The following is a 55,223-nucleotide window of genomic DNA, read 5'->3' on the forward strand; positions in this document are numbered from 1 at the left end:
CACCGTCATCTCGTCCTCCCATGCCGACTGGCGCACGGGGGACAAGGTCATATTGAACGGCTGGGGCGTCGGCGAGACGCATTTTGGCGCCTATGCCGAGCGCGCCCGTGTCAAGGGCGACTGGCTGGTGCCGCTGCCCCAGGGCATGAGCCCGCATGACGCGATGGCGGTCGGCACGGCAGGTTACACCGCCATGCTTTGCGTCATCGCGCTGGAACGGCACGGCATCGTGCCGGATCGCGGTCCCGTCGTGGTGACGGGCGCGGCCGGCGGCGTCGGCTCGGTCGCGATTTCGATTCTGTCCAGCCTCGGCTATCACGTCATCGCCTCGACCGGCCGCAGCGCTGAAAGTCCATACCTGACCGACCTGGGTGCTTCGGAAGTGATTTCGCGCGACGAGCTTGCCCGGCCGGCAAAGCCGCTCGCCAAGGAACGCTGGGCCGGCGGCGTCGACGCGGTCGGCAGTCACACGCTGGCCAACGTCCTTTCGATGACCTCCTATGGCGGCGCCGTCGCCGCCTGCGGCCTGGCCGGCGGCATGGATCTGCCGGCGAGCGTCGCCCCGTTCATCCTGCGCGGCGTTTGTCTGCTCGGCATCGATTCGGTGATGGCGCCGAAAACGGTGCGCATCGAGGCGTGGCGCCGCATCGGCACGGACCTCGACCTCCAGAAGCTCGCCAGCCTGTCCACGACCATTGGCTTCGATGGCATCATCGACGCCGCGCACGACATCGTCGAGGGCAAGATCCGCGGTCGCGTGGTGGTGGACATGTGAGCTCTTCCTTCTCCGGTTTTTAATCGCGCAAAAGCATGCCCTCGTGCCCGACCCAAGGGTGTGCAGCGGTTTTGCGATAGCGACATGCGGAAAAGAACAAACGACCCGCTTCAGGAGCGGAGAGGCAAAAACCACGCGACCGCTAAAATTCGAACGATCCGCCGCAATTTTCCATAATCTCTGTCTGGCAAGGGTTTCCGCATGGTCACGGAATCCGGCATCAGAGAAACAGAGAGCGCCGAAAGCGTCGACGGGATCGCGCCGGAGGCGCCAAGCCGGCAGCATATCACGGCGCCGCCACTGGCGCCTGAATTGCCCGCCGCCAATCGCGAAGGCCTGCCGTTCCTGATGCTCGTCGCCATCGTCGTGCTGGCAGGCCTGTCGCATCTGACCGGCGCGCCGATCTTCATCACCGTCGGCCTTTTGGCGACTGGCATGGCCGGCCTTGCCGCGCATCTGCGTGCCAGGCGCAAGCAGCGTCGCACGGTTGCCCTGCTTGGCGAGACCGCAGCGCGCAGCCGCGCCGAGGTTGAGAGCCTGGCCGACCGCGTGTGGGAGATGCAGGAGAGCGAGGAACGTTTTCGCGGGCTGATCGACGCGCTTGGCGATCTCGTCATCCATCGCGACCGTGACGGCCACATCGTCTATGCCAACAAGGTTTTCGCCGAGCTTGTCGGAGCCGATCAACGCGACCTTGCCGGCAGGGCCCTGGCCGACCTCGGCATCGACGTCGGCATCGTTCCCGATGCCGCTTTTTCCGACCATGAATGCCTGAGCTCCACCGACGTCGCTATTAGCACACCGAGCGGCCCGCGCTGGTTCTCATGGATCGAACTGTCGGTGCGCGACAAGGAGAGCGGTGCTGTCTCGCATCGCGCCATCGCCCGCGACATTACCGCACGCAAGCACGCCGAAACGTCGCTGATCACCGCCCGCGAGCGATCCGAATATGCAAGCCAGGCCAAATCGCGCTTCCTCGCCACCGTCAGCCACGAGATCCGCACGCCGATGAACGGCATCATGGGCATGGCTAAGCTGCTGGCGGACACCGGGCTCTCGCCGCAACAACGGACCTATGTCGGCGCCATCTCGACCTCGGCCAGCGCGCTGCTGGCGCTGATCGAGGACCTGCTCGACTATTCCAAGATCGAGGCCGGCCGCTTCGATCCCGAACCGCAGCCAATGTCGGTGCGCGAGATCGCCGACAACATCGTAGAACTCCTGGCGGCGCGCGCCTTCGCCAAGAATATCGGCCTTGGCTGCCATGTCGAACCCGACGTGCCGCAGATGATATCAGCCGATCCTGGAAGAGTCAGGCAGGTGCTGCTCAACCTCATCGGCAACGCCATCAAGTTCACCGACAGCGGCGGCGTGTTGGTGAGCATCGCTCGTGCCCGCACCGAAACCACCGACCGCATATGCTTCACCGTCACCGACACCGGTCCTGGCCTGCACGAGGACGACTTGGAGCGCATCTTCGAGGAATTCGAACAGGCTGACGGCACCTCGACCCGCGCGCATGGCGGCGCCGGACTCGGTCTTGCCATCTCCAGGCGACTGGTGATCGCCATGGGCGGCACGATCTCGGTTTCGAGTCAGCTCGGCCATGGTTCGGAATTCGTCTTCGAAATCCCTGCAATATCCGCCACCGAACCGCCGCAGAGCCGTCAGGATGCGCTGTCAGGGCGGCGCGCCGTGATCCTGTCGAAGAACGCCATCGAGGCCGACGCCATCGCCCGCACCATCCGCGCCAATGGCGGCAAGGTCGATCTGGCCGCGACCGCCGCCCAGGCAGCGTCCTTCGCCGAAGGCTGCCACGTGCTTTTGGTCGATGCGGCCATGGAGGAAGGCGACGGCAGGTTGCTCAAGCGCCTTCGCCAGAGCGGCTTTGCCGACTGCGAGGCGATCACACTGATCGCGCCGACCGACCGCGGCATGCTGGGCGAGTTCCGCGCCAGCGGCTATGCCACCTTTCTGGCAAGGCCGGTGCGTGGCGAAACGTTGCTTCGCGTGCTTTTGGCCAGCAGCGTGCCTGCCCTCACCCCGCCGCAGCCGGAAAAGCGCGGCGCACCATCCGCCCGCGCCATTGGCAGCCGGCGGCGGGGTCTGTCCGTGCTGATCGCTGAGGATAACGACATCAACGCCATGCTTGCCCGTGCCACGCTGCTGAAGGCCGGGCATCGCGTGAAACTGGTCGGCAACGGCAAGGCCGCCGTCGAGGCCATCACCGGCGCCGACCACAAGTACCGCTTCGACGTGGTGCTGATGGACCTGCATATGCCTGTCATGGATGGGCTGGACGCCATCGCCGCCATCCGCCGGCACGAGGAGGAAACCGCCGTGCCGCCGGTTCCGATCATGGTGCTATCGGCGGACAGTCAGGAAACGACCCGCCACGCAGTGCTCGCCCATGGCGCCAGCGGCTTCGTCACCAAGCCGCTCGACCCCGACGCGCTGGTCCATGCGGTCGAGGGCCACGTGGCCGCGTGATCTGCCGGCTGTCCTTCCCTGGCTTACCTTCAGAACATAGCCGGTTGAAGGGTTGCCCAGCCGACGAAGTATTGCCGGCAGGGCCGCATCACGGTACTGTCACAATCCTGTTGCACCTACACCGTATCCCCGTGCCAAGAGGGATGGCTCGAAGGAGAATCACTCGTGCATACAGTTATGCCGGAATGTGACGCTCGGCCGAACGCCAGCGGTGCTTTGCTCACCGGGCGTAACGTCGATGCCGTCATAAAAGGCGAAGCGCTTGGCCGTATCGGCAACCTCGAAGTGCGGCTCGCACGCAACGAGGCCGAGATCGCCGCCGCGCAGGAAGTGCGCTACCGGGTATTCTATGACGAGCTCGGCGCCAGGAAAACCCTGTTTCAGGTGCAGGACCGCCGCGACGCCGACCATTTTGATCCGCTCTGTGATCACCTGCTCGTCTTCGACACCTCGCTATCCGGTCCCGAGCATCGCCGCATTGTCGGCACCTACCGCCTGTTGCGGCAGGAAATCGCGGCAGCGGCCGGCGGCTTCTATTCCGAGGGCGAGTTTGAGCTGACCAATCTTATCGCCCGCCACCCCGGCCAGCGTTTCCTCGAGCTCGGCCGCTCCTGCGTCTTGCCGGAATACCGTTCGAAGCGCACCATCGAGGCGCTCTGGCAAGGTATTTGGGCCTATATCAACCATTATGGGATCGGCGTGATGACCGGTTGCGCCTCGTTCCCCGGCACCGTGCCGGCGGCGCACGCCGAAGCGCTGACCTATCTCGCCCATCACTGCCGGACGAAATCGGCCTGGGACGTGCGCGCGGTCGCCGGGCGCTACTGCCCCATGGATTTGATGCCGATCGAGGCGGTCAACGCCAAGGCCGCGATCGCGGCGATGCCGCCGCTGGTCAAGGGCTATCTGCGCGTCGGCGCGCGGATCGGCGACGGCTGCGTCATCGACCGCGAATTCTCGACGGTCGACGTGTTCGTGGTGATGCCGGTCAAGGAGATCGGCGCCCGCTACGTCAATTATTATGGCGGGGAAGCCCAGCGCTTCGCGGCGTGAGTAGGGTAGTAAGGGAATAAGGCAGTAGGGGAGTAGGGGAGTAGGGGAAAGAGAAGGCACTGGCCGGAGTAGGCAATTGCTCTGCTTTACCGCAGGTAGCGTTATCCCCTACTCCCGTACTGCCCTACTCCCCTACTCCCCTAACTTACGCATCCTTCTCAGCTTGCTCATTCACCGGCCCTGGCTCGACCGGCGCTTCACCAGCCACATGCTTGGGACCGCCCTTGGCAACGCCGACCATGGCCGGCCGCAGCACCCGCTCGCCGATCGAATAGCCTGGCTGCACGACCTGGACCACCGTGTTGGCCGGCACCTCCGGATTGGGCACCTCGAACATCGCCTGGTGAAAATTCGGGTCGAATTTCTCGCCTTCCGGCTCGAGCTTCTTCACTCCGTGCCGCTCGAGCGCCGATAGCATGGCGCGCTCGGTGAGCTCGACGCCCTCGATCAGTGACTTCAAACCGGCATCACCCGACGCCTTGGACTCAGCCGGGATCGCATCCAGCGCGCGACGCAGATTGTCCGATACCGACAGCATGTCACGGGCGAAATTGGCAACCGCATAGGCACGTGCATCGTGCACGTCACGGGCGGTACGGCGGCGCAGATTCTCCATCTCGGCTGCGACGCGGAGCGCGCGGTCCTTCAACTCGTCGTTTTCCTTTAGCAGCCGCACAAGCGCTTCATAGTCGCCGTCGGCGCTGCCTTCCGGGCGTTCGGTGGCAGCCCCGGTCGTCTCGGCTTCATCGGGCGCGCGTTCGTCTTTTGCCTGGTCGCTCATCGCCGTTTCCCGTCATTTCGAATGGTGTGGATTTGTGCCCGATATCGAGGTTTGGCGGCCAAAAATCAAGGGGGCAAGCGATACTGGAGCGGCCGCCCGCGCTTCGACGACGCATCATGAAGACCTTTCGATATTAATTCAAATTTTACTGTAATCGCCGGCTTTGCTTGCCAAGATGCTGCGATGGGGGAACCATTCGTCTGCTGGAAGAGTTTCGAAACCGACACAGGATTTTGAGATGGCGACCCGCAACGACGGCGACCGTAAGAATGGCGCCCGCAACGATGACGAAAGACGTGAACGGCTCGCGGCCGGCCTCAGGCGCCAGTTCGGCACCGAGGCTACGGTCCGCTTTCTGCGTGCGTTGCCGGCGTTCCGAACGGAGAACGACATTCCCGACCGTTTCAAGGAATTGCTCGACCGCCTGGACGGCATCGAGGGCAGCGTAGCCAGTCGCCGGCCGCGGTAGTCGAATACATTCGCCTGACATTGCAGGCTGCCGGGTCCAAGCATGCCCTTCCGAATGGAGCACCTTGCGCGTCGCGCGACAATTACCCGCAGTAACTTGGCGTGATGCCTGCCTTGCGGCGACGGAATGGTCCGTCTATGCTTCCTGATGAACATGATTTCCCCCGAAGCTGTAGCGAACAGCAAGCGTGCCTGGTTGAAAATCCTGGCGCGCTACAAGAAACCTGACAGGCGGCGCAGCGCCGTCGAACTTGCCATCACCCTCATCCCTTTTGCCACCCTGTGGGCCCTGTCCTCGGCTGCCTATGCCTATGGCCATTGGTGGGGTCTGATCCTCATCCTTCCGGCCGCCGGCTTTTTGGTGCGGATCTTCATGATTCAGCACGATTGCGGCCATGGTTCCTTCTTCGCCAACCGCACCGCCGACGACTGGATCGGCCGCGGCCTGGGCATCCTGACTTTGACGCCTTACGATTGTTGGCGACGTGCCCACGCAACCCATCATGCCAGCGCCGGCAATCTCGATGAGCGCGGCACGGGCGACATCAAGACGCTGACTGTCGCGGAATATCGGCAAATGTCATGGCGGGGCCGCCTTGCCTATCGTCTCTATCGCCATCCGCTCGTCATGTTCGGCCTCGGCCCCATTTGGCTTTTCATTTTTGAGCAGAGACTGCCGGTCGGCATGATGCGAGGCGGCCTCACGCCTTGGGTGTCGTCGATGGCCACCAACGCGGCCATCGCGGTCGCCGCTGCCGCCCTCGTCTGGTTCGTCGGCCTCGAAGCGTTCCTGGTCGTCCATTTACCCATCGTCGTTCTCGCCGGGTCCGCCGGCATCTGGCTGTTCTATGTCCAGCACCAGTTCGAAGAGACCGAGTGGGCAAAGGACTCCGAATGGGAGTTCCAGCATGCGGCCCTGCACGGCTCGTCCTATTACGACCTGCCGCCGGTACTGAACTGGTTCACCGGCAATATCGGCGTCCATCACGTGCACCATCTCTCCGCCAAGGTGCCGTGCTATCGTCTGCAGGAGGTCCTGAGGGACTATCCGGAACTGCGCGAAATTGGCCGCGTCACGCTTCTCGACAGCCTGCGCTGCGTCAAGCTGGCGCTGTGGGATGAGAGCCGCAGCAAGCTGGTGTCGTTTCGCGAAGCGCGGATGACTGCGTAAAGCGCGTCCTAAAAAGAACGCGTGGCGCTGTAAAGCCGCCGCACCACGGGCGCGGCGGCTTTCCAAGATCCAGCTCAAGCCGCCTGGCGTTCGTCGCGCATCACGATCTCGCCGTGGCGAATCTCGGTGCCGAGCACTTTCAGGCATTCGCGCATGAAGGCGGCCAGCCCTGGCCAGCCCTTGGCCGACACCAGATTGCCGTCGACATGGGCGCCGGTCGGCGCGACATCGATGTAGGTGCCGCCGGCGAGCGTGACTTCCGGCTCGCAATACTGCAGCGCCGCGACCTCCCTGCCACGCAGCACGCCGTCGACCGCCATCAGGATCTGGGCGCCGTGGCAGATGGTGAAGATCGGCTTGCCGGTCTCGTGGAAATGCCGCACCAGCGCCTGCACGCGCTTGTCGATGCGGATATATTCCGGCCCGCGACCGCCTGCCGCATAGACGGCATCGTATTCAGCCGGATTGGCCTCGGAAAACGTCTTGTTGAGTATGTAGTCGTGACCGAGCTTTTCAGTATAGGTCTGGTGACCCTCGAAGTCGTGCAGCGACGTCTTCAGGATGTCGCCCGCCTTCTTGTCTGGACACACGACATGGACCGTGTGGCCGACCGCATGCATGGCCTGTTCAAAGACGAAAATCTCGTATTCCTCGCTGAACTCGCCAACGAGCATCAATATCTTCTTACCAGCCATTTCCCGGTTCCTCCCTTGGTGGCGATATTTATTTCGGATCGCGAAATAATAGGCCCTATCTTAAGGTGCGGATGCCGAAAATAAAAGATTGAATCGGCAAAGTGGTCCGACCAGATGCGACCTGCTCCGTCGGGAAGATCAGCCGGCGCGCACCCGCCGCCAGGAATATTTGGGGCCTTTGGCCTCCGGCTTCACGGTCGGCTGGTAGGACAGCGGCAGACCGCCGGTGCGGCCTTCCTCCAGCCGTTTCAGCAACACTGGATTTGATACTTCGAACTCGTCGAAGCCGAGGCGCAGCATATGCGGAAGCTGGTCGACCAGAACCTGTCCGGTGGCGCGGACCGCGCCCTCGAAACGGTAGCGGCTGCGCAGCAGTTCGCCCTTGGAGAAGGAGCGGCCGTCACTGAAAGCCGGGAAGGCCAGCGCCACCAGCGATATCTGGTCGAGCAGGTCCGCGATCTTTTCGAGCTGATCGCCGGGCTGAAGCAGCACGCCGATGCGCTCCTTCGCCGACCGGCGCACCGCCGGATCGAGGTCGAGAAACACCTGCAACGGCAGGATGAAGCGGCCATTGCCCGACAGCGCGTCGGCGCTCTCGGCATGGCTCCACTCGTCCTCGCTAAAACCTGTCGGGGTCCAGAGGCGGGTGGCGTTTTCCACTATCGATTCACTCATCGAGAAATTCCCAAGTCCACAAAATTCTAAAGTTCAAAACGCTCGAGGGTGTGCTGAGATTCAGGTCAGGCCGAGCCGAGAATGGTGGCTTCCGAGAACCGGAGCGGAGCGTACTTTGGGTACGTGAGCACCGGAAGCGCAGGAAGCCGCCATTCGCAGGCCGGCCTCACCTGAATATCGACATACCCTAAAGCGATGCGTCGGTCAGCGACTTCTCCAGCCCCGACAAATGGATGCCGCACTCGGTCTTGGCGTGCCCCGCCCAGCGGCCGCTGCGCGCGTCCTCGCCCGGCTGCACCGGCTGCGTGCACGGGAAGCAGCCAATCGAGAGATAGCCATAGGCGACCAGCGGGTTCTCACGCAGCGCATGCGCGCGCATATAGTTGGCCTGGTCCGATGTCGTCCAATGCGCCAGCGGATTGATGCGGATGCGCGAGCCGACCGCCTCGAACACCGGCAGGGATGCCCGCGTCGTCGCCTGAAAACGCTTGCGGCCGGTGAACCAAGCTCGGAACGGTTCGACGCCGCGCGCCAACGGCTCGACCTTGCGGACCTCGCAGCAGGCGTCGGTGTCGGTTTCGTTCAGGTTGCCGCTCGGATCGATCCGTTCGAGCGCCGCTTCTTCGGGCGTGATCACCCTGATATCGGTCAGCCCGAAATCGGCAACCAGCGCGTCGCGATAGCCGAGCGTCTCCTCGAAGTGCTTGCCGGTGTCGAGGAAGATGACCGGCAGCGTCCGGTCGATCTTGGCGATCATGTGCAGCAGCACCGCCGAATCCGCGCCGAACGACGAAACAACGGCGATTTCACCGTGAAACAATTCCCGGGCCGACCGCTCGATGATCTCCAGCGGCTTCAGATGACCATAGAGCGCATCGAGCCCCGCCGCTTCGGCGGCGATGCCGGCCTCTGCGTCGACGATACGATCAAGCGGCCTTGGCTTCGCCAGCATAGAGCGCCTCCTTGAACGGCGCGGGACCGACACGGCGGTAGGCGTCGATGAATTTTTCGTTTCTGTCGAGCCGGAGGCCGAGATAGGTCTCGACGATCTGCTCGATGGCGTCGGTGATCTCTGCCGAGCTGAAGCCGCGGCCGATGATCTCGCCGACCGAGGTGTTCTCGTCGGCCGAGCCGCCGAGCGTCACCTGGTAGAGTTCGGCGCCCTTCTTCTCGACGCCGAGGATGCCGATATGGCCGACATGGTGATGGCCGCAGGCATTGATGCAGCCGGAAATCTTCAGCTTCAATTCGCCGATCTCGCGCTGCCGCTCGAGCGAAGCGAAACGAAGCGAGATTTCCTGCGCCACCGGAATCGAGCGCGCCGTGGCCAGCGCGCAATAATCGAGGCCCGGGCACGAGATGATGTCTGATATCAGGTTGGAATTGGCGGTCGCCAGTCCGATGTCGACCAGCGCGTCATAGACCGCCTTGAGGTCGGCGCGCGCGACATGCGGCAGGATCAGGTTCTGCTCGTGGCTGACGCGTAGCTCGTCGAAAGCATACTTTTCGGCAAGGTCGGCGACCGCTTCCATCTGGCTGTCGGAGGCGTCGCCCGGCGCTTCGCCAATGCCCTTGAGCGAGATGGTCACGGCGGCATAATCGGGGTGGCGGTGGGTCACCACGTTCTGGTCGAGCCACTCCGAAAAGCTCTTCGAATCGAGGCGGGCGAGCTTGACGGCCTCGTCGCCTTCCGGCCGTTCGACCAGCGCCGGTGGTGCGAAATAGGCATCGATGGCGCGGATGTCGGCTTCCGGCAGCTTTAGATCAGCATCCTTCAGCTCCTGCCATTCGGCCTCGACCTGGCGGGTGATCTCCTCGACGCCGGTCTCGTGGACGAGGATCTTGATGCGCGCCTTGTATTTGTTGTCGCGGCGGCCGTAGAGGTTGTAAACGCGCAGGATCGCCGTGCAATAGGACAGAAGGTCGGCCTCGGGCAGGAAGTCGCGGATCTTCTTGGCGATCATCGGCGTACGGCCCTGGCCGCCGCCGACATAGACGGCGAAACCGAGTTCGCCGGCAGCGTTCTTCTTCAAATGCAGGCCGATGTCATGCGTCTGGATGGCGGCGCGGTCGCGCTCGGCGCCGGTCACCGCGATCTTGAATTTTCTCGGCAGGAACGAGAATTCGGGATGTACCGACGACCATTGGCGCAGGATTTCCGCATAAGGACGCGGATCGGCCACCTCGTCGGCGGCGGCACCGGCAAAGTGGTCGGCGGTGACGTTGCGGATGCAGTTGCCGCTGGTCTGGATGGCGTGCATCTCGACACCAGCCAGATCGGCCAGGATCGCCGGAATGTCCGACAGCGCCGGCCAGTTGAACTGGATGTTCTGGCGCGTCGTGAAATGGCCGTAGCCCTTGTCGTATTTGCGGGCGATGTGGCCGAGCATGCGCAGCTGCTTGCTGTTCAGCGTGCCGTAAGGCACCGCGATGCGCAGCATGTAGGCATGCAACTGCAGGTAGACGCCGTTCATCAGCCGCAGCGGCCGGAATTGATCCTCGGTGATCTCGCCGGCAAGCCGCCGCGCGACCTGATCGCTGAACTCGGCGACGCGGGCCTGGACGAAATCGTGATCGAACTCATCGTAACGGTACATGTCTGGTCTTTCCGGGCGCGTCCGCCCGTTTTCTTCAATGTGGTCGTTTACGCCGCCCGGGCGGCTACCGGGCGGGCCTGCTTGCCCAGGTCGTTGCGGTTGGTCGGTCCGGCGGCGCGGATCTTTTCGCGCAGCCGGACCGGCTCGACCACACCATTGGCGACGGTCACGTCGATCAGATTGACGTCGACCACTTCATTGTTGGCAGAAGCCGTGGCGCCGATCACCTCCAGCCGGTCTTCAGCCGCCTTGTCATAGGCGACATCGGCATTGTCGATGGTCTCGGCCCAGCCGCCATTGGCGTACCAGACGGCTTCGCCGTCGGCGAGGCGGTTTGCAGTCAGAACTTTCATCGTTCAGCTCCTTCGGCGGCTGTTTGGGCCGCGCCTTCATGCCTGTGTGCCGCCAGCGGCTCGGAACGTTCAAAATTGGCGCCGGCGACCGCATCGCCGATGATCGTCATGACCGGACCGGTAAGGTCCGCGCGGACCTCCAGCGACGGCAAGTCGGCGAGCGTGCCGTGGAAACGGCGGCGGTTGGCAAGGCTGGCATTCTCGACCACGGCGACCGCCGTATCCGGCGACAGGCCGGCCTCGATCAGCCGGCCGGCAACCTCGGCCGCGACCGAGCGGCCCATATAGACGGCGACCGTAGCGCCGGAAATGGCGAGCTTGGCCCAGTCGGGCAGCGAATTTCCCTTGAGGTCGTGGCCGGTTGTGAACACCATCGATGACGACACGCCGCGCAGCGTCAGCGGCAGCTCGAAATCGGCAGCGGCGGCGAAGGCCGCGGTGACGCCCGGAACCACCTCATAGGCGATGCCGGCATCGCGCAGCGCTGCCATTTCCTCGCCCGCCCGGCCGAACACCAGCGGATCGCCGGATTTCAGCCGCACGACGCGCTTGCCGTCGCGGCCGAGCTCGATCAGCAGCGCGTTGATCTCGGCCTGGCTCTTGGTGTGGCAGCCCTTGCGTTTGCCCACCGGCAGACGCTCGGCGTCGCGACGGCCCATGGCGACGATCGCCTCCGGCACCAGCGCATCATGGACGATGACATCGGCTTCCATCAGCAGGCGGTGGGCGCGCAGCGTCAGCAGGTCCTCGGCGCCCGGGCCAGCTCCTACCAAGGCAACATGGCCCGATGCCGGCGCATTCGAAAGCAACAGGTCGACGGCGGCATCATGCGCCTGCGAAAGCTGGCCGGCGTCGATGGCGCGAGCCGGCGCGCCATCGAAAAACTCGCTCCAGAAGCGGCGGCGGGCATTGCCTTTCGGCAGCAATCTCTCAGCGGTGCCGCGCAACGAGGCAGCAAGCGAAGCAAGCGGCCCGAGCGACGGCGACAGCATGCGGTCGATGCGGCTGCGCAGCATCTGGGCAAGCACCGGTCCGGCCCCTTCCGTGCCGATGGCAATGGCGACCGGCGCGCGGTTGACCAGCGCCGGGGTGAAGAAATCGCACAGCTGCGGCCGGTCGACGGCATTGACCGGAATGCCCAGCCGGCGCGCGTCCTCGGCAACGCGGCGGTCAAGCGCCTCGTTGCCGCTGGCAGCAAACACCATCACCGCGCCTTCGAGATGCGCGGCCTCGTAGGCGGCAGCGATGTGGCCGGCGCCATTCGCGGCGATGAAGGCCAGCAATTCGGGCTCGGGGACATCGGCTATGATGCGCAGGACGGCGCTCGACTGGCCGATCAGCCGCGCCTTGGCCAGAGCCTCCTCGCCGCTGCCGACGATGGCCACGGTTTCGCCCTCGACCCGCATGAAGACGGGAAAGGCGTTGAGCTTGGCGGGGGCATTCGGCATAGCGAGCGGAATCCTGAATACGCTGTCGGTTTTACGCGCGGGCGCGAAAAAGCAGAAGGAACGCACTCGCGCATCGCTTCGTGCGAAGCAATCGCTTTTCCGCAAGCACCAAAGGCAGGAGAAAAAAATTCCACACCCGCGAGTGGAGCGCATCCAAGCCGCTGTTGCGCGCCTTGATCTGCGGCCGTTCTAGCGCCAAGCGAAGTATATTACAAAACACTTTTTTCTAAATTCTACCAATCTAGTAGATTAAAGCCCACATGCGCTGAACACCGTCATCCCAGTTGGTTGGCTCGCTCGCCGTGCTTGTCGTCACCGGAACATTCCTGCCTCGGCGCGCGTTTGCCTCTGCGAATCCGAGCCTGGCTGTTCAGCTACGGCAATGGCTCCAGAAACGGGCCTGAAAAACCATGAAAACAGAAAAAGGAGCGCTCCGGTGAATAACCTCAAGCTGAAACGCGGACTGTGGGTCGTGGTGGCCGACGGCGAGAAGGCACTGTTCCTCGAGAACCGTGGTGATACCCAATATCCCGACCTTCAGGTCGTGCAGGAGATGGAACAGGCAAATCCGGCGACGCGAGAGCAAGGTTCGGACCGCCCCGGCCGCTACAGCGACGGCCCGTCCGTCCACCGCAGCGCAGTCGAGGACACTGACTGGCATCGCCTCGGCAAGGAGCGTTTCGCCGATGAAGTTGCCGAGCGGCTGTACAAGCTCGCGCATCGCGGCGCCTTCAAGGAGATGGTGCTGATCGCACCGCCGCAGGTACTGGGCGACATGCGTCGAAAACTGCACAAGGAAGTTGCCGAGAAAATCACAGTGGAAATTCCCAAGACGCTGACCAACCACACCATAGTCGACATCGAAAACCTGCTGGAGCGCGCCTGATCGGGCATCAGCCTGCGCCGCCCCTTACCCTCTCCCCGTGAAGAACGGGGAGAGGGTTCGCCGGCGTTGCGGTCAAGCCCCTTCTCCCCGTCGTTCTCGGGGAGAACGTCCCGGCAGGGGGATGAGGGGCAGAGTCAACGATCGATCAAAAGCTCACACGTGCTGGCCGCCATTGATGTGGATTTCCGAGCCCGTCACATAGGACGCCTGCTGCGAGCACAGGAAGAAGATGATGTCGGCGACTTCCGCCGTGGTGCCCAGCCGCCGCAGCGGAATCGTCTCGACGATCTTTTCCGTGCCCGGTGACAGGATCGCCGTGTCGATCTCGCCGGGTGCGATGGCGTTGACGCGGATGCCGTGCGGGCCGAAATCATGCGCCATTTCGCGCGTCAGCGAGCCGAGCGCCGCCTTCGACGTCGCATAGGCGGTGCCGGCGAAGGGATGCACGCGAGTGCCGGCGATAGAGGTGACGTTGACGATCGAGCCCTTGGCCGACGCCAGTTCCCTGAACAATCCCCGTGCCAGCATGATCGGCGCGAAGAAATTGACCTGGAACACGTCGCGCCAGACATGCATCGGCGTGTCGATCGAATTCATGCGGCTGTTGCCGTCCTTGAGCTTCGGCGAGATACCGGCATTGTTGACCAGCGCATGAAGCTGGCCGCCATGCGCCTCCAGCCGATGGCGGATCTCCGAGATCGCGATGCCGACATCCTCCTGGTCGGCGAGGTCGACCTTGATATGGTCCTCCGGACCGGCCGGCCACGGGCAGTCGTCGGCAAAGGCCTGGCGCGAGCAGGTGATGACGCGCCAGCCTTCGCGCGAAAAACGCTTGACCGTAGCATGGCCGATGCCGCGGCTGGCGCCGGTCAGCACGATGGTCTTTCTGGTGTCGGTCTCCATTCACGATCTCTCTTTAACCCGCAGATGTAGCGGAACACTGCAGCGATGACGAGGGGGTCAGCCGCCGGTGAGGATGTCGAGGATCGAGGTTTGCCGCTTCTTGACCGGGCCGCCGACATCGGCGGGCGGCACCGGGCGCTTGATCGATGCGGTTGTGCCGCCACCGCCCGGCATGCCGAAGCCGCCGGCATCGACCGTTTCGGCGGGGCGCACGGCGCGAGGGGGCGACGCTTTTTGGGCGGACGGCGCGGATTGGCCAACCGAAGCGGACGGCGCCGGCGCCGGTTGCGCCGTGTTGGGCGGTAATTCGTCCTGCACGATCGTATCGGCAGGCGTCGACCTCCATGTTCCAGGTAGCGGCCGCACCGGCACGCCTTCGTGCGCGGCGACCATGAACTCGTGCCAGGCCTGCGCCGGAAGCGCGCCGCCGGTGACCTTCTTCATCGGACCGCCATCGTCATTGCCGAACCAGACTCCGGTGGTGAGATTGGCGGTATAGCCGATGAACCAGGCGTCGCGCGAGTTCTGGCTGGTGCCGGTCTTGCCGGCGGCCGGCCAGGCAAAGGCCGCCTTCCTGGCAGTGCCGATTTCGACAGTGCCCATCATCATCGAGTTCATCATGCCGACGATCTCGGGCTTGACGACGCGCGGGGCGCCACCGCCGTTGTTGTCGTAGAGCACCTTGCCGCCGGCTGTCGTCACGCGGCGGATGAAATGGACTTCCGGCCGGTAGCCACCATTGGCGAAGGGGACATAGGCCGACGTCAGTTCCAGCGGCGTCACTTCAGAGGTGCCGAGCGCGATCGAGGTGTTGGCCGTGAGGTCGGACTCGACACCCATGCGATGCGCCGCCTCGACGACCGCGTCAGGCCCGACTTCCATGGTCAGCTGGGCGGCCACCGAGTTCAGCGATTTCGCCAGCGCCGTCGCCAGCGTGACCTTGCCGAAATACTTGCCGCCGTAATTGGTTGGCGTCCATTTGCCAATTTTGATCGGCGCGTCGTTGCGCACGCTGTCGGGTGTGCGGCCGGCCTCCAGCGCCGCCATGTAAACGAAGGGCTTGAACGCCGAGCCCGGCTGGCGGCGCGCCTCCGAGGCGCGATCGAACTGGCTGGTCGAATAATCATAGCCACCGACCATGGCGCGTACCGCGCCGGAATTGTCGATCGACACCAGCACGCCCTGGCTGGCATTGAGCTTCTTGCCGCTGCCGTCGATCAGCCGGCGGATCGATTGTTCGGCGAGCTTCTGCAGCGTCAGGTCGACGGTGGTGTCGACGATGATGTCGCCGCGCACGTCGCCGATCAGGTCGGGAAGTTCTTCCACGATGGCGTCGGCGACGTAGTTTTCCGAGCCCGTCCAGTAGGATGCCACCCGCGACGCCGGCGCGCTCATCGCCGTGGTCAGTTCCTTGGCGCTGATCTTGCCTTCGTCGCGCATGGCGGCGAGAACAAGCTGCGAGCGCCGCTCGGCGGCCTTCGGGTCACGCGCCGGAGACAGTCGCGACGGCGCTTTCAACAGGCCGGCGAGAAGTGCGGCTTCGGGCAGCGTGACGTCGCGCGCGCTCTTGCCGAAATAGCGGCGCGAGGCCGCCTCGACACCATAGGCGCCGGAGCCGAAATAGACCCGGTTGAGATACATCTCGAGGATCTGGTCCTTGGTGTGCTTGTGCTCGAGCCACAGCGCCAGAAGCACTTCCTGCACCTTGCGTTCCAGCGTGCGATCGGGCGTCAGAAACAGGTTTTTCGCCAATTGCTGGGTCAGCGTCGAGCCGCCCTGCGAAAAACGCCCGCCGACAACGTTGGCCACCATGGCTCTGGACAGACCGATCGGGTCGATTCCCAAATGCGAATAGAAGCGGCGATCTTCGATGGCGATGACGGCCTCGGGAATATAGGTCGACATTTCATGCAGGCCGACGGTTTCGCCGCCGCTCATGCCGCGATTGGCGAGCAGTTTTCCGTCGACCGAGACGATCCTGATGTTGGGCGCGCGGTCGGGGATGGCCCAGGTGGTGGCCGCCGGCATTTTCGCGCCGTAATAGACGACGATGCCGGCGGCGGCGATGCCGCCCCAGATGGCCAGCACGAAGCACCAGTAAGACAACCGGCCGAGCATGCCGAAAAGGCCGCGCCGGCTTTTGCCGCGTCCGCGACGCGACGCTTTTGTCCTGGCCGATTGGCGCTTTGCAGAGGTCTTGCGGTTGCTCGGCACGACGCGATCCTCCTCGCTCACCGAAAAACCGGCCGAGGATTTCGCCCGCGGCGGTCCCTCGAAGCTCGGTTCGATGCGGCTGTCTCTGCGGTTCGCCATGCGCTGTGCTGTCTGTCCCGATGCCTGTCGCATCGGCCCGAAAATCGAGATCGATTTTCGGAAAAGACGATGCGAAGCTTCAAAGTCTTAGAGCGTGCGTCCGAACGGACGAACGTTGCTCCATGGCGTTCGGGGTGCAGAGTAGATGCGGCGATTTAAGGGCGAGTTAAGTCGTACGCGGGCACTGCCGGTCGACCGGCTGTCGATGCCAGCGAAGACGGCCAGCGTGTCGAGAGCGTGCGGCCGCCAACACCCGCTCAATTCTGCTGGATCGATATACCCTTGTCGTCGATCTTGAGTTCCACGCCCTCCGGCCTGGTTTGCTCGCGATAGACATAGGTGCCGAGCGCGATGACCACGACGACGAGCCCGCCGATGATGAGATAGAGCATGTTCTGTTTCATGGCGCCCTTGATGTGCTTCGAGATCAGGCCTGCTTCACCAGCTTGATCAGCACGAGCAGGATCACGGCGCCGATCGTGGCGTGGATAATGGAGGCAAATATGCCGCCGCCTATGGCGAATCCGAGCCTTGGGAAGAGCCAGCCGGCGATCAAGGCGCCGACGATGCCGACGACGATATTGCCGACCAGGCCGAGGCCGAAACCCTTGACGATCAAGCCGGCGAGCCAGCCGGCGATGGCGCCGATGATGATGAAGACAAGCAGGCTTTCAGTACCCATTGCAGATCCCTCCCGAGCGAATGGTCGCGGAGCAAAAATCTCCGAATCGACCTCCGATCGCAACAGGTCCAACCTATTGGAAAGAAGCCGGCGCCGCCAGCGGCGTCATTCGCCGTCGTCATCGCCGGATGCAGGCCGCCAGCTGATCGGCTCGATCTTTCTTTGCGTATGACCGTCCGTATAGGCCCACCAGCCGGTGTCGTTCTCGTCCCAGTCGCCGCCGGCCGCTTTCAGCCGGTCGAGCGACCTGTACTGGGCGATGGATTCGTTCATCACCCCGTCGCTGTCCTTCCAGTAGACGGTGACCTTCGAGCCATCCCTGGGTGCTGTTTCGATCGGTTTTCTGGCAGCCATCTCATCCCCTCCATCGCCCGATAGAACGTCGAGGCGAACACCTGGTTCCACTTAGCTGTGGGCGAAGATGTCTGCCTCATCCCAGCCCATCAGGTCGAGTTTTGCACGCGTCGGCAGGAAGCGGAAGCAGGCCTCAGCCTCCTTGGTCCGGTTGTCGCGCGCCAGCCGCATCGTCAGCACGTCGCGCAGCTGGTGCAGATAGAGCACGTCGGAAGCTGCATATTCGAGTTGTTCGGGCGACAGCGTCTCCGCCGCCCAGTCCGACGATTGCTGCGCCTTCGACAGGCTGACGCCGAGAAGCTCAAAGCAGATGTCCTTCAGCCCGTGCCGGTCGGTGTAGGTTCGGGTCAGCCGCGAGGCGATCTTGGTGCAGAACACCGGCTCCGGCATGACGCCGAAGGCGTGGTAGAGCACGGCGAGATCGAAGCGGCCGAAATGGAACAGCTTGGTTATGCTGCGGTTCCTGAGCAGGCTGACGAGGTTTGGCGCCTTCTTCTGGCCGGGCGCGATCTGGATGACGTCGGCGGAACCGTCGCCCGGCGAGATTTGCACCACGCAAAGCCGGTCGCGATGCGGGTTCAGCCCCAGCGTCTCCGTGTCGATGGCGACCGCCCCGACGTCGTAGTGCAGGAGCCCCGGCAGGTCGTTCTTGTGGAAGCGGATATCGCTCATCGTTTTCTCCGGTCGCGACGGGGAGCGCGTCGTTCTATCCCGTCCTTGCCGCGATCCGATGAAAAATCAACAGAAAGTTGCAGTCTCGCCCTCTCAGCGTGTCAGCGCGTCGAGAATGCGCGCCCACGAGCGCTGGCCCTTGTGGAAGGAACTCATCTCGTATTTCTCGTTCGGCGAATGGATGCGGTCATCGTCGAGCCCGAAACCGACCAGCAAGGATTCGATGCCGAGATAAGTCTGGAAATCGCCGACCACCGGGATCGAGCCGCCGCTTCCCGTGGTCACCGCCGGCTTCGGCCACTCGTTGGACAGCGCGTCCTTGGCCTTGGCGAGAAATGGCGAGTCGTAGGAAAGCTGGATCGCCGGCGAGCCGCCATGTGGGTGAAAATCGACTGAGCAGTCGGCCGGGATGCGCTCCCTGACGAAGGCCTGGAAAGCGGCGCGGATCTTTTTCGGATTCTGCTTGTGGACGAGGCGGAAAGACACTTTTGCCGAGGCTTCCGCCGCGATCACCGTCTTGAACCCTTTGCCGGTATAGCCACCTAAAATGCCGTTGAACTCGGCAGTCGGCCGCGCCCAGGTGAGTTCGAGCACCGAGCGGCCGTGTTCGCCGGAAGGGATCGACAGGCCGACAGGCCCAAGGAACGTCTCAGCGGTCTCGCCGAGCGCCTCCCACGACTTCAGGATCTGCGAAGGCGTCTCCTCGACACCCTCATAGAATCCGGGAATGGTGACGCGGCCGTCCTTGTCGTGGATGTCGGCCAGGATCCTGGCCAGGATGCGAATCGGATTGGCGGCAGCACCGCCATAGAGACCGGAATGCAGGTCGCGGTCGGCGGCTTTCACCGTGATCTCCTCGCCGACCAGACCGCGCAGCGCGACGCAGATGGACGGTGTATCGCGGTCCCACATGCCGGTGTCGCAGACAAGCGCGAAGTCGGCCTTGAGTTCGGCCGCATTTGCCTCGAGGAACGGCTTCAGCGATGGCGAGCCGGACTCCTCCTCGCCCTCGAACAGAATTGTGATGCGGCACGGCAGCCCGCCATGCACCTGCTTCCAGGCGCGGCAAGCCTCGACGACGGTCATCAGCTGCCCCTTGTCGTCGGCCGAACCACGTCCCGTGATCACCTGGCGGCCGGGCTCGATCTCTTTTACCGAAGGCGCGAACGGGTCGCTTTCCCAGAGCTCGATCGGGTCGACCGGCTGCACGTCGTAATGGCCATAGAACAAGACATGCGGCGCGCCGGCCGGCCCGTCATGGTGCGCCACCACCATCGGATGGCCTGGCGTATCTCGCACGCTGGCGTCGAAGCCGATCAGCTTGAGCTCAGCCACCAACCATTCTGCCGCCTTGCGGCAGTCTGCGGCATAGGATGGATCGGTGGAAATCGACTTGATCCTGAGCAGACCGAACAGGCGCTCCAGGCTCTCGTCGAGATTTTTGTCGAGGCGGTCGAGGACGGGAGAAATTCTGGACATTTTTATCAAGCCTTTCGATTCTGAGCGGCAACCCTAAAGCTGCGAGGCGGAAACGAAAAGCCGGCGGTCGTTGGACCACGGCCACCGAAAGGCAAAAAAATGCCGCCGTGGTGGAGGGGGAACCACGGCGGCCTTTACTCGAAACGATGCGGCAGCCCGGAGAGGGGGGATAGGCTGCCGCAAGTGTCCGGGATAGGCGGGGGACGGGCCTTGCTCCGGACCTCGGCGAAAAATGCCGATGGCGTTTATCTGTGTCTCCGAACGTGGCGATTCAAGGGCACGAAGATTACACTTTCGTAACATACCCGTGATCGGTTCGACGTGTCAGGGATGTGGCCGGAACCGGTGGTTGAGGCCGCCTTTGGCATGGACCACGACGCCGCGTCGCGCTATCCCTTCGTCCCATGAAAAAAGGCGATCATCTGTTCCTTGTCGACGGCTCCGGCTACATCTTTCGTGCCTATCACGCGCTACCGCCACTGACCCGCAAATCCGATGGGCTGCCGACCAGTGCCGTCCTCGGCTTCTGCAACATGGTGTGGAAGCTGACGCAGGACGCCCGCAACACCGATGTCGGCATCGTGCCGACGCATTTCGCCGTCATCTTCGACTATTCGTCGAAAACCTTCCGCAACGACCTCTACCCCGAATACAAGGCCAACCGCTCGGCACCGCCGGAAGATCTGATCCCGCAGTTCGGCCTGATCCGCCAGGCGACCAGGGCCTTCAACCTGCCCTGCCTCGAGACGGAAGGCTACGAGGCCGACGACCTGATCGCCACCTTTTGCCGGCTTGCCTGCGAAGCCGGCGCCGACACCACCATCATCTCCTCCGACAAGGATCTGATGCAGCTGGTCGGCCCTACGGTCGCCATGTACGACCCGATGAAGGACCGCCAGATCGGCGTTCCCGAGGTGATCGAGAAATGGGGCGTGCCGCCGGAAAAAATGATCGACCTGCAGGCGCTGACCGGCGATTCGGTCGATAATGTGCCGGGCGTGCCCGGCATCGGACCGAAGACCGCGGCGCAACTGCTGGAACAGTTCGGCGATCTCGATACGCTGCTCGCCCGTGCCACCGAGATCAAGCAGGACAAGCGCCGCGAATCGATCATCGCCAATGCCGACAAGGCGCGCATCTCGCGTGAACTGGTGACGCTGAAGAACGACGTGCCGGTGAACGGCGGGCTCGATGATTTCGTGTTGCACCCGCCCGACGGACCAAGGCTGATCGGCTTCCTCAAGACGATGGAATTCTCCTCGCTGACCCGCCGCGTGGCGGAAGCGACCGGAACGGAAGCGGCTGACGTCAAATCCGTTCCCGTCATTATCGAGCGCGCCGACACCGCGCATGGTCCCGATATGGGGTTTGGCGTGCCGGCCGCCGCCGGAAGCGCGGCAGGCGCAGTGACAGACGAAGCCGGGGAAGCGGTGCCGGCCACCGTCAAGGTGGAACCCAAGCAAGGCGACACCCCTTCGCTTCTGTCGGCGCTTCGCTACGAGGGCGCCACTGCCAGCAAGATCGACACTAGCGCCTACATCTCCATTCGCGACACTGAAGTGCTGAAGGCATGGGTGGCCGTGGCGATGGAGACCGGCATCGTCGCCTTCGACACCGAGACCAATTCAGCCGATCCGATGCAGGCCGAGCTGATCGGCCTGTCCATCGCCACTGCGCCCGGTCGCGCCGCCTATGTGCCGCTCGCCCACAAAAGTGGCAACGGCGACCTGCTCGGCGGCGGATTGGTCGAAAACCAGATTCCGATCCGTGAGGCGCTTGCCATCCTGAAGCCGTTGCTGGAGGACAGGTCGGTTCTCAAGATCGTTCAGGAGCTGAAATACGACCTCGTCGTGATGAGCCGCCACGGCATCGATATCGCCCCCTTCGATGACACCATGCTGATTTCCTACGTGCTCGACGCAGGCACGTCCGGCGGCCACAGCATGGCGGCTCTGTCGGAAAAGTGGCTCGGCCACTCGACCATTGCCCTCAAGGAACTGGCCGGCTCTGGAAGGAGCTTCGTCGGCTTCGATCAGGTCGACATCGACAAGGCAACGGCCTATGCCGCGGAGCACGCCGATGTCACGCTCAGGCTCTGGCGGGTGCTGAAGCCGCGGCTTGCCGCCAAGGGCCTCGTCTCGGTCTACGAGCGGCTGGAGCGGCCGCTGGTGCCGGTTCTGGCAAGGATGGAGCAGCGCGGCATCTCCGTCGACCGGCAGATCCTGTCGCGGCTCTCCGGCGAGCTGGCACAGGGCGCCGCGCGGCTGGAGGACGAGATCTACCAGCTCGTCGGTGAGCGCATCAATATCGGCTCGCCAAAACAGCTCGGCGACATCCTGTTCGGCAGGATGGGCCTGCCCGGCGGCTCCAAGACCAAGACCGGCCAATGGTCGACCTCGGCGCAGCTTCTGGAAGACCTCGCCGCAGAAGGCCACGAGCTGCCGCGCAAGATCGTCGATTGGCGCCAGCTGACCAAATTGAAATCGACCTATACCGATGCGCTGCCCGGTTTCGTCCATCCCGATACGAAGCGCGTCCACACCTCATACGCGCTTGCCGCAACGACGACGGGCCGGCTGTCGTCCTCCGATCCCAATCTGCAGAACATTCCGGTGCGCACCGTCGAGGGGCGAAAGATCCGGACGGCCTTCATCGCCGACAAGGGCAACAAGCTGGTTTCCGCCGACTACAGCCAGATCGAGCTGCGTGTGCTCGCCCATGTCGCCGAGATCCCGCAGCTCAAGCAGGCGTTTGCCGACGGCGCCGACATCCACGCCATCACCGCCTCGGAGATGTTCAACGTGCCTGTCGAGGGCATGCCCTCGGAGATACGCCGCCGCGCCAAGGCGATCAATTTTGGCATCATCTACGGCATTTCCGCGTTTGGCCTGGCCAACCAGCTGTCGATCCCGCGCGAAGAGGCCGGCGCCTACATCAAGAAATATTTCGAACGTTTCCCGGGCATCCGCGACTACATCGACGCGACCAAGGCCTATGCCCGCGAATACGGCTATGTCGAAACGATCTTCGGCCGCCGCATCCACTATCCGGAGATACGGTCGTCAAATCCGTCAGTCCGTGCCTTCAACGAGCGCGCCTCGATCAACGCCCGGCTGCAGGGCACCGCGGCCGACATCATCCGCCGCGCCATGATACGCATGGACGAAGCGCTGGAAAAGGCGAAGCTTTCCGCCCGCATGCTGCTGCAAGTGCATGACGAACTGGTCTTCGAGACGGCCGAAGCGGAGGTCGAGGCGACGATCCCCGTCGTGCGCCATGTCATGGAGAACGCCGCGATGCCGGCGGTGTCGATGTCAGTGCCGCTGCACGTCGACGCCCGCGCCGCCGACAATTGGGAAGAGGCTCATTAGTGCGCCCCAGCCAGGTGTGTTGTGATTCAGGTCAGGCCGAGTCGAAAATGGTGGCTTCCGAGAACCGGAGCGGAGCGTACGTTTGGGTACGTGAGCACCGGAAGCGCAGGAAGCCACCATTTGCAGGCCGGCTGAATATCAATACACCTTAAGCCGCCTCGGCCAGGCATTTGGCACACGTCCCGCGGAACTCGATCACCGCCTTCTTGGCGGCAAAACCGGTCGAGCGCACCCATTCGTCGAGCCGGTGTCCGACATCATGGTCGGAAAATTCGGTCACCTGCCCGCATGTGTCGCAGATGGCAAAGGCGGTCATCGAATGGCTGTGGTCGTGAGGCTCGGCGCAGGCGACAAAGGAATTGAGGCTTTCGAGCCGGTGCACGAAGCCGGACTTCACCAGCGTGTCGAGCGCGCGATAGACTTGCAGCGGTGCGCGAAAACCCCGCTCGCGCAGCTGGTCGAGCAATGTATAGGCGCTGAGCGGACCACTGGCGGCCTCGAGCTTCTCGAGCACGCACAGCTGGTTTTTTGTCAGCCCATCCCTTGCCGCCATGATCCTGTTTCCAACCCGTTTTGCGCCGGCTGCACGTCCACTTCCGCATGCGAGCGCTTCAATTCCATCCAGATAGCGACGAACCGGCCTTTTTGCTACTGTTTCTGTGTCGGCATGGCCGAGAAGCCGGCCAACTCCGAGCAGACGCAAACTCGATGAAACCGGCGGGAGCAGTCCCCGCGCATCTGTTAGGCTGTGCGTTGCCATCATTTCCGGGTTGGGATCACTTCCGTGGCGGACCCTTGCGCTCGGCGGAGGCGGCCCACAGATTGATGTCGGCTTCGCGTGCGTAGGTGTCGATTTCGGCGAGCTCGGCATCGCTGAAATCGAGCACCTTCAGCGCGCCGACGCAATCCTCGACCTGTTCCGGCCGGCTGGCGCCGATCAGCGCCGAGGTCACCCGGCCCTTGCGCAGCACCCAGGCCAGCGCCATTTGCGCCAGGGTCTGCCCGCGTCGGCCAGCGATGGCGTTCAGCGCCTTGATGTTGGCGATGGTCTTGTCGTTGATAAAAGCCGGCCGCAGCGACTTGCCCTGGCTGGCGCGGCTGCCCTCAGGGATGCCGCCGAGATATTTGTCGGTCAGCATGCCTTGCGCCAGCGGCGTGAACACGATCGAGCCGACGCCGAGCCCCTCCAGCGTGTCGAGCAGACCATCGTCCTCGACCCAGCGGTTGAGCATCGAATAGCTCGGCTGATGGATGACGCAAGGCGTGCCGAGCTGCTTCAATATGTCGGCGGCCTCGCGCGTGCGCTGCGAATTGTAGGAGGAGATGCCGGCATAAAGCGCCTTGCCCGAGCGCACCGCCTGATCGAGCGCACCCATGGTTTCTTCCAGCGGCGTTTCCGGATCGAAGCGGTGCGAATAAAAGATGTCGACATAGTCGAGCCGCATCCGCCTCAAGCTCTGATCGAGACTGGCCAGCACATATTTGCGACCGCCCCACTCGCCATAGGGTCCGGCCCACATCTCATAGCCAGCCTTGGTCGAGATGATCAGCTCGTCGCGAAAAGAGGAGAAATCCGTCCGCAGGATTTCACCGAAAGCCGTCTCCGCCGAACCGGGCGGCGGGCCGTAATTGTTGGCGAGGTCGAAATGTGTGATGCCAAGGTCGAAGGCCTTGCGCGCGATCGCCTGCTTGGTCCGGTGCGGCGTGTCGTCACCGAAATTGTGCCAGAGCCCGAGCGAGATCGCCGGCAATTTCAGGCCGGATCGCCCGCAGCGATTGTAGACCATGTTCTCGTAGCGGTTTTCGGCGGGCACATAGGGCATGGGAGATCCTCAAATCACAAGCGAGCCAGGCAGCTGCCTCCGCGAAAAAAGGGTGGGGCGGCTCTGCCCTCTCCCTTAGCCTCTTGCCGTTCCTATGGGGAGAGGGATCGACGGTAAACAGAACGTGTCGCAATCGCTGAAGCGCTTGCGCTACTTCTTCTTCGCCGAAGGTCCTTTCTTTTTCGCCAACAGCCCTTCCGCGTCCTTGACGCCCAGTGCCGCAGGCCGTTCGCAGGTGGTCTGCATGGCAACGAACTTTCCGCTCGCGCCCGACCGCAACATGCCGGTCATCACATCGACGGCATGCAGCGCCAGTTCCATCGAACAGCGATGCGGCCGTCCTTCCGCGATCGCCAGCGCCATGTCGGCGAGACCGGCGGTGCGGTAATTTGCCATCATGCCGTGCGAGTGCATCTGGTTGGCCACGCCGAACGGATGCTTCCACTTTGGCAACTTCTTGACCGGCTTGGCGGCATCGGTGAAGCGAACGTCGCCGCCGAAGAAATTCGGATCCGGCAAGAACACAGTGCCCAACTCGCCGTAGAGTTCCATCGGCGCGTGGCCATGGCTCCACACATCCCAGCTGGTATTGAGCGTCACCACGGCGCCATTCTCGAACTCCATCACGCCGTGGATCGTCGTCGGCGTGGCGACCAGGACTTTTTCGCCGGCGCGAGGCTTGGACGAGATCGTGCGTTCTGTCGACGGGATCGAAGCGAAGGCCGCCACCTGCTTCAACGGCCCGATCAGCTGGATCAGGTTGGTGATATAGTAGGGTCCGATGTCGAGCACCGGACCAGCGCCAGGCTGGAAGAAGAAGTCCGGATTGGGGTGCCAATGCTCCATCCCATGGTTCATCACATGGCATGTGCCGCTGGTGATCTTGCCGAGCTTGCCACTATCGATCAGGTTGCGGACAAGCTGGTGCGCGCCACCGAGGAAAGTATCAGGCGCCGAGCCGATGCGCAGTCCGTCTCTCTCAGCCAGTTTCTTCAGGTCGAGCCCTTCCTTGACCGACAGCACGAACGGCTTTTCCGAATAGACGTGCTTGCCGGCATCGAGGATCTGTTTCGACACCTCATAGTGGACCGCCGGAACGGTGAGGTTGACGATGATGTCGATGTCGCCGGCCTTGAGCAGCCCTTCGACTGTCTCGGCGCGCAGCTTGAACTCCTTCGCCCGCGCCTTGGCTGCATCCATGTTGATATCCGCGCAGGCGCGCATCTCGATGCCGCGAAACAGCGGCGCAAACGAGAAATACGCCTTCGAGATGTTGCCGCAGCCGATGACGCCGACCCCGAGTTTTTTTGCCATGCTGGTTTACTCCTAATAGGTCTTGGCGGCTGCGATTGAGCGGCGGGCGAAGCGCTCGATGTCGTTGGGGTTGTCCTGTTCCATGACGTAGTATTTGGCGGCGCTCTTGGCGTGCAGCGCCTGGATCAGACCGGCCCAGTCGATCGTCCCGTGGCCGACATCCGACCAGCCGTCCTCGTCGAGGCCCTCGCCTGGCTTGGCGATGTCCTTGACATGGACGGCGGCGATCCGTTTGCCATACTTCTCGATCCAGGGCAGCGGATCGCCGCCGCCGCGCACCACCCAGGCGACGTCCATCTCCCAGTCGATGTCGGGCGCTGCCGCCAGGATATGGTCCTGCGGCACCGAACCGTCGGCAAGCTTTTTGAATTCGAAATCATGGTTGTGCCAGGCAAAGCCGTAGCCGGCCTTTTGAGCCGTCTCGCCGACCTTGGCCAGGCGTTCGCCGAAGCCGCGCCAGCCGGCGGCGTCGGTCGGCCTGCTCTCGGCGACCAGATAGGGGCAGATGAGCAGCGTGATGCCGAGCGCGTCGGCGATTTTGCGCACGCCGTCGAAATCGTTCTCGAGCGCATCGATCGAGAAATGGCCGGTCGACATGGCGAGGCCGTTGTTGTCGAGTTCGGCACGAAACGCCTTGGGATCGTCATAGACGCCGCCGAAGCCCTCGACTTGCGCGTAGCCGAGCTCGCCGAGCATCTTGAGCACCCCTTCCCAAGGTTGGAAATTGCGGGCGCTGTAAAGTTGGAATGACCAATTCATCGTCTCTGTCCGTTCTCTGGGGATGGATGGGCTGGAGGGTGAAATTCTCGGGGGAGTTACAGGCGGGTGCCGGTGGCAGCGTCGAACAGCGAAGCGCGCATCGGGTCAAAACCGATGCTCACGGTGTCGGCGTTGTTTGGCGTGCGTTCAGATGTCACCCGCACGGTGAAATTCTGATTTCCGAGCTTCAGCCAGACCAGCGTGTCGGACCCCATGGGCTCGACGACCACGACGTTTGCCGTGGCTGTGAACGGCCATACAGCGCCGCTGTTGAACGCGACATGCTCGGGCCGGATACCGAACACCGCCGCCCCTGGCACGGGCTCCTTTTCGAAAGCGTAGGTGGCAAGCGGAATCCGCACATCCTCGACGGCGAAGTGCCAAGTGCCATCATTTTTCTCCAGCCGGCCGTCGAGGAAATTCATCGCCGGAGAGCCGAGGAAGCCGGCGACGAAACGGTTGACGGGGCGGTTGTAGATGGTCTGCGGGGCGTCGAGCTGCTGGATGACGCCGCCCTTCATCACCGCGATGCGGTCGGCCAGCGTCATCGCCTCGATCTGGTCGTGGGTGACATAGATCATGGTGTTCTGCAGCTTGCTGTGCAGCAGTTTTATCTCGACCCGCAATTCGGCGCGCAGCTTGGCGTCGAGATTGGAAAGCGGCTCGTCGAACAGGAAGACGTCGACATCGCGCACCAGCGCCCGCCCGATCGCCACACGCTGGCGCTGGCCGCCCGAAAGCGCCGACGGCTTGCGCTGCAGCAATGGCTCGATCTGCAGGATTTCGGCAGCCCTTGCGATGCGCTTGGCGATCTCGTCCCTGGGAATGCCGGCAACGCGCAGCCCGAAGGACAGGTTCTTCTCCACCGTCATCTGCGGGTAGAGCGCATAGGACTGGAACACCATGCCGATGCCACGGTCCTTCGGCTCTTCCCAGGTGACGTTCTTGCCCTTGATGAAGATGCGGCCGTCCGAAACGTCGAGCAGGCCGGCGATGCAGTTGAGCAAGGTCGACTTGCCGCAGCCGGACGGCCCGAGCAGCACGATGAACTCGCCCTCGGCGACATCGATGTTGAGCGTTTCCAGCACCGAAATTGCACCGAAATTTAGCGACAGGTCCTGGATCGAGACGCTGGGATTCTCGAGTCTTGTCATCATCATCCTTTCACCGCGCCGGCGGCGATGCCACGCACGAAAAGTTTGCCGGAAACGAAGTAGACGACGAGCGGTACCAGGCCGGTCAGGATGGTAGCGGCCATGTTGACGTTGTATTCCTTCACGCCTTGCACCGAGTTGACGATGTTGTTGAGCTGCACCGTCATCGGATAGGTGTCGGGGCGGGTGTAGACGACGCCGAACAGGAAGTCGTTCCAGATGCCGGTCACCTGCAGGATGATGGCGACGACGAAGATCGGCAGTGACATCGGCAGCATGATACGGAAATAGATGCCCCAGAAGCCGGCGCCGTCGACGCGCGCCGCCCGGAACAGTTCCTCCGGCATGGAAGTGAAATAGTTGCGGAACAACAATGTCAGGATCGGCATGCCGAAAATGGAATGGACGATCACCAGGCTGCTCAGGCTGCCATAGAGGCCGATCTCGCGCAGGATGATGACGATCGGATAGATCATCACCTGATAGGGGATGAAGGCGCCGACGATCAGGATCACGAAGAAAGTGTCGGCGCCCTTGAAGCGCCAGTTGGCAAGCGCGTAGCCGTTCACCGATGCGATGGCGATCGACAGCACGACCGACGGAACGGTGATGCGCACCGAATTCCAGAAGCCGCGCGAGAGCCCGTCGCAGTTGAGGCCGGTGCAGGCGCTGGACCAGGCCTTCGCCCAAGGCTCGAAGGTGATCTCGAGCGGCGGCGAGAAGATGTTGCCGAGGCGTATCTCCGGCATACCCTTGAGCGATGTCACCACCATCACGTAGAGCGGCAGCAGATAATACAGCGCCACCACGATGAGCGTGCCGTAGAGGAAGATGTTGCGACGCGAGAACACATGCCGCGGCTTCGGCCCTCGCGGCCCGGATGCCTCGAGCCGGATAGAGCCAGTACCGGCAGGCAGGGGAACGGCAAGGTCAGCCACGCTTCTTGCCTCGGAATTCGAGATAGGCCCAGGGAACGATGACGACCACCACCGACAGCAGCATCATGGTCGAGGCAGCAAAACCCTGGCCGAGGTTCTGGGCGAAAAACATGTAGTCATAGACATATTTGGCCGGCACTTCGGAGGCGATGCCGGGACCGCCGCTGGTCTGGGCGACAACCAGGTCATAGACCTTGACGATGCCGGCGGCGATGATGACAAGCGCGGTGATGAAGACCGGCCGCATCATCGGGATGATGATGAACAGATAGGTTTTTAGGGTGGGTATCCCATCCACCCGCGCGGCCTTCCAGATATCCTCGTCGATGCCGCGCAGGCCCGCCAGCATCAGGCACATGATGAGCCCGGTGCCTTGCCAGAGCGCGGCGATCAAGATGCCGTAGATGACGATGTCGGAATCGTAGAGCGGATCGAAGCTGAAGCTTTCCCAGCCGAGGCCGCGCACCACCCCCTGGATTCCGAACTCCGGGTTGAGCAGCCACTGCCAGACCAGACCGGTGACGATGAAGGAGAGCGCGAACGGGTAGAGGAAGATGGTGCGGAACGTGTCCTCGAAGCGGATCTTCTGGTCGAGCAGCGCCGCCAGCATGAAGCCGATGACCAGCGAGAACACCAGCGACAGCACGCCGTAGACCAGCAGGTTCTCGATCGAGACCAGCCAACGCGGCGTCGACCACAGTCGGTAATACTGGTCGAGCCCGACGAAGTTCAGCCGCGGCAGCAGTTTTGAATTGGTGAAGGAATAGAGCACCGTCCACGCGCTGCCGCCGACGAAGATCACCAGTGCGGTGAGGACCATCGGAATAGAGGCGACCTTGGCGTTAAGGTTGCGGAAGAGTTGGTTGGGGCGTTCGCTCTTGCTCATCTGCACAGCCGGGCTGGATCGGGTAAGGCCAAAGGGTTAGGGCCAAGGGTCAAGGCCGAAGGGTCAAGACTTGACCCGGAGCTCCCGGCCCCGCGGCGGGCCGGGAGCGAGCGGTTCGTCGAAAAGTCAGTCCGCTGAGGCAACGATGTCGGCGAAGCGCTTTTGCGCCTCTTCCACGGTCATGTCCGGCTTGGCGAAGAACTCGGAGAAAAGGTCCTCCTTCTGCTTTTGGGTGTCTTGCGACAGCAGCTGGTCCGTCCAGGGCATGACGCTGCCCTTGGCCAGGATGTCGAGCCCTTTCTTCATGCAGTCGTTCGCCACCTTGAGGTCGATATCGCCGCGCACCGGCAGCGAGCCCTTCTTGAGGTTGAAGGCGACCTGCGTCTTGGGATCGAGCAGCGCTTCGGCCAGCGCTTCCTGCGCCTTGGACTTTTCCGCGTCCTGCAGCAGCGGGAAGTAGAAGGCGTCGCCGCCGGTGGCGATGACCTCATTCAGGCCAAGGCCGGGGAGACACGTATAGTCCTTGCCGGCAGTCTGCCCGGCAACCCTAAACTCGCCCTGCGCCCAATCGCCCATGATCTGGCCACCGGCCTTGCCGGAGATGACCAGATTGGTGGCCTGGTTCCAGTCCTGCACATTGGTGTTCTTCGCCATCTTGCGGGCATCGTCCGCAGCCTTGAATACCTTGGCGACCTCGGGCCCGGCGGCGAATTCGGCATCCTTGTCGCGATAGACCTTCAAGAAAGCGTCGGTGCCGCCGACCGCCGTAAGCAACACGTCGAAGGCGCCCGAGGATTGCCAGGGCTGCCCGCCGACCGCGAGCGGTATGATGCCTGCCTTCTCCAGCGCCGGGGCGGCTGCAACATATTCATTCCAATTCTTTGGCACCGGCACACCGGCCTTTTCGAAGGCCGCATTCGACAGCCACAGCCACTGCCAGGAATGAATGTTGACCGGCACGCAATAGATCTTGCCGTCGAGGGTACAGCCGTCGAGCAGGCTCTTCGGCTGTACGATTTCCGCCCACTTGTCCCTGGTGGCCAGCTCGGTCAAATCGCGCATCAGACCGGCCTGCACCAATTCTTCCGCTTGCCGTCCGTGGTTGAACTGGGTGGCGCCCATCGGGTCGCCGCCAGTGATGCGGCTGATCATGATCGGCCGCGCCGTGCCGCCGGAACCGGCGATGGCGCCGTCGACCCAACGGTTGCCTGTCGCGTCGAACGCCTTGGCGAATTCGGCGACCGCCGCCGCCTCGCCGCCCGAAGTCCACCAATGGGTGACTTCCAGATCCGTCGCTGCCGCCGGGCCGGCGAATGGCAGCGCGGTTGTCACCGCCAACGCAGCGGTCATGAATTGGTATTGCATTTCGGCTCCTCCCAGAATCTGAAACGTTACAGATTTTCGATACGGCAATTGTTGGAGGCGCGCAACCCCCGAAGTGGAACAGTTCGGCATTTTTTCGAGCCGCGAACAAACTCGCCGCGCAATGTCCGCCCACTGTACCGCAGCAGGCCAGGTTGCATGGCAAAAATGAATGCTGCAACGCGTGAAATTCGGCAAAACCTTGCTCAGCGGGCAAGTCCTTGCCGACGCACACCGACTTTGCGTCGAACGGAGCGCCGCTCATCCAAGCCAGCTTTTACTGGCCGCTACCCGATGGCAAGTGACAATCTGTAACGTTTCAGTATATAAGGTGCTCATTCGGCGAGCCGAGCCGCCGATTGCCGGCCTGCACGGCAACTGCTATGCGCCTGACGGGCGGGATGAAATGGACAGAGATCAGACGGAAAAAGACGACGAGGCCTCGGGGCTGGGCCGGCCGACGTTGAAGACGCTTGCCTTCATGACCGGGCTGGGCGTCACCACCGTGTCGCGGGCGTTGAAGGACGCACCCGAGATCGGCGCCGAAACAAGACGGCGCGTCCAGCTCGTCGCCAAGCAGATCGGTTACCGCCCCAACCGTGCCGGTGTGCGCCTGCGGACCGGCAAGACCAACGTCATCAGCCTCGTGCTCAACACCGAGCGCGAGATCATGAGCTTTGTCTCGGACATCATCTACGGCGTCTCGGAAGTCCTCGCCGACACACCCTATCACCTGATCGTCACGCCCTATTCACGCACTCAGGATCCCTTGGACCCGATACGTTATCTGGTGGAGACCGGCTCCGCCGACGGCGTCATCATTTCGCGCACCCAGCCGAATGACCCCAGGGCGCGCTACATGCTCGAGCGTGGTATCCCCTTTGCCACGCACGGCCGCACCGACATGGGGCTGATCCACCCCTATCATGATTTCGACAATTACGCGTTCGCGGCCGAGGCTGTGCGCCACCTGGCCGGCATCGGCCGCCGCAGGCTGGCTCTGCTGGCGCCCCCAGTCGAGCTGACCTACCACAGTAATACGCTGAACGGCTTCACCGATGCGCTGAGCGAGGTCGGCGCCAGCGAGATCCCGTTCAACACCGTTTCGGTCGACCATTCGATCGAGCAGATCAGGATGAGGACCGCGCAGCTGATGCGCCGCGACGTCAGGCCCGACGGTTTCGTCAGCAGTGCCGCTGCCGCGACACTCGCCATCGTCGCCGGCATCGAGGACGCCGGCCTCAAGCTCGGCCGGGACGTCGACGTGGTGTCCAAGCAGTCGTCCGACCTGCTGCACCTGTTTCGCAGGGAATTGCTGGTGGTCAACGAAAACTTCCGGCTGGCCGGCGCCGAGCTCGCCCGCTCGGTGTTGGGCTGGATCGGCGGCGCAACACCTGGCTCCTTGCAGAGCCTGAGCAAGCCGACCGGGGTTCTGGCCTATCGCCCTCCCGACTAGAGCGGATACGTTCAAATTGAACTGGGCATCCCGCTCGATCTATTTGTCTTAGCCGCATTTGTGCGACGCCAAGTGATTCCACTTGGCTGCAAAATGCGCGCCGCTGACTGGCAGCCTTGGGCCGAGAGAAGACCGGCAGCTTCGGGCTGCGAATATTCAAGAGCGGACCTTCAGGTTGGTGTGGTATCGTCGTGACCTTCACCTAGGCAGGCGCCTTGCCGCCGGCCATCCAACGTCATCGCTGAATGCCACACCATTTTTGCAGAACTTGATGCACACAACTCATAAGGCGGGAGACCGCAACTTGGTGCGCCGCGAAGTGGGGTGTCTTGGTAAAGCGCCAGCGCCTTTGTTGTCTTTCCCGCTGCCATCAGTCGAGACGTTCAGGATGAAAGGCCGCCGGCGCTGGCAACCGCCGCGCCGGTCACAGAGACTTTCAGGAAACTTGCGGCGAGACAGCACTTGGCTTGAAGCTGCCGATGTCAGGCCGCTCAGTTTCTGGCGGCAATCGTCACTCGTCGCAACTGGCTCAGGTGCTCTTGAGCGTGCCGTTCATCCCTTCCGGATAGAAGCCGCCCTTGCTCACTCCGTCCTTGTTGCTGAGATAGACGATCCGGAGCACCTCCTGTGGCGTTCTGGTGAAGGCGATCGCATCGGGCGTCGAAGGAACGATGTTGGCTTTTCCGTCCACCTGGATCCCCTGGTCCTTATCGTCAGATCCGTCGATTTTGTCTCGGGCATCGGAGACGGCGTTGGCGGCCTTCCAGGCTTCCTTTCCCTTCCGGTATAGCGTAGATCGCGCCATGCCCATGTGGTAGGCCTCGACCGCCAGGATGCCTGCGGCGGCGGCGAGGAAGTCTTTGTTTTTCAGAACCGTCGCCGCACCGGCATAGGCGGTGACGCCGACATCCTCGAACAACATCCCGCCGAGAACGAAGTTCGTTTCGTTGCCGAACGGGTCGAAGTCCGCACCGAGACCAGCTGCCTCCGCAACCGCCTTGAACCCCCCATCGAAATCGATCGCCGGCCGATCGACGGCGTTGGCCCCAAGTATCTTGCGGTAGAAGCGAACGTGCGCGAGTTCGTTTTCCGCGACTTCCTGCATGAATTCGCCGATGGCCGGCGTCTCGAACGAGACTTGCTTTCCACCAACGACGTCGCCGGGCTTCGAACCGACATCGGCTGCGTCGATGCCCATTCCGGTGGTGCCGCGGAGGTAGTATTCAGCCTCCATATATTCGAGGTTGAGCGCAAAGCGGAAAATGTCCTCGTCCGATATGTCCTGTGCCAATACCGGAGAAGGCCGTGCGATTCCGCCGAGTGCCGCTCCGGCACCGAGTACGACAAGTCCCTGAAGCGACTGACGCCGGGATAGGTGAAGTGCGCCCTGCATGGCGGGTCTCCTATGTTTGTTGATTCAACGCCGCTGTCAGCACCGCGGCGCCGAGTGCATTTGCCTGATGATTAGATGGTCCGGGCCGCCAAAATATTCCCGCGTCCCGCTACAACATCCCCGCGAAGGAGCCGACGTAATCTCGGCATGGACGGCGTCTACGTGCGCTCGGTCGCCGTGTTCAACGGATGAGTATCCTTTCGAACCAGGCGGATTGCGAGCCGGTCCAAGACTGATTGCGCGAGGCGGTCACAACGGGCGCCCGCGAAGAGAAACGTATCCGTGAACACGGTGGCGAGCTTGTCCCGCAGCGCCTCGCGGAGCAGCCGGCGTGCGCGATAAAGTCGGGTGCTCACCGTCTGAGGTCGCAATGCCAAGAGAAAAGCCGTTTCCTCAATGCTCATTTCCTCGACGTCTCGCATGACAAAGACGATGCGAAAGGGCTCTGGCAAGCCACCGACGGCTCGCTCCAGGAGGTCGCGGATTTCAGCGAGAGCGGCCGCCTCTTCGGGATCAAGCTTGTGGGCGCTGAACGGAGCGACCATGCCTTCGATGGCTTTCACGTCGACGGTGGGCCGCCTTTTCCGGCGGCGTCCCAGCGCCTCGTTCAGCGCGATCCGGGTGAGCCAGGTCGACAGCTGCGCCTCCGCGCGGAATTCGGCCAGATGGGTGAAGGCGTGGATATAGGTCTCCTGAAGTACGTCCTCGGCCTCGGTGTCGTCATTCAGGACAGCGCGGGCGACCCGGTGAAGCCGCTGATTGTGACGCTTGATGATTAACCAGAATGCGGCGGGGTCACGCAGTCGCGCGTGTTCAACCAGCCCCGCGTCGTCAAGGTCCTCGATCCTCACTGCCTCGGTGGATCCGGTCGGCTTCATCATAGGCGCTCCAGATGCATCAGCTTACCATGAGATAAGCGTTTTCCGGGTTTTCGGTCTGCAGCCCGGTGGAGACTTGGGACTCTAGCGGGCCAGAGGTCTGCTCACCAAGCAAATCGGACCTTGTTGTGGAGCAGTTCCATCTTCCGGTTTTGGCGCCAAGACTTCCAGCATGGTTACCCGCGATATCTGCTTGGTCGAGGTAAAGTTCGGCTCTATGGCCGACATGAGGCGTGCTGCTGACTGGCACCCTGGGCCGGAGCTGACCGTCCGTGATTGGGAGCCATATGGCTAAAGCGGCCGAGCCGCTACCGCCCGAATACCGGAACCACTCACTTGTCCGGTTACGTCGCGTTTAGCTCTGCCATGTAAGCAATTCGGAATCCGGAGGCCGCACGCTAATGTTGGACAACTACGAGGTCGACGGGTTTGGCGTGATCCACCAGATCGACTTCACACCGATCAAGTACGACAAGCAATACATTTCCTATTACGAGGACCTGAGTGACCGGACTATCAAGCTCGGATATCAGCGACTTGGCTGGGTGCTGGGAATCACCGGCGAGATTCCCCGGTCCGTGCTGGAGATTGGATATGGCACGGGCACATTCGTCGAAGCCGCGAAAATAGCCGGGGTCGCCGACTGCGCCGGCTGCGACATCGCCAGGTTTCCGCTGCCCAAGGGCGTCCGCTTTGTCGATTGGGATGAGGCTCTCGCCAGCTCGTGGGATCTCGTCGCCCTGTTCGACGTGCTTGAGCACATCCCGGACCTGGGTTTCCTCGCCCGCCTTCAGGCCCGCTACCTGGCCGTCGCTGTCCCGTATTGCCGCTGGCGCGAGATCGGCACCGCCGGCGACGCTTGGTTCCGGACGTGGCGTATGCGTCTCCCCAATGAGCACCTGCACCATTTCGACCGTGACTCGCTGGTGGCACTCCTCGCACACAGCGGCTTCCAGTGCGTGACGCTGAACTGCTTCGAGGACGGGATTAGACTGCGGCCCGGCGAAGTGGGTCCAAACATTCTGTCCGGCTTCTTTAAAAAGCCATAGGCCAGTTTCCCCGCGGGGTCGACCAAAGCGATAACGCTCGCGCTGTTTTCCCGCCCCAAAACCGACTTGGTCCTTTCTCGTCCGGATTTGATCATGACTGTGCGAAAACGGGCGAGTCAGGTAAGGTTTTGACGGATCGCTTTTCACTAAACTGCCGACGCTCAGCGCCAAACAATGAGCGTCGTGGTTGGGCCGTCTGCTTTTCTTCCGGTTTCGGGCGCGATGGGCAAAAAAGCTTGACGTTCCTCTTGCGACCCGAGTCGGTCAACTGATGGAGGCGCCAGAGCCCCCAAAGGCGGATGATCGACAGTTTTTGAGGTGATCGTAACGAGATTCGTCAACGGGCGGATCCCGAAAGACGGCACTGACCCGAGAACAATAGCTTTATCATTTTTTGAGTCCTGCGCGGTAGGTTCCGCGCATGGGGCTGAAGACTTACTTGATCATCACCGGCGTCGGCGCGTTCGCGGCGCTGACAATGCCATGGCTAGTTATCATCGGCAGTTTCCTGATCATCCCGGGGCTCATCCTCGCGTCGATGCCAACGGCCTTCATGTATGGCGTCGCCTTCGCGCTGTTCCGCTTGCTACTCGGACGTTTCCTTTCAGGGGTTCCTCTGAACGTCATGTCGGGCGCCGCGACGCTGGCACTGTTCTGGACCATCCCCCAGCCAGGCCTCACCTGGGCGAGGGGCATGCTGGCCAGCCTGGAGGAGCCGGACATTCAGTCGAGCGCGCCGATTGCGCTCAAGGGCGACATTCTCCTCGCCCGCCCGTTCGAGGGCCGTTGCGATGCATTGTGCGCGGCCTTGCTCAAGACCCCGGGCGTCACTTCGGTCCGCGTCCAGACCCTTCGCGGTCATCCCAATACCTATCGCGTCGTGCCGGACTCGACGCCCGGCAAACGAAGCACCGTCATCGGGCATGGCCTGCTGGAAGAGCGGCGCTACGATGCCTCCGATCCGCTCGCCCCTCAGCGCGCGCTGGAAGCCGAATGGAACCTGATGTTGTCAGAGGGCAAGGCGCTGCTGCAAAGCGACGACGCCCCCGAACCCGGCTTCACCATCGCGATCGAGGATGGCCCTGCCGTGCCCGATGCCAAGCCCCGATCGGGACGGGTGGATTGGTCGCTCGAACCCTCCGCACCCCACCGCAAGGCGCTCACCATCACCGACGCCGGTGAACAGGTGCTGCTGCGGCAATCGATCCTGTCGATCTTTGCCCCGGCGGCGCCGTTGCTGATCGGGACTTCGGGCGGGATCGAGAACTTCCGGTTCGGCTGGGCGCGTCGGCGGCTCGGTGACGGAACGATGTACGCCGAGATTCCGGTCAACCGGCTGCTACTCGACCACACCAGCGTTTCGCGCGGCGTGAATATGGAAACGACGAAAACGAGAACGCGCGAGGAACTTGACAGAGCGCTCGAGGATCCGCGCAAGCCGATGAGCGATCCCGCGTTCGCGCTCGCCAATCAGTGGATGGACGCGTTCCGCGCGAACGACCAGCCGCTCGGCGAGAGCGACCGGCGTCTGCTGGTTCGCATCCTGGAGGACCCGCGGGTGCGATCCTCAGACGGGCTGTGGGCGATCATCAAACAGGTCGATGGCGACTCCGCCGATCTGCGGCGGCTCGCCGCCCGCCGCTACCTCGCCGCCACCGACAAGAAGGAGGCGCGCCACTGGATCAATGCCCTGGCCGGCCTTCCCTTAGGTGCATACGCCGATCCTCTGCCGGAAGAGCGTGCGATTCTCGCCGATCCGGCGGTCAGCCGCTTTGCCACCGGCCTGATCAAGCGCCAGGGCGACCGCGGCGTCGATGCCGTGCCCGACCTGTTGCGGCTGCTGCGCGAGTACTCCGTCTACGATCCGGGCAAGTATGGCTTCAGCGACCTGACCGTGGCTACCGATGCCGTGCGAAGCGGCTTTCGCCGCATTGGCCACGCGGCCTCTTTCGCGCGGCCTGAGATCGAGCAGCTCCTGGCTTCGCCGGGTCTGGAGTACCGCTACAAGACGCTCGGCCAGGAAGAATGGGACACGCTGCTGGTCGTCCTCGGGAAGCCTGTCGAAACGCTTACCAAGCCGGAAAACCGAAGTGGAACCGACGCGAGCTACCGCGAGCGCGTCGCTCAACGGGCCGCCAAGCCTTACGATCCGCGCCGGGATTGATCGCCGAAACGGGACGAAGAATCTTCGGGGACAGAGCTACGTCCGGCGACTGGATGGATGATGGGCTGGCCCGTTCGGGTGCCGCGCGGTCTGAATGTCCGGATCGTTTCAGTCGATCACAAGCAGAACAGCAGCCCTACGTCTCGTCCCTCTCATCGCGCAAATTAGACACAACGCGGCGGTTCTGCGACCTGCAGGCGGTGTCGGGGCAGTCGCGGACGAGCCTGTCCTTGCCGTAGCCCTTGGCCCACATGCGGTTGCGGTCTATGCCGCCGGCGGCGAGGTAATCCATCACCGCATCGGCGCGCTGCTGCGACAGCGCCGTTTCACTTGCGCCGGGATCGTCGGCGAAACCCTGCAGCTTGAGCAGCCAGCGCGGATGCTTTGCTAACCAGGCGATCTGGGTGTCGAGGGTGGCCTTGGCGACAGAATCGAGCGCGGCCGACCCTTGCGTGAAATAGGTGCGGCGGCCGACATTGAGGATAAAATCCTCCTCGCTGCCCGGCTGCACGTTCTGGAAGCCGGCAACCTCGGTGTTGGTGATGTCGGGCGTCGAAGGGGCCAGCGTGTTGCTGGTCGAGCACGATGCGGCCAGCACCAGCAGGCCGGCGGCGAGCAGCCGGCGCGTGTTTGCAATCATGCGGTTCATAAGGCGCCAATCATTCGACAGGGGTGGAAGCGGGCGCCTGGTCGGCGATGTGCGGCAGGACCTGCACCGCGGTGCCGATCGGGCAGCGCTGGTAGAGGTCGATGATGTCTTCCGGGAACATGCGGATGCAGCCGCTGGAAGCGTCGGTGCCGATGCTCCATGGCTCCAGCGTGCCATGCAGGCGGTAGCCGGTGTCGGCGCCGTTGCGGTGCAGATAGAGCGCGCGCGGCCCGAGCGGATTGTTGGACGCGCCGCCTGCGATCATGTGCGGTAGGTCCGGCTTGCGCTTACGCATTTCGGGGGGCGGGACCCATTGCGGCCACAGCGCGCGGCGGTCGATCGTCGCGCGGCCGTACCATTTGAAGCCGTCCTTGCCGACGCCGACGCCGTAGCGGATGGCGGTCTTGTTTTCCATGATGACGTAGAGGAAGTGGTGGCGCGTATCGACCACGACGGTGCCGACCGGCTCGCTGCTGAAATACTTGACGATCTGGCGATGCCATCTCTTGTCGATCTTGGCGAAGTTGGTCTTGCGATAGACAAAATTGTTGTCGCTGGCGGTACCGGCGAAAAAGGATTTTGCCGCCGCGGCTTGAGCAATATTGCTGGTTGCACCCACCGCGACCAGCGCCAGGCCGCCGAGCACGACACCCCTGCGTGATAAAACCATCGGCAATATTCCCCCCCATGCCAAAAGCCTGGCGGACCATAGGTGAGAATTACTTCGCCTCAAAGTGGAAAATGCTGCGTTGCTTCAGTCCGCCGTGTCCGGCCAGTCGGCAATTTGGCGGCCAGTGACCGAATTGTGACAATCTTGCCGAAGACGAACGTCTAACCTAAACCCATTCCAGGACATTAACCAGATTGGCGCGACTGTTGGGACCGGGCGTAGTTGCGACATTGCCCTATCCGGACGTGTGAGCAATGCCGTGGGCAAACCGTGATGCATGCTTTTTTTCGTTCGGTTGCTGCGATGATCGTGATGTCCGGCGTGGCAGGTTGCACCAGCGTTTCCTACTACGCACAATCCTTGAAGGGTCACGTGGAGATCATGGCGGCGCGCCAGGATGTCGGAGAGCTGATCGACGATCCGTCGACCCCTGGGACATTGCGCGCTCGAATGGCATCGGCGAGCGCCATCCGACAGTTTGCGATAGATGAACTAGCGCTGCCGGACAACAATAGCTACCGCAGCTATGTTGACGTTGGTCGGGACGCGGTGACATGGGCCATCTTCGCCGCGCCGGAATTCTCGCTCACGTCACGAACATGGTGCTTTCCGGTGTTCGGATGCGTTCCGTACCGAGGATATTTCTCCAAAAGGTCTGCGACTGAAACCGCTGTCGAACTTCAGAGACAGGGCCTGGACGTCTATGTGACGGGCATCACTGCATATTCGACGCTTGGCTGGTCAAGTGACCCGCTGCTAAGCACGATGCTCAGCCAAGATGAATCGGGTCTTGCAGGGCTGGTATTCCATGAGCTGGCCCACCAGCGCGTCTACGTACAGGACGATTCCGCGTTCAACGAGGCGTTCGCTGTCGCTGTCGAAACAACCGGTGTCAGAAAGTGGCTGCGCGCGAATGGGGATACTGCCGGTTTGCGCCGTTACGAAGCCGACCGGAGGCGCAGAGCTCAATTTCTTGCGCTGGTGTCGCAGACCCGAGACGAGCTAAGGCAGGTCTATGACGACAGCGCTACCTCTGAGCAGAAGCGGGCCGCAAAGACAGCCGCGATCGAACGGCTGCGGATGCGCTACGGCGAGATGCGCGTCAGTCGCTGGCGTGGATACCGGGGATACGATGTCTGGTTCGATTCTCCGATTAACAACGCGAAGCTCGCCGCGACTTCCGTCTACGGCGATCAGGTGGCGGCGTTTCTCCGCTTGTTCGATTTGTGTTCGGGCGACTATCCAAGGTTTTACGCGTTGGTTCGACGGATTGGAGCGTTAGACAAATCTGACCGCGCCGAAGCGCTCAAAGCAGCAGATTCATGCGATTGGAGCCGGTCAATCCGAAGGCCAGAAGCGGCGCATCGGTCGCCGATGTACTCGGCAGCCGGCGCAGGTGATTGAATTGACCATTTGGCGGCCGATTTCCCACATACTTTGACGTCGGGCGGGGCCGGAAGCGGCTTACAGAAGCCAAAAGCGGGCTTGCCTGAACTCCCCGGCGGGTCCTGGACCACAATGATTGCCGGCGCGCCGTGGCGCCCCGGGGTGCACCCTACGAGGCCGAAAACTTCACGCTCACGCCGCGCTGCCGAAAATAAGCCTGCATCAGCTTGCGGCCCGAACGGTTGTTCTGCGCCAGCCTGGTCGGATCGAACACCGCGTGTTCCATCCCCTCTCGCGTCAGCGCCGCTTTGAGCGCCGCAATATGTGCGTCGATGTCGTTATTGTTCGCCCGGAGCGATGCATAGATGCTGTCGGTCGCTTCGGCCACGGTCGGCTCGCTCACGGAATGTACTCCTTTGGCTATTCGGGCGGCGGCTTAGCACAGATCAAAGGCTTCGCCGATACCGAAAAGACGCCTGGATGGGCGGCAACAGTGTTCCCCGGGGGTCGGTTTTGATCATGGGTTCCGCCTGAGTCGGAGATCGCAAGCCATGTCGACACGAACGAGTGAGGAGGATCGGACGCACACGTTCGAGTATCCGGGCTTGCCTGCCGCGACGCGGGCGGGGGATGGCTCCGCCCGGGCGTGGCCTGAGGAAGTTCACCTCAAATTGCTCTTCGGAAACAGCACGCGATCGGGTTTTGCATTCATTCGCGCCAGCATTTCCTTGATCAAGCGTGTTTTGGTGCGCCCCGCTTCCTTCGGCGGCACGAGGTAACGCACGATGGCCTCCAGCCAGGTGTTTTCACTGACGCGAAAATGAACCACGGGATGCTCCTTCACCTCGAGTTCGTCCACCGGCGTTTGCGACAGGATGTGCTTATAGACCTTCACCTTCCGGCTCATGATGTCGCCGATCTGCTCGTCGACGACCTCTCTCATGGTTTTCGCTACGAATTCCAGATCGCTTTCATACGCGAGCTGGAACTTGATTTCGTTCCAGACATAGGGAAACAGCGGCCAGGAATAGTTGAAGACCGGCGTGTCAAACACGGTGGAGTTCGGAAACTTGATGACGCGTCCGCTCGGATGATCGGTCCAAAGATGTTCGCCGCCGAATTCCCATAACGTCGTGTCGAGATAGCTGACATCAATGACATCGCCATGGGCATCGCCGATGCGAATGCGGTCACCAACGCGATAAGGCGCCCTGGCCAGAATATAAATCCATGCGATGAAACTGGAGATCGGCATTTGCAGCGCAAAGCCGAGAATCAGTGAAATCAGGCCGAGTGAAACAACCGCAGCGTACCAGTTCACAAATAAGACCGAAATGGCCACGAAGACGATGGCGACGACGACGACCAATCGAAAAATACGTTGCAGGTTGAAACGCGAAACACGATTGGGAATTCGGCCAATGAGAAAGACTTCGATAACATTCGCGACGGTCAGCATAACGAAAATGAAAAGGCCGCCCCTGACGTAGTTCAGCACGCGAACGCGCAAAGGCGCGTCAAGCCATTCTAAGCGCCAATTGATCAGGACTTGGATGCCAAAAAGCAGCAAGGCAGCGGCAGCGAAACCAAGCGTCCACCAGACGTCTTCCTTGCGAAGGTTGAAGCGGAATTTTTCCCCGGGCTTTTTCGCCTTCTGTTCCATAGTTTTTGGATCAGCAGTCTGTTGCGCGGCCCGTTCGAGTCGGGAAAGGTTCTCCTGTTCCTTGGCGCGCGGTTCCATGGGTTCACCTCCCGATGTGGCCATCAACACCCAGCCACTGCCTTCTCGTTCCTCGACGGCGGCATTCCAGCAAACGACCCAATGTCAGTCGCGGACTGGCTCCTCGCCGGTCCCCGAAAGCTGGCCTTCATTCCGGGGGCCCCGTCCTTGGTGAAATAGGGCGGCAAGCATGTCGCCACCATATTCGGCAAATGCCTTATAGCCCGATCCGAAATTAAGTTGAGTTTGGTATCAGCAGCTCCCCGAGGGCCCACCGGTAGAGATCTCGACTGTTCATCGAGCGGCCGTTGGTTCGAATTCGCTCTTCCGGCGGGATCATGCCGGCGGATAGCCGCCAATCCATTGGATAGCACGGTTGACTCAAGCCCATCACAACGACTGAGCGAACGGCGGGATTCGGGATCGAGCTGAGCGTTGACGAACGGCTGAGATGCGGCGCTAACCTGCCGCTCCGCTCCCCCAAGGGCCATGGAACGCGCCCGGCCCGTCGATGCGCTCGAAGCCGTGCGCGCCGAAGAAATCGCGTTGCGCCTGGATCAGATTCGAGGTGCCGCGGCCCTGGCGATAGCTGTCGAAATAGGCGAGCGCCGACGACAGCGCCGGCACCGGTGAGCCGGCTTCCGACGCCCTTGCCACGATGCGCCGCAGCGACGGATGCGCCTCCTGCATCATCGCGATGAAAGCCGGCGCCATCAAAAGATTGGTGGCCGCCCCGCCGGTGCCGAAGGCTTCCGCCATCGTGTCCAGCAATTGCGGCGGATGATGCAGCCGGCCCGCCAGTTGAATTCCTTCGACGCGCCGCTCATCACCGCGAAGCCTTGCGTGTAGGCTGATATCTTGCCGGCGAACAGCGCCAGTTCGAGATCGTCAAGAAGCGCGTCCTTGTCTCCGGAAATCCTGGTCACGCCGCCATTGCCATAGGTGTTTTCGGCGGCGAGGCGCTCGTCCTTGATCGACGACAGCACGCGCGCCGCCACCGCGGCCTCGATCGCGGTGGCCGGAATGCCGAGCTGCTGCGCCTCGATCACCGACCATTTGCCGGTGCCCTTCTGGCCGGCGCGGTCGAGGAGATGGCGCCACTCCAATCAGCTTCCCAATGCTAGCCTTACGGCTGAGATCTGAAGCGGTTCATCTCGGCCTCTAATCACATGAAATCCGAGGTTCTCCGCGACGAGATGTGGAGGTAGAACACGGATACCGGCGAGAATATCTGCGGAGACCAGAATAGGTTGACCGAGCGCCTTGGATAGCGACTCCAGACGTCCAGTGGTATTCACGACATCGCCGAAATACGCAATCTTGTGTCGCTCAAGGCCAATCTCAGCCGTAACCACCGACCCGCAATGCAGGACGGCGCGAAACTCTGGCACTTGCCCGAAACGCGCTTGCCACGCCGCCGCCTGATCCCTTATGGCCGCTGCGAAGTCGAAGACGCAACGAAGACACGCGGCGTCCCGCATGCCGCGATCCATCGGCCAGGTGACCAGCGCCATATCGCCGATATAGTCGTCAATAGAGCCCTGGGAGCGACGAACGGGAGACGCAAGTGCGTTGAATATCTGTCCGAGATAGGCCTGGGTCTCCAAATCGCCGTATCGCTCCGCGAAGTGCGTGGATCCGCTGACATCGAGAAACAGAAAGATGCGCTCCTCCTCGATGGGCCGGTGATAACGCCCAAGAAGCAGGCTGGTGAACAGGCTCGGCCCGATAAGGTCACGCAGTCGGAACACGAATGCGACGAGCGTGGAGACACCGAGTGAATACAGAAGCCCGGACTCCGACATCACCATGGCTTCCCGCGCGGTGCTCATATAGCCGATGAGATGGTGAAGCGCTGTGCCGGCGGCGGCGTTGCCGATCAAGATCATCAAAACGTAGGTTGCGATCGTAATCACGACGAAGACCGGCGTTGCCGCTTGCCGGATGATATCGCGCCATCGGCGCAAGATAACGCCGCGCTCATACAACAGAATAGGAGTTCCGATGAACACGCCCCTGACTGCGGAGTGCAGGGCCTCGACGTCGAACATCAGCGCGTAGGCAAAGCCCGCTACTGCCCCCACAATGGGTGCGAGGAGCCACTGCAAAGGGCGACGAAAGTGGTCCCGGCCAGTGTTCATTTCGTATCCTGCTCGATGAGATCGGGCCCCCGGCCTGTTGCTCGGTGCGGTTGTGATTTCATCAGTTTCGCCCTGGGCACCCTCGATCATGTATCGCGGTATGGCGATTTGCTCAGGCTAGGCTTGCCACCTCCAGTATGGCGTCTGCAAATGCCCGCGGGGCTTCTTGCGGAAGATTATGCCCTATGCCGCCGGTAATGAGGCGGTGCTCGTACTTGCCCGAAAACTTCTTGGCATAGGCACCGGGGTCGGGATGCGGAGCGCCGTTGGCGTCACCCTCAAGGGTGATCGTCGGCACGACGATCACCGGCGCCTTTGCAAGCCGCTGCTCCAGAACGTCATATTGCGGTTCGCCTTCTGCGAGGCCGAGCCGCCAGCGATAATTGTGGATGACGACCGCCACATGATCCGAATTGTCGAAGGCCCTGGCGCTGCGCTCGAACGTGGCGTCGTCGAACGTCCACTGCGGCGAGGCAATCTGCCAGATCAGCTTGGCAAAGTCCCGCCGGTACTTTTCGTAGCCGGCCTGGCCGCGTTCGGTGGCGAAGTAGTACTGGTACCACCATTGGAGTTCGGCTTTCGGTGGCAGTGGCATCTTGTTGGCCTCCTGGCTGCCGATTAGATAGCCGCTGACCGAAACAAGCGCCTTGCAGCGTTCGGGCCACAATGCGGCGACGATGTTGGCCGTGCGCGCGCCCCAGTCGCAACCGCCGACAATCGCCTTATCGATTTGCAGTGCATCCATCAGCGCGATGACGTCGACGGCGACCACCGCCTGCTGGCCATTTCGCGGTGTTTCGCTGGAGAGAAACTGCGTCGTGCCGTAGCCGCGCAGATAGGGGACGATGACGCGAAAGCCCCTCGATGCCAAAATGGGTGCAACGTCGACATAGGTGTGAATGTCATAGGGCCAGCCATGCAGGAGGATGACCGGCGCACCGTCGGCCGGTCCGAGCTCCGCATATCCGACGTTGAGCACGCCGGCGGTGACCTGTTTCAACGGGCCGAACGATGTATTCGTGCCCGGTTTGATTGTTGTCGCACCCGTCTTCGTCATGCTGAGTTGTGCGCTTGCGGAGCCCGTCATGGCAAACTGAGCGGCCGCGACGGTGGTGACGGCCACGCCCAAAAATTGACGTCGATGGAGGTCGATCTGTTCGGTCATAGTGGTTTGTACCCGTTGATAAGGCATGGTGCCTGGTGGAAGATTGTCTTCGGTCGACTGTCACATCGGACACGTCGACCGTGATAGGTGCGAATGCTTGGTTTGCGACCCCCTCGGCGTCATGGAGGAGCACACGCCGCCGTGTCGGGAATACGAACCCGTCAAAGGTTTTGTGGTCATAAGCGTAGTGTGCGACCGGCGGGTTTCCCGTCACGTCGGGCGAATAGTCCATGCGCCGCTGCATGAACGCATCGTCGTAATAAAAGACCTGATCGGCGTTATGGTTGGCGATGGTCTTAGGGAACGTGACGGCCAGCCGTCGCCACGTTTGCGCGCCCTCTCTCCAAGGGGCGATTTCTCGTGCTTCGACACCGGGTAGTGTGAAGACGAACGGCGCCGTGAGGTAGTTCCATACGGCGGCGCTCGTGAAGTACGCCACCTGGATCGCATCCCAAGGTGTGCTGCCATCCAGAAAGGGCAGCGGAAATGTACCACGTGGATTGAAACGTTCCTCGATGATGCGGCCGTCGCGCGTAGCGATAGCGACCCGCTCGGGAGCGACATCCAGCACAGACATACGGTCTGGTGCTGTGAAGGGCGAAAAAACGATGTGCTCGCGATGTGGATCGAGCGTGACGGTCTGCTTGGAGTAGACGTCCGGCCAGCCCCTTGCAGCCCAAAATACGCCCCCAAGCGACATTTGCGCAGTGATACTTGTAACGTTGCCCCAATTCGGCAAACCGCCATGCGCCTCGAGGACGGCCGTCAAAAGTTTGTCCATTTTGATTCTCCTCTGGCGCTTTACTCAGGCTGACTCATTGAGTTTGGTTACGCAGCCACGGCGATGCCGTACCGCGCCGGCGAGGTGTTGAGCGAAAGGTTCGGGATGAGTTTCTGCCGCGCCGCTTCATAGGCGTGCCAGTCGGCGACGTCGGGAAGCGAGGGAATAGTCACCAACTCGCCCTGGTCGAGGCCGGCAAGGGCCGCGTCGACGAGGTCATCGGACTGCATGATCGCCTTGCTCGGCAGATCGTCGAGCGAACCTCCTGATACGTCCCAGAAATTGGTGGCGATGGCGCCGGGCAGAACCGCCTGGATGCGCAGCTTCTTGTCCGCAAGCTCCTTGTGGAGCGACTGGCTGAAAGCGAGCACAAAGGCTTTCGTCGCGCCATAGACACCGTTGAGGATTTCCGGCGCGATGGCGACCGCTGACGAGATGTTGATGATTGTGCCGCCGCCTCGCGCCACAAAGGCCGGAGCCGCGGCATAAGTCAGGCGGGTCAGCGCCGTGATGTTGAGCTCGATCATCGCCTGCATTTTGTCCACGTCGGATTCCAAGAGCGGCGCGACGGCGCCGATGCCAGCGTTATTGACCATCATCGTGATGGCGGGATCGGCGCCGAGCAAGGTCTCGATCCGGCCCAGATCCGCCTTGTCGTTGAGGTCAGCGGCAACGGCGCTGACGTTGCAATTCGTTGAGCCGGCGATGCGCTTGGCCACTTCGTCCAGCCTCTCCTGGCTGCGCGCCACGAGAATGAGGTCATAGCCGCGGCGCGCCAGCCGGTCGGCGTAGATCGCTCCGATCCCGGCCGAGGCGCCGGTCACCAGAGCAATGCCCATTTTGGAGTGCGTCATGATCGTTCTCCCATTCGATTGCGCCGGCAACAGCGCGTGAAAACATCAGCGGCAAACCAGGCTTGGATCGCCGGTTGAGCTGGGCGGCGGGACGGCGACCCGTCCCGCACACCCGATTTTGGGTTGCTGCTTAGAGCGGCAGCGGCTTGCCCGCCTGCTCCGCCACCATGTACCTGGCGTACCAGTCCGGCCAATTCTCATCGCGCTGGCCGCCATTGCGCTTCTCGTGCTCGCCGTGTGCTTCTGACGCGCGCCGCATTGCGGCCGCAAGGTCCGCTACCGAAGCATAGTCCGTCGTATTGGAATCGACCCGGCCAGGGAGCCGGGTGGTGACCTCCTGCAGCAGCCACTCGTTGCCGTCTGGATCCTTGAAGGTTGCGTAAGAGGAATAGCTCTGCCGCTCCGGATGCCTGCCGCTGAGCGCTGGTTTGCCCGGACCGGCGCGGTGGAACACTTCGCTGACTTCGACGCCGTGGCCAATGAGTTCGGCGCGCGCGGCCTCAATGTCCGACACGACGAGGAAAAGCCCGCTTGCGGAGCCGGGCGCGGCCGACGTGATGCCGGTGCCGAAATGGATCGAGGCCGGCGAGCCCGGAGGCGTGAACTGCATCGCCCGGAACGTGTCGCCGACGACGAAGTCGCCGTCGAGCCTCCAACCCAGCCCTTCGTAAAACTGCTTGGAGCGTGCTGCGTCCGAAACTGGGATAACCACGGCCTCGAGCTTCATGTCGAGCGTCCGCGTTCCGAGGGTTTCGATCGGGTCTTCGCTATGCGCTGGAATAGTGCTGCTCATGTCGATCTCCTTAGGTTTAACCTGTTGAGCGTTGAACGCGTCCGGGCTGGCGCCTGGTACGCGCCTCAGAAATCTTGTCGGAGCGGTCGGAACGCCGCACGCAACTCGGCGGAAAACAGTTCGGGCTGCTCCCAGGCGGCGAAATGACCGCCCTTGTCGACCTCATGGAAGTAAATCAGGTTTGGATAGGCGCGCCGGGCCCACGTCTCCGGGGCCAGATAAGTTTCCTCCGGAAAGACCGTGATGGCCACCGGCAGCGCGATCTCGAGGGTCCGCTCCACGGCCGCAAAAACAACGCTGCGTCCACCGTACTCCCAGTACAGCCGCCCTGCTGAGGTCGCGCTGCTGCTCAGCCAGTACTGAGTAATGTCGTCCAGCACCTCGTCCGGGGACTTTTCGGGATCGCTGTTGTCGTATGTCCAGCGTGAGAAGCCCGGATGTCCAAGCATCCACGCCGCGAGGCCTGTGGGAGAGTCATTGATGGCGTAGCCGATCGTCTGCGGCCGGGTGCCCATCATCGTAGCGTAGGATCTGTTCCCCATCTTGGCTGCAGCGCTGAGCGCGTCAAACGCTGCGCGTTCCTTATCCGTGAGTCCCGTTGGCGCTGGCCCGCCGACGGCGAGCACCGCGGCAATCTCGGGCGGCACCACCGCCGGCAAGTTAATATGAATGCCGAGCAGACCTGTCGGCGCCTGGCGCGCCATCGCGCTGGAGACGGGGGAGCCCCAGTCGCCACCCTGTGCGACGTAGCGGGTGTAACCCAGGCGTTTCATCAGCTCCGCCCAGGTTTGCGCGATGCGATCCGGTCCCCAACCCGTCTCTGTCGGTTTGCCGGAGAAGCCATATCCCGGCATCGAAGGCAGGACGAGATCGAACGCGTCCTCCGCTCGTCCGCCATGAGCTGTGGGATCCGTCAGCGGGCCCACGGTCTTGAGCAATTCGAACACCGACCCGGGCCAGCCATGCGTCATGATCAGCGGCAAAGCATTGGGATGCTTCGAGCGGACGTGAATGAAGTGAATGTCCACGCCGTCGATCGTTGTCATGAATTGAGGCAGGGTGTTGAGCTTGGCCTCGGCCTTTCGCCAGTCGTAGCCGGTGCCCCAATACTTGACGAGCGGCTTCAGCTTCGCCAACTGTATGCCCTGCGACTGGTCATCGACCGTCTCGCGATCCGGCCACCGTGTTTCGGCGATGCGCCGACGAAGGTCTTCGAGCGCCGCTTGCGGGATGCTGACGGTGAAGGCCCGGATCGAGCGATCTTCGGCCGCACTGGCGTTGGCCAAGGCGGAAAAGATGCAAAACCCGAATGCCAGCACGGTCGCCAACTTGTGGAGCTTCATGGCTGAATCTCCTTGCCCGGCGAGTGGAACGTCACCGTTTGCTTGGTGAAGACGTTACCTTCGGCGTCCACCACCTCGACTAGGACCTTGTGCTGACCGCGCGGCATGCCCACCAGGATGATGGTGTCGCTCAGACCGTAATCCGCCCACGCCCAGGGCAGGTCGTCGACGGTGAGGTGCAGATGCCCGACCCGCGGAGACACTTTGCGCGCGGCCGGCCCACCGACAGGCAGGATGCGCAGGTTCTCCACCCGGTACGGGATGAACACCACACCCCCGGCCAACGGACCCGGAAGCGGCGGCTCCACGATCAGCTTTGGCGCGGGCTCGTTGTCGATGGGCACGACCGTGCTCTGGGCGAACGCACCCGTGGCGAACACGGTGCAAGCCGCGAGTGCGGTGAGCGTCTGGATGAGAAGGTTCATTGCATTCTCTCCTTTTGGAGATGCGCTGGGGGTTTAATCGCCAGGCGGAGGGTGACGCGCACGTCCGGCGCGCCATCCCCGCTCAACACTTCACGCCGTCCGCAACGTCTTGAACGATGCGCGCACGTCGTCGGTGAAGTACTTCGGCTGTTCCCATGCCGCGAAGTGGCAGCCCTTGGGCGGGTGGCCGTAATGCAGGAGCTTCGGGAACGCGCGCTCGGTCCAACTCTTCGGCGCCGTGTAGATCTCGCTGGGGTTCGCGCTCACGCCGACGGGAATGGTGATGCCTTTGGCGTCGAAGAAGCCCGCCTTCGCCGTTTGCCGGTGTTCCCAATAGAGCCGGGCCGACGAGATGGCCGTGTTGGTCAGCCAATAGAGCGTGATGTTGTCGAGGATGTCGTCGCGGGTAAGGCCCTCCGGCTCCCCATCGAAGGAGCGGGCTATCAGTGCATAACTGTCCGCATCGTGATCGAGAATCCATGACGCCAGGCCGGCAGGTGAATCGACGAGCCCGTAAAGCGTCTGCGGACGAAGCGCCATCTCGTTGGCATAGCCCAGACCGAACTTGTAGAAGAAGGCGACCTGCTCGTAGGCGCGCTTTTCGTCGGGCCCGAGATCGGCGGGAGGCGGACTGCCGGCGGCAAGCGCCTTCACAATCTCGGGCGGAATGGTCGCTGGCATATTGGTGTGGATGGCGATCAGTTCGGGAGGCGCCATCAGAGCCATCTGTTCGGTGATGAGAGCCCCCCAGTCGCCGCCCTGTGCAACAAACCGGTTATAGCCCAGGCGCTTCATCAGCACGGTCCACGCTTTCGCGATGCGCACCGGATCCCAACCGGGTTGGGTCGGTTTGGCGGAAAAGCCGTAGCCTGGCATCGACGGGATCACCACGTCGAACGCGTCGGCCGCGGTTCCGTCATGCGCCGTGGGGTTCGTGAGCGGATCGATGACCTTCAGCAGCTCGATGACCGAACCGGGCCAGCCGTGCGTGATGATGACCGGCAGCGCACCCTGATGGCTTGATTTCACGTGGATGAAGTGGATGTCCAGCCCGTCGATCTCGGTGACGAAATGCGGCAGCGACTTCAGCTGCGCCTCGCACTTGCTCCAATCGTATTCTGTTCCCCAGTACTGGATGAGCTTCTGCATCGTCGCGAGTTGCACACCTTGTGTGTCGCCTGCCGCCAACGTCGCCGAAGTCCGCCGGGAAGCGGCCTCGGTCACCAGCTCCCGCTCGGGCCAGCGCGTGGCGGCGATGCGACGGCGTAGCTCGTCGATCTCCTCCTGCGGGAAGCTGACGGTGAAGGGGCGGATTGAACTGGCTTCGGCCGCGGCCGCCGGCTGAGACGAGGTGAAGTTGAACGCGGCAGCACCTGCCGAAGTGGCAAGCAATGCGGTGGCCGATGTGGCAAGAAAGTCGCGCCGATTTGGCGCCGGTGATGCCGTGGACATGATCAGTCTCCTTCGTTGCGCGGTGCCATTAGAGTGGTTGACCACTTTAGTTGTGCTCTCACTCCGGTGCGCGCTCCATCGGACGTAGGTTGGTCGTAACCGCATTTTCGTTTATGGCGGTCACACCTAGGTTTATTGGCCCCGACGGGCCCGAGTATCCCTCGGTTTAACGGATGCGCTTCGACGAATTGGATTTTGGGGTCTGCTGAGCCTGATCGCGCCCAGCGATCAGCGACGCGCTAGTCGCTCTCACCGGCATTGTTTTTCAATGCAACGTCGAGGCAGCGAGACAGCGTGTCGCCGTCAAAAGGCTTGCTCAAAAAGCAGACGGCGCCTCGAACCAGCGCTTGAGCGTGCGCCTTTTCATCGGGAAAGGCCGTGATGAAAATGATGGGCGTGTGATGTCCACGTATGCGCAAGATATCGTGCAACTCGATTCCGCTCATCTCCGGCATCTGGATGTCTGAAATCAGACACGAGGTTTGAGCCAGTTGCTCCGAATGCAAGAACGCACGTGCGGATGGGAAAGCGTGGGCGACAAACCCAAGCGACCGTACAAGACTCGCAGTTCCGCTTCGAATGGATTCGTCATCGTCGACGATTGAAATAACGCGGGTGTCTGGCAAGCGATTGGCCCATCTATGCGCACCGACAATGGTACGAGTCGGCTGTGTTCGAAAAGTCATACATAGATATGAGGCTACGAGGACATTTCCCGGCCGATACCGAGTGCTTCGGCCATTTTGACCAGGTCCGCGAGCGATTTCGCACGCATCTTCTTCATCGCGTGGCCGCGATGAATCTTAACCGTAATCTCGCTGAGGCCGATGTGAGCGGCGATCTGTTTGTTCATTAAGCCGGTAGCGACGAGCGCCATCACCTCCTGTTCGCGCGAAGTCAGGCTGTCGAACAGGCCCTTTAAGTCGAGCCGTGCGCGATCGGCATCCAGCCTGGCCCGGTCGCGGGTGATCGCGGCGGTGACGGCATCCAACATATCCTGGTCGCGAAACGGCTTGGTGATGAAGTCGACGGCGCCGGCTTTCATAGCCCGTACGGACATGGGGATATCGCCGTGTGCAGTAATGAAGATGATGGGTATATGGACATCGGCCTTAGTCAACTCGGCATGAAGCTCGAAGCCGCTCAACCCCGGTAGCCGAACATCGAGAACCAGGCAGCTCGGGATCGGAGGCAGCTTGCTTTGCATGAGTTCGTTCGCCGAATGGAATAGTTCGGCGCGCAAACCGACCGAGCGGAATAACAGGCCGAGCGAGTCGCGGATTCCGACGTCGTCATCGATCACATAGACAGCAGACGCGACCTCTGTCGTCGGCTGCAAACTGTTCGGTGCGACTTTGATCACAGACGGATCCTTGTCATGCGGAGACAGATCGAGTTGCGCTAAAATGAAATATGGCACCCCGGGGCCTGTTCGGGGCCGCCCACAACCGCCCATCGTGGGCTTCGACGATAGATCTGCAGATCGACAGGCCCATCCCCATGCCGTCGGGCTTTGTCGTGAAGAGCGGGTTGAATATCCGATCCACGTCTTGCGGACCAATTCCGGTTCCAGTGTCCGCAACCGAAACTGTTACGTGGCCATCGTCATGCAACTTCGATTTCACGGACAGCACCCGCGCCCCGCCGACCGCGGCCATGGAATCGATGGCGTTCGTCATCAGGTTTACAAGCAACTGCTGTAGCTGGATTCGATCGCCTGTTACGCGCGGCAGGCGTTCATCCAGCTCGGCTTCGACCATTATCCGGTGTTTCGCCAGACCCTCTCGCACCAGGGTGAGTGTTTCCCCGATAAGACTGTTGAGGTCGAGCGGAGCTCGCTTGCGGTCTTCTTTCTTGAAGATCGTTCTAATTCCGTCGATCACCGCTGCCGCGCGATGACCACCGGCGATAATCTGCTTGAATGCCTCCTTTGCTTCCTCCAGATCGGGCATCGAGCGACCGAGAAAGCGCAGGCCGGCATCGGCGCTCGTTATCATGCCGGATAGAGGTTGTTTGACTTCATGCGCAACCGTGGCTGCGACTGCGTCGCCGGTTACCAGTCGCGCCTCGCGCTCGTGACGCTGGCCACGGACGGCTCCGAGAAGCCGCGTATAAAGGGTCGTTATCTCGTGAAGCAGAACCATAAGGACGAGTCCGCTGGACAGAACTCCGAAGATGCGGACGGTATACCAGCCAAGGCTGAAGCGAGCCGGATCAGGGTAATAGCTTAAAGGCATCTCTATCGTGAATAAGAGCATCACGACCATCAACCAAAGATCGAGCATTGAGTGTCGCCGGATCCAGAGCGCGACCATCGCGGTGATACTTAGCAATGCGACGGGCGCGCCCACATAGGGCCACACCGGGCTAAGGCGAGTGGAATCGAGGGTCACAGGCGGCAATAACGCTTCGCCCGCTATGAAAAAATATGACGCCAACAAGACCACAGCTGCGGTCAGGGCGACACTGAGGCTAATCTCCGCACGCGCGGTACCCTGCCAAAATCGTTTGCTGGGGTTCGAGCCCTTTGAGAGGGCATAGCCTATGACGAACAGGGGAAAGCCAGCGTGCTGGAAAAAGTAGATCCATGACGTACTCTGCATGCCGCCCACCAAGCCGCCCTCTGGCGTGAACAGACCTGGAAATGCCAGGACAAACGGGATCAGCATGAGCGCTGTAAAGAGATATCCGCTTGCAATCAGGAGCGTGGCACGTGAGCGCAGGATGGAAAACTGAGTATACAGGAGGATTGCGGTGATCGAATCGTTGACGAACATCGCTGTCGCGTAGGCCGGCACGAAGGCGTCGACCCGGCTCAGATGGATGCCCGAGAGCGGACCAACAGTGATCAACACGTAGACGGCCAACAGGCCAAGCACAAAAACAAGAGCGAGCTGCTTTTGCGCCCGACTTGGCGGCAAGCTCGAGAGGACGAAAAAATCGTCCTCTGGGACTGTCACGGCTGTCCTCTCCATAAAATACTCATCGCAGCGTCTGCAGCGCGCGGCACGAAAGTCATGACGCTCGAATACGATAAAGCTATTTTGCCTGAACTCATCGTCATTCTACCACCCGGGTTGCCAAGTAACAACGAACCAGGAAGGCGCGTCAGCGGAGATCGCACTTTCCTGCCAACGATCCGATCTCGAACGTGGATCTTCCCCGATCGGCGATTGGGCCGTGCCAATGACCGCGATGGGTCCGGCTCCGGCTGCTCGGTGTTGGGCTGGATCGGCGGCGCAACACCTGGCTCCTTGCAGAGCCTGAGCAGGCCGACGGGGGTTCTGGCCTACCGCCGTCCCGACTAGAGCGAATTACGGTCAAATTGAACTGGGCATCCTGCTCCATCTATTTGTCTTAGTCGCATTTCTGCGGCGCCAAGTGATTCCACTGGCTGCAAAATGCGCGCTGCTGACTGGCAGCCTTGGGGCCGCAGAACGAACCCGCTGCGCGGGAGGGCGCCTGCGGTTGAGGTAGAGATCAGGAACCGGTCGTCGCGCCT

The 55,223-nt window shown here is 62.2% G+C and carries 50 protein-coding genes and 1 pseudogene (1 of these 51 cut by a window edge); 11 read left to right on the top strand and 40 right to left on the bottom strand.

Annotation, left to right across the window (positions count from 1 at the left end; translation table 11 throughout):
• From acuI to olsB, 3 genes are all read left to right on the top strand, one after another.
• Nucleotides 1-775 carry the 3' portion of an acrylyl-CoA reductase (NADPH) gene (gene acuI, locus AC0L16_RS20705; RefSeq protein ID WP_473622914.1) on the top strand. The gene continues 215 nt to the left of window position 1, outside the view, so 775 of the gene's 990 nt are visible here — the last part of the coding sequence; its start codon lies beyond the left edge, outside the window; the stop codon is at nucleotides 773-775.
• Nucleotides 776-976: 201 nt separating this feature from the next.
• Nucleotides 977-3,265, top strand: coding sequence for an ATP-binding protein (locus tag AC0L16_RS20710; protein ID WP_473622916.1), 2,289 nt, complete (start codon nucleotides 977-979; stop codon nucleotides 3,263-3,265).
• Between the two features lie 177 nt (nucleotides 3,266-3,442).
• A complete protein-coding gene (gene olsB / locus AC0L16_RS20715) occupies nucleotides 3,443-4,318 on the top strand; it encodes a l-ornithine N(alpha)-acyltransferase (protein WP_473622967.1) in 876 nt (291 codons plus the stop codon).
• Nucleotides 4,319-4,463: 145 nt separating this feature from the next.
• On the opposite strand, the gene grpE is transcribed toward olsB, so the two are convergent.
• Nucleotides 4,464-5,099 (bottom strand): nucleotide exchange factor GrpE, encoded by a 636-nt coding sequence (grpE, locus tag AC0L16_RS20720; protein WP_473622917.1) that lies wholly within the window; start codon nucleotides 5,097-5,099, stop codon nucleotides 4,464-4,466.
• Nucleotides 5,100-5,337: 238 nt separating this feature from the next.
• Between grpE and AC0L16_RS20725 the strand changes: the two genes are divergently transcribed.
• Both AC0L16_RS20725 and AC0L16_RS20730 read left to right on the top strand, forming a co-directional pair.
• Entirely contained in the window at nucleotides 5,338-5,568 is a 231-nt protein-coding gene (locus AC0L16_RS20725) for a hypothetical protein (RefSeq protein WP_473622919.1), read from the top strand.
• Between the two features lie 147 nt (nucleotides 5,569-5,715).
• A complete protein-coding gene (locus AC0L16_RS20730; RefSeq protein ID WP_077381075.1) occupies nucleotides 5,716-6,738 on the top strand; it encodes a fatty acid desaturase in 1,023 nt (340 codons plus the stop codon).
• A gap of 74 nt (nucleotides 6,739-6,812) precedes the next feature.
• Here the strand turns inward: AC0L16_RS20730 and AC0L16_RS20735 are convergent, their stop codons facing one another.
• From AC0L16_RS20735 to cysG, 6 genes are all read right to left on the bottom strand, one after another.
• On the bottom strand, nucleotides 6,813-7,433 hold the full coding sequence (locus tag AC0L16_RS20735) for a DJ-1/PfpI family protein (RefSeq protein ID WP_473622921.1): 621 nt from the start codon (nucleotides 7,431-7,433) through the stop codon (nucleotides 6,813-6,815).
• Between the two features lie 138 nt (nucleotides 7,434-7,571).
• On the bottom strand, nucleotides 7,572-8,108 hold the full coding sequence (locus AC0L16_RS20740; RefSeq protein WP_473622922.1) for a DUF934 domain-containing protein: 537 nt from the start codon (nucleotides 8,106-8,108) through the stop codon (nucleotides 7,572-7,574).
• Nucleotides 8,109-8,295: 187 nt separating this feature from the next.
• The gene (locus AC0L16_RS20745; protein ID WP_473622923.1) at nucleotides 8,296-9,060 is read right to left on the bottom strand and encodes a phosphoadenylyl-sulfate reductase; all 765 of its coding nucleotides are present in this window, start codon (nucleotides 9,058-9,060) and stop codon (nucleotides 8,296-8,298) included.
• Nucleotides 9,035-10,705 carry a nitrite/sulfite reductase gene (locus tag AC0L16_RS20750; RefSeq protein ID WP_473622924.1) on the bottom strand — a complete coding sequence of 557 codons (1,671 nt, stop codon included), beginning with the start codon at nucleotides 10,703-10,705 and terminating at the stop codon, nucleotides 9,035-9,037. Before AC0L16_RS20750 ends, AC0L16_RS20745 begins: the two co-directional genes overlap by 26 nt.
• Before the next feature lie 47 nt (nucleotides 10,706-10,752).
• Nucleotides 10,753-11,058: a DUF2849 domain-containing protein gene (locus AC0L16_RS20755; protein ID WP_473622925.1), complete on the bottom strand. Its 306-nt coding sequence runs from the start codon at nucleotides 11,056-11,058 to the stop codon at nucleotides 10,753-10,755.
• Nucleotides 11,055-12,506 (bottom strand): siroheme synthase CysG, encoded by a 1,452-nt coding sequence (gene cysG, locus AC0L16_RS20760; protein WP_473622926.1) that lies wholly within the window; start codon nucleotides 12,504-12,506, stop codon nucleotides 11,055-11,057. Before cysG ends, AC0L16_RS20755 begins: the two co-directional genes overlap by 4 nt.
• A gap of 436 nt (nucleotides 12,507-12,942) precedes the next feature.
• Between cysG and AC0L16_RS20765 the strand changes: the two genes are divergently transcribed.
• Nucleotides 12,943-13,392 carry a baeRF12 domain-containing protein gene (locus tag AC0L16_RS20765; protein WP_473622969.1) on the top strand — a complete coding sequence of 150 codons (450 nt, stop codon included), beginning with the start codon at nucleotides 12,943-12,945 and terminating at the stop codon, nucleotides 13,390-13,392.
• A gap of 153 nt (nucleotides 13,393-13,545) precedes the next feature.
• On the opposite strand, the gene AC0L16_RS20770 is transcribed toward AC0L16_RS20765, so the two are convergent.
• The 7 genes from AC0L16_RS20770 to AC0L16_RS20800 all read right to left on the bottom strand — a co-directional run bounded on the left by AC0L16_RS20770 (nucleotide 13,546) and on the right by AC0L16_RS20800 (nucleotide 19,795).
• Nucleotides 13,546-14,295 (bottom strand): SDR family NAD(P)-dependent oxidoreductase, encoded by a 750-nt coding sequence (locus AC0L16_RS20770; RefSeq protein ID WP_473622927.1) that lies wholly within the window; start codon nucleotides 14,293-14,295, stop codon nucleotides 13,546-13,548.
• A gap of 57 nt (nucleotides 14,296-14,352) precedes the next feature.
• A complete protein-coding gene (locus AC0L16_RS20775) occupies nucleotides 14,353-16,608 on the bottom strand; it encodes a transglycosylase domain-containing protein (RefSeq protein WP_473622929.1) in 2,256 nt (751 codons plus the stop codon).
• A gap of 257 nt (nucleotides 16,609-16,865) precedes the next feature.
• A complete protein-coding gene (locus tag AC0L16_RS20780; RefSeq protein ID WP_473622930.1) occupies nucleotides 16,866-17,012 on the bottom strand; it encodes a hypothetical protein in 147 nt (48 codons plus the stop codon).
• Nucleotides 17,013-17,035: 23 nt separating this feature from the next.
• Entirely contained in the window at nucleotides 17,036-17,290 is a 255-nt protein-coding gene (locus AC0L16_RS20785; protein ID WP_095488341.1) for a GlsB/YeaQ/YmgE family stress response membrane protein, read from the bottom strand.
• A 105-nt stretch (nucleotides 17,291-17,395) separates the two neighbouring features.
• Nucleotides 17,396-17,644, bottom strand: a complete 249-nt coding sequence (locus tag AC0L16_RS20790; RefSeq protein WP_023797415.1) for a hypothetical protein — start codon at nucleotides 17,642-17,644, stop codon at nucleotides 17,396-17,398.
• 51 nt (nucleotides 17,645-17,695) lie between these two features.
• Nucleotides 17,696-18,316, bottom strand: coding sequence for a ribonuclease D (locus AC0L16_RS20795; RefSeq protein ID WP_091595541.1), 621 nt, complete (start codon nucleotides 18,314-18,316; stop codon nucleotides 17,696-17,698).
• A 93-nt stretch (nucleotides 18,317-18,409) separates the two neighbouring features.
• On the bottom strand, nucleotides 18,410-19,795 hold the full coding sequence (locus tag AC0L16_RS20800) for a M20/M25/M40 family metallo-hydrolase (protein WP_473622932.1): 1,386 nt from the start codon (nucleotides 19,793-19,795) through the stop codon (nucleotides 18,410-18,412).
• A gap of 404 nt (nucleotides 19,796-20,199) precedes the next feature.
• Here AC0L16_RS20800 and polA point away from each other — a divergent pair, with 404 nt between their 5' ends.
• Nucleotides 20,200-23,166: a DNA polymerase I gene (gene polA, locus AC0L16_RS20805; RefSeq protein WP_473622933.1), complete on the top strand. Its 2,967-nt coding sequence runs from the start codon at nucleotides 20,200-20,202 to the stop codon at nucleotides 23,164-23,166.
• A gap of 148 nt (nucleotides 23,167-23,314) precedes the next feature.
• On the opposite strand, the gene AC0L16_RS20810 is transcribed toward polA, so the two are convergent.
• From AC0L16_RS20810 to AC0L16_RS20845, 8 genes are all read right to left on the bottom strand, one after another.
• Nucleotides 23,315-23,719 carry a Fur family transcriptional regulator gene (locus AC0L16_RS20810; RefSeq protein WP_473622934.1) on the bottom strand — a complete coding sequence of 135 codons (405 nt, stop codon included), beginning with the start codon at nucleotides 23,717-23,719 and terminating at the stop codon, nucleotides 23,315-23,317.
• A gap of 223 nt (nucleotides 23,720-23,942) precedes the next feature.
• Nucleotides 23,943-24,989 (bottom strand): L-glyceraldehyde 3-phosphate reductase, encoded by a 1,047-nt coding sequence (gene mgrA, locus AC0L16_RS20815; protein WP_473622936.1) that lies wholly within the window; start codon nucleotides 24,987-24,989, stop codon nucleotides 23,943-23,945.
• A 150-nt stretch (nucleotides 24,990-25,139) separates the two neighbouring features.
• Nucleotides 25,140-26,303 carry a Gfo/Idh/MocA family protein gene (locus AC0L16_RS20820; protein ID WP_473622937.1) on the bottom strand — a complete coding sequence of 388 codons (1,164 nt, stop codon included), beginning with the start codon at nucleotides 26,301-26,303 and terminating at the stop codon, nucleotides 25,140-25,142.
• Between the two features lie 12 nt (nucleotides 26,304-26,315).
• Nucleotides 26,316-27,062: a sugar phosphate isomerase/epimerase family protein gene (locus AC0L16_RS20825; RefSeq protein ID WP_473622938.1), complete on the bottom strand. Its 747-nt coding sequence runs from the start codon at nucleotides 27,060-27,062 to the stop codon at nucleotides 26,316-26,318.
• Between the two features lie 56 nt (nucleotides 27,063-27,118).
• Nucleotides 27,119-28,216: an ABC transporter ATP-binding protein gene (locus AC0L16_RS20830; RefSeq protein ID WP_473622939.1), complete on the bottom strand. Its 1,098-nt coding sequence runs from the start codon at nucleotides 28,214-28,216 to the stop codon at nucleotides 27,119-27,121.
• 2 nt (nucleotides 28,217-28,218) lie between these two features.
• Nucleotides 28,219-29,154 (bottom strand): carbohydrate ABC transporter permease, encoded by a 936-nt coding sequence (locus tag AC0L16_RS20835; RefSeq protein WP_473622940.1) that lies wholly within the window; start codon nucleotides 29,152-29,154, stop codon nucleotides 28,219-28,221.
• Complete coding sequence (locus AC0L16_RS20840; RefSeq protein WP_473622941.1) at nucleotides 29,147-30,040, bottom strand: carbohydrate ABC transporter permease; 894 nt, start codon at nucleotides 30,038-30,040, stop codon at nucleotides 29,147-29,149. The genes AC0L16_RS20835 and AC0L16_RS20840 overlap by 8 nt, the downstream gene beginning before the upstream one ends.
• Nucleotides 30,041-30,166: 126 nt before the next feature.
• Nucleotides 30,167-31,405, bottom strand: a complete 1,239-nt coding sequence (locus AC0L16_RS20845) for an ABC transporter substrate-binding protein (protein WP_473622942.1) — start codon at nucleotides 31,403-31,405, stop codon at nucleotides 30,167-30,169.
• Between the two features lie 403 nt (nucleotides 31,406-31,808).
• Here AC0L16_RS20845 and AC0L16_RS20850 point away from each other — a divergent pair, with 403 nt between their 5' ends.
• A complete protein-coding gene (locus tag AC0L16_RS20850) occupies nucleotides 31,809-32,858 on the top strand; it encodes a LacI family transcriptional regulator (RefSeq protein ID WP_473622943.1) in 1,050 nt (349 codons plus the stop codon).
• Between the two features lie 529 nt (nucleotides 32,859-33,387).
• On the opposite strand, the gene AC0L16_RS20855 is transcribed toward AC0L16_RS20850, so the two are convergent.
• Nucleotides 33,388-34,251, bottom strand: coding sequence for a ferritin-like domain-containing protein (locus tag AC0L16_RS20855; protein WP_473622944.1), 864 nt, complete (start codon nucleotides 34,249-34,251; stop codon nucleotides 33,388-33,390).
• A gap of 158 nt (nucleotides 34,252-34,409) precedes the next feature.
• The gene (locus AC0L16_RS20860; protein ID WP_473622945.1) at nucleotides 34,410-35,132 is read right to left on the bottom strand and encodes an RNA polymerase sigma factor; all 723 of its coding nucleotides are present in this window, start codon (nucleotides 35,130-35,132) and stop codon (nucleotides 34,410-34,412) included.
• A gap of 398 nt (nucleotides 35,133-35,530) precedes the next feature.
• Here AC0L16_RS20860 and AC0L16_RS20865 point away from each other — a divergent pair, with 398 nt between their 5' ends.
• Together AC0L16_RS20865 and AC0L16_RS20870 are read left to right on the top strand one after the other, a co-directional pair.
• Entirely contained in the window at nucleotides 35,531-36,178 is a 648-nt protein-coding gene (locus AC0L16_RS20865; protein ID WP_473622947.1) for a class I SAM-dependent methyltransferase, read from the top strand.
• 439 nt (nucleotides 36,179-36,617) lie between these two features.
• Complete coding sequence (locus tag AC0L16_RS20870; RefSeq protein ID WP_473622948.1) at nucleotides 36,618-38,342, top strand: hypothetical protein; 1,725 nt, start codon at nucleotides 36,618-36,620, stop codon at nucleotides 38,340-38,342.
• A gap of 136 nt (nucleotides 38,343-38,478) precedes the next feature.
• Here the strand turns inward: AC0L16_RS20870 and AC0L16_RS20875 are convergent, their stop codons facing one another.
• Together AC0L16_RS20875 and AC0L16_RS20880 are read right to left on the bottom strand one after the other, a co-directional pair.
• Nucleotides 38,479-38,991 carry an OmpA family protein gene (locus AC0L16_RS20875; protein WP_077380659.1) on the bottom strand — a complete coding sequence of 171 codons (513 nt, stop codon included), beginning with the start codon at nucleotides 38,989-38,991 and terminating at the stop codon, nucleotides 38,479-38,481.
• Between the two features lie 10 nt (nucleotides 38,992-39,001).
• A complete protein-coding gene (locus tag AC0L16_RS20880) occupies nucleotides 39,002-39,661 on the bottom strand; it encodes a L,D-transpeptidase (RefSeq protein WP_473622949.1) in 660 nt (219 codons plus the stop codon).
• 273 nt (nucleotides 39,662-39,934) lie between these two features.
• Between AC0L16_RS20880 and AC0L16_RS20885 the strand changes: the two genes are divergently transcribed.
• Complete coding sequence (locus AC0L16_RS20885) at nucleotides 39,935-41,065, top strand: aminopeptidase (RefSeq protein WP_473622950.1); 1,131 nt, start codon at nucleotides 39,935-39,937, stop codon at nucleotides 41,063-41,065.
• 151 nt (nucleotides 41,066-41,216) lie between these two features.
• On the opposite strand, the gene AC0L16_RS20890 is transcribed toward AC0L16_RS20885, so the two are convergent.
• From AC0L16_RS20890 to AC0L16_RS20955, 14 genes and pseudogenes are all read right to left on the bottom strand, one after another.
• Nucleotides 41,217-41,450 carry a hypothetical protein gene (locus AC0L16_RS20890; RefSeq protein WP_473622951.1) on the bottom strand — a complete coding sequence of 78 codons (234 nt, stop codon included), beginning with the start codon at nucleotides 41,448-41,450 and terminating at the stop codon, nucleotides 41,217-41,219.
• Between the two features lie 258 nt (nucleotides 41,451-41,708).
• Nucleotides 41,709-42,788, bottom strand: coding sequence for a mechanosensitive ion channel family protein (locus AC0L16_RS20895; RefSeq protein WP_473622952.1), 1,080 nt, complete (start codon nucleotides 42,786-42,788; stop codon nucleotides 41,709-41,711).
• Nucleotides 42,789-43,226: 438 nt separating this feature from the next.
• A pseudogene (locus AC0L16_RS20900) lies at nucleotides 43,227-43,858 on the bottom strand (NADP(+)-dependent, decarboxylating phosphogluconate dehydrogenase); the annotation flags it as partial.
• 15 nt (nucleotides 43,859-43,873) lie between these two features.
• The gene (locus AC0L16_RS20905; protein WP_473622953.1) at nucleotides 43,874-44,908 is read right to left on the bottom strand and encodes an adenylate/guanylate cyclase domain-containing protein; all 1,035 of its coding nucleotides are present in this window, start codon (nucleotides 44,906-44,908) and stop codon (nucleotides 43,874-43,876) included.
• A 112-nt stretch (nucleotides 44,909-45,020) separates the two neighbouring features.
• Complete coding sequence (locus tag AC0L16_RS20910; protein ID WP_473622955.1) at nucleotides 45,021-45,887, bottom strand: alpha/beta fold hydrolase; 867 nt, start codon at nucleotides 45,885-45,887, stop codon at nucleotides 45,021-45,023.
• Nucleotides 45,811-46,854, bottom strand: coding sequence for a hypothetical protein (locus tag AC0L16_RS20915; RefSeq protein ID WP_473622956.1), 1,044 nt, complete (start codon nucleotides 46,852-46,854; stop codon nucleotides 45,811-45,813). Before AC0L16_RS20915 ends, AC0L16_RS20910 begins: the two co-directional genes overlap by 77 nt.
• Nucleotides 46,855-46,901: 47 nt before the next feature.
• Nucleotides 46,902-47,708 (bottom strand): SDR family NAD(P)-dependent oxidoreductase, encoded by an 807-nt coding sequence (locus tag AC0L16_RS20920; RefSeq protein WP_473622957.1) that lies wholly within the window; start codon nucleotides 47,706-47,708, stop codon nucleotides 46,902-46,904.
• Between the two features lie 130 nt (nucleotides 47,709-47,838).
• Entirely contained in the window at nucleotides 47,839-48,501 is a 663-nt protein-coding gene (locus AC0L16_RS20925; protein WP_473622959.1) for a VOC family protein, read from the bottom strand.
• 65 nt (nucleotides 48,502-48,566) lie between these two features.
• Nucleotides 48,567-49,844, bottom strand: a complete 1,278-nt coding sequence (locus AC0L16_RS20930) for an epoxide hydrolase family protein (protein WP_473622960.1) — start codon at nucleotides 49,842-49,844, stop codon at nucleotides 48,567-48,569.
• On the bottom strand, nucleotides 49,841-50,269 hold the full coding sequence (locus AC0L16_RS20935; RefSeq protein WP_473622961.1) for a DUF6130 family protein: 429 nt from the start codon (nucleotides 50,267-50,269) through the stop codon (nucleotides 49,841-49,843). The genes AC0L16_RS20930 and AC0L16_RS20935 overlap by 4 nt, the downstream gene beginning before the upstream one ends.
• Before the next feature lie 90 nt (nucleotides 50,270-50,359).
• Nucleotides 50,360-51,721 (bottom strand): epoxide hydrolase family protein, encoded by a 1,362-nt coding sequence (locus tag AC0L16_RS20940; RefSeq protein WP_473622963.1) that lies wholly within the window; start codon nucleotides 51,719-51,721, stop codon nucleotides 50,360-50,362.
• 239 nt (nucleotides 51,722-51,960) lie between these two features.
• The gene (locus AC0L16_RS20945; protein WP_244603110.1) at nucleotides 51,961-52,347 is read right to left on the bottom strand and encodes a response regulator transcription factor; all 387 of its coding nucleotides are present in this window, start codon (nucleotides 52,345-52,347) and stop codon (nucleotides 51,961-51,963) included.
• Nucleotides 52,348-52,421: 74 nt separating this feature from the next.
• Nucleotides 52,422-53,084, bottom strand: a complete 663-nt coding sequence (locus tag AC0L16_RS20950; RefSeq protein ID WP_473622964.1) for a response regulator transcription factor — start codon at nucleotides 53,082-53,084, stop codon at nucleotides 52,422-52,424.
• Nucleotides 53,085-53,097: 13 nt separating this feature from the next.
• Nucleotides 53,098-54,681, bottom strand: a complete 1,584-nt coding sequence (locus AC0L16_RS20955) for a sensor histidine kinase (protein ID WP_473622965.1) — start codon at nucleotides 54,679-54,681, stop codon at nucleotides 53,098-53,100.
• Nucleotides 54,682-55,223: the final 542 nt, after the last annotated feature.

Source organism: Mesorhizobium sp. WSM4848 (genome assembly GCF_055811375.1).

Coding starts and splice junctions, on each gene's coding strand:
- AC0L16_RS20710 (WP_473622916.1), top strand. CDS start 977: ATGGTCACGGAATCCGGCATCAGAGAAACAGAGAGCGCCGAAAGCGTC.
- olsB (WP_473622967.1), top strand. CDS start 3,443: ATGCCGGAATGTGACGCTCGGCCGAACGCCAGCGGTGCTTTGCTCACC.
- grpE (WP_473622917.1), bottom strand. CDS start 5,099: ATGAGCGACCAGGCAAAAGACGAACGCGCGCCCGATGAAGCCGAGACG.
- AC0L16_RS20725 (WP_473622919.1), top strand. CDS start 5,338: ATGGCGACCCGCAACGACGGCGACCGTAAGAATGGCGCCCGCAACGAT.
- AC0L16_RS20730 (WP_077381075.1), top strand. CDS start 5,716: ATGAACATGATTTCCCCCGAAGCTGTAGCGAACAGCAAGCGTGCCTGG.
- AC0L16_RS20735 (WP_473622921.1), bottom strand. CDS start 7,433: ATGGCTGGTAAGAAGATATTGATGCTCGTTGGCGAGTTCAGCGAGGAA.
- AC0L16_RS20740 (WP_473622922.1), bottom strand. CDS start 8,108: ATGAGTGAATCGATAGTGGAAAACGCCACCCGCCTCTGGACCCCGACA.
- AC0L16_RS20745 (WP_473622923.1), bottom strand. CDS start 9,060: ATGCTGGCGAAGCCAAGGCCGCTTGATCGTATCGTCGACGCAGAGGCC.
- AC0L16_RS20750 (WP_473622924.1), bottom strand. CDS start 10,705: ATGTACCGTTACGATGAGTTCGATCACGATTTCGTCCAGGCCCGCGTC.
- AC0L16_RS20755 (WP_473622925.1), bottom strand. CDS start 11,058: ATGAAAGTTCTGACTGCAAACCGCCTCGCCGACGGCGAAGCCGTCTGG.
- cysG (WP_473622926.1), bottom strand. CDS start 12,506: ATGCCGAATGCCCCCGCCAAGCTCAACGCCTTTCCCGTCTTCATGCGG.
- AC0L16_RS20770 (WP_473622927.1), bottom strand. CDS start 14,295: ATGGAGACCGACACCAGAAAGACCATCGTGCTGACCGGCGCCAGCCGC.
- AC0L16_RS20775 (WP_473622929.1), bottom strand. CDS start 16,608: ATGGCGAACCGCAGAGACAGCCGCATCGAACCGAGCTTCGAGGGACCG.
- AC0L16_RS20780 (WP_473622930.1), bottom strand. CDS start 17,012: ATGAAACAGAACATGCTCTATCTCATCATCGGCGGGCTCGTCGTCGTG.
- AC0L16_RS20785 (WP_095488341.1), bottom strand. CDS start 17,290: ATGGGTACTGAAAGCCTGCTTGTCTTCATCATCATCGGCGCCATCGCC.
- AC0L16_RS20790 (WP_023797415.1), bottom strand. CDS start 17,644: ATGGCTGCCAGAAAACCGATCGAAACAGCACCCAGGGATGGCTCGAAG.
- AC0L16_RS20795 (WP_091595541.1), bottom strand. CDS start 18,316: ATGAGCGATATCCGCTTCCACAAGAACGACCTGCCGGGGCTCCTGCAC.
- AC0L16_RS20800 (WP_473622932.1), bottom strand. CDS start 19,795: ATGTCCAGAATTTCTCCCGTCCTCGACCGCCTCGACAAAAATCTCGAC.
- polA (WP_473622933.1), top strand. CDS start 20,200: ATGAAAAAAGGCGATCATCTGTTCCTTGTCGACGGCTCCGGCTACATC.
- AC0L16_RS20810 (WP_473622934.1), bottom strand. CDS start 23,719: ATGGCGGCAAGGGATGGGCTGACAAAAAACCAGCTGTGCGTGCTCGAG.
- mgrA (WP_473622936.1), bottom strand. CDS start 24,989: ATGCCCTATGTGCCCGCCGAAAACCGCTACGAGAACATGGTCTACAAT.
- AC0L16_RS20820 (WP_473622937.1), bottom strand. CDS start 26,303: ATGGCAAAAAAACTCGGGGTCGGCGTCATCGGCTGCGGCAACATCTCG.
- AC0L16_RS20825 (WP_473622938.1), bottom strand. CDS start 27,062: ATGAATTGGTCATTCCAACTTTACAGCGCCCGCAATTTCCAACCTTGG.
- AC0L16_RS20830 (WP_473622939.1), bottom strand. CDS start 28,216: ATGACAAGACTCGAGAATCCCAGCGTCTCGATCCAGGACCTGTCGCTA.
- AC0L16_RS20840 (WP_473622941.1), bottom strand. CDS start 30,040: ATGAGCAAGAGCGAACGCCCCAACCAACTCTTCCGCAACCTTAACGCC.
- AC0L16_RS20845 (WP_473622942.1), bottom strand. CDS start 31,405: ATGCAATACCAATTCATGACCGCTGCGTTGGCGGTGACAACCGCGCTG.
- AC0L16_RS20850 (WP_473622943.1), top strand. CDS start 31,809: ATGGACAGAGATCAGACGGAAAAAGACGACGAGGCCTCGGGGCTGGGC.
- AC0L16_RS20855 (WP_473622944.1), bottom strand. CDS start 34,251: ATGCAGGGCGCACTTCACCTATCCCGGCGTCAGTCGCTTCAGGGACTT.
- AC0L16_RS20860 (WP_473622945.1), bottom strand. CDS start 35,132: ATGATGAAGCCGACCGGATCCACCGAGGCAGTGAGGATCGAGGACCTT.
- AC0L16_RS20865 (WP_473622947.1), top strand. CDS start 35,531: ATGTTGGACAACTACGAGGTCGACGGGTTTGGCGTGATCCACCAGATC.
- AC0L16_RS20875 (WP_077380659.1), bottom strand. CDS start 38,991: ATGAACCGCATGATTGCAAACACGCGCCGGCTGCTCGCCGCCGGCCTG.
- AC0L16_RS20880 (WP_473622949.1), bottom strand. CDS start 39,661: ATGGTTTTATCACGCAGGGGTGTCGTGCTCGGCGGCCTGGCGCTGGTC.
- AC0L16_RS20885 (WP_473622950.1), top strand. CDS start 39,935: ATGCATGCTTTTTTTCGTTCGGTTGCTGCGATGATCGTGATGTCCGGC.
- AC0L16_RS20895 (WP_473622952.1), bottom strand. CDS start 42,788: ATGGAACCGCGCGCCAAGGAACAGGAGAACCTTTCCCGACTCGAACGG.
- AC0L16_RS20905 (WP_473622953.1), bottom strand. CDS start 44,908: ATGAACACTGGCCGGGACCACTTTCGTCGCCCTTTGCAGTGGCTCCTC.
- AC0L16_RS20915 (WP_473622956.1), bottom strand. CDS start 46,854: ATGGACAAACTTTTGACGGCCGTCCTCGAGGCGCATGGCGGTTTGCCG.
- AC0L16_RS20920 (WP_473622957.1), bottom strand. CDS start 47,708: ATGACGCACTCCAAAATGGGCATTGCTCTGGTGACCGGCGCCTCGGCC.
- AC0L16_RS20925 (WP_473622959.1), bottom strand. CDS start 48,501: ATGAGCAGCACTATTCCAGCGCATAGCGAAGACCCGATCGAAACCCTC.
- AC0L16_RS20930 (WP_473622960.1), bottom strand. CDS start 49,844: ATGAAGCTCCACAAGTTGGCGACCGTGCTGGCATTCGGGTTTTGCATC.
- AC0L16_RS20935 (WP_473622961.1), bottom strand. CDS start 50,269: ATGAACCTTCTCATCCAGACGCTCACCGCACTCGCGGCTTGCACCGTG.
- AC0L16_RS20940 (WP_473622963.1), bottom strand. CDS start 51,721: ATGTCCACGGCATCACCGGCGCCAAATCGGCGCGACTTTCTTGCCACA.